Consider the following 55,767-nt stretch of genomic DNA (forward strand, 5'->3'; position numbering starts at 1 on the left):
ACGGTCGTTCGGGTCATAGTCGGGCAAGGACGACATGGCGACCACTTCGCCGGTCTTTGCATCCAGCACGATACCGGCGGCGGCAATGGCCTTGTAGCGCTCCATCGCCTTCACGAGTTCGTCGCGCACGACGTGCTGAACACGCAGGTCGACGGACAGTTTGACCGGCTCCATCGTACGGTCCGACGTGAACCCCAGAGACTGAAGGTCCCGCAGCCAGGAGTCGTCGATGTATTTTTCGATCCCGGCGAGGCCCTGATTGTCGACGTTGACGGACCCGACAATATGCCCTGCGGTCGGCCCGCCCGGGTAGAACCGCTGGTTCTCCGACAGGAAGCCGATCCCCGGCAAGCCGAGATTATGCACCCTTTCCGCCTGCTGCGGCGTCATTTCCCGCATCAGCGCGCATCGGGTGTTAGGGATCCTCAAATGTGTCCTGTGCTCGTTGATTTTCCGAAAAGCACAGGTCCGCAAACTGAGGAGCACACGACATGGAGCTCGATATTGTCGAGCTGTCACGCCTGCAATTCGCGATGACGGCGTTGTACCACTTCCTCTTCGTGCCGCTGACACTGGGGCTGTCGATCCTGGTCGCGATCATGGAGACCGTTTATGTAATGACCGGCCGGCCGATCTGGCGGCAGATGACGAAATTCTGGGGAACGTTGTTTGGTATCAACTTCGTTCTGGGCGTCGCAACCGGCATTACCATGGAATTCCAGTTTGGCATGAACTGGAGCTACTATAGCCACTATGTTGGCGATATTTTCGGAGCACCCCTCGCAATCGAGGGGCTCATGGCCTTTTTCCTGGAAGCCACCTTCGTCGGGCTCTTCTTCTTCGGTTGGGACAAGCTCTCCAGGGTCGGACACCTGACGGTCACCTGGCTGGTCGCGATCGGCTCCAACTTCTCAGCGCTGTGGATCCTCATTGCCAATGGCTGGATGCAGAACCCGGTTGGGGCGCAGTTCAATCCGGATACGATGCGCATGGAGATGACTTCGTTTTTCGAAGTGGTCTTCAACGAGGTTGCCCAGGCAAAATTCGTCCACACCGTCTCGGCTGGCTACGTCACCGCCTCGGTCTTCGTGCTCGGCGTGTCCGCCTGGTACCTGCTCAAGGGCAGGCACATGCCGATGGCGCGCCGATCGATCACCGTTGCTGCCTCCTTCGGCCTCGCATCGGCTCTTTCCGTCGTCGTGCTGGGGGATGAATCCGGTTATTCGGCCAGTCACACACAGCGCATGAAGCTCGCCGCGATGGAAGGCATGTGGGAGACCCATGAGGCTCCGGCCCCCTTCAATCTGATCGGGCTACCCGACCAGGAGGCGCGTGAAACACATTATGCCATTGAGATCCCCTGGGTCATGGGGCTCATCGGCACCCGTTCGCTCACGGAAACAATTCCCGGAATAAATGACCTCGTCGCCGAAGCCGAGACGCGGATCGAGAGCGGAATTGCCGCCTATGACGCGCTCATGACCATTCGTGAGCAAAGGTCAGAAACAGCCCCGCAAGTGCGCGATACCTTCGAGGAAAACTCCGGCAACCTGGGTTTTGCGTTCCTTCTGCTTCGCTATATGGACGACCCGAGGGACGCTACGCCCGAGGATATTGCCCGGGCAGCCGAAGACACCATTCCCGGCGTTGCGCCGCTGTTCTGGTCCTTCCGCGTCATGGTCGGTCTCGGCTTCGCCTTTATCGGGGTGATGATCTACTTCTTCTGGCGTTCCTCTTTCTGCCAGCAAAGCTATCCCCGTTGGGCGCTCCGGCTCGCCGTGGCGATCATTCCGGCGCCCTGGATTGCAGCGGAGCTAGGTTGGTTCGTTGCCGAGTTTGGCCGTCAGCCCTGGACAGTGGACGGCATTCTCCCGACGGCCCTCTCCGTCAGCCACCTGAGCATTCAGGACGTATTGCTCACCCTCACCGGGTTTGTGACCTTCTATACCATCCTCTTCGTGGTCGAGATGAGCCTGATGCTGAAATACATCCGCAAGGGCCCTTATCAGGACGTCGAGGAGACGGAAATCTGGAACGCCCGCCACGAACACCGCTTGCGTACCCATGACGGCCAGGTGCCGTTTGCAACCCCTGCGGAGTGACTGTCATGATCCTCTATGAACTTCTTCCCTACGACGCTCTTCGCCTTATCTGGTGGCTGCTTTTGGGTGTCCTGCTGATTGGTTTCGCCCTTACGGACGGCTTCGACATGGGCGTGGGAGCGCTGCTTCCCTTCGTCGGTAAAACGGATGTTGAACGGCGCATCGTTATCAACACCGTCGGTCCCGTCTGGGAAGGAAACCAGGTCTGGTTCATTCTCGGAGGTGGCGCGATTTTTGCCGCATGGCCACCGCTTTATGCGGTCAGCTTTTCCGGATTCTATCTGGCGATGTTCGCTGTTCTAGCGGCGCTCATATTGCGCCCCGTAGCATTCAAGTACCGATCCAAACGTGAAAGCGTCATCTGGCGAAACAGCTGGGACTGGGCTTTGTTCGTTGGCGGTGCGGTGCCGGCCCTGATCTTCGGAGTCGCAGTCGGAAACGTCCTTCAAGGCGTGCCGTTCGAACTGACGCCGGACCTCTTCTCTCGCTACGAGGGCAGTTACTACGGCAAGTTTCTGGGCCTCCTCAACCCCTTTGCATTGCTCACGGGCGTTGTATCCTTTGCCATGCTGACCACCCACGGCGCAGCCTGGCTGTCGCTGAAGGCGGAGGGCGTGGTCGCCGAGCGCGCGCGAAGCATCGGTGTGGTAACGGGATTGATGACGATTACCGGTTTCGCGGTGTCGGGGCTATGGTTGTTGTTGGTGATCGAAGGGTATGCCCTCACAGGTGACATCGTGACGGACGGGCCGTCAAACCCGCTCTACTCCGAAGTTCAGCGAACATCTACATGGCTGTCCGCCTATGTTGCCAGACCATGGATCATCATTGCTCCCCTACTCGGTTTCGCGGGCATGACGATGGCTGTGCTCGGCCTGCGCAAAGGCCGCGAAGTCTCTACTCTGCTGTGGTCCAAACTCGGCATTTTTGGAGCAATCTCGACGGTAGGTCTAACAATGTTTCCGTTTATCTTGCCGTCATCTCTCCACCCGAACTCTTCGCTGACGGTCTGGGACAGTTCGTCCTCTCACCAGACACTTTTCATCATGCTGGTGGTCACGGTGATCTTCATGCCGTTGATCCTGGCCTACACCGCATGGGTCTACAAAGTGCTCTGGGGCAAGGTCACCGAAGCGGACGTTACCGGCAACTCGGACACCGTCTACTGAGATAAGGAGCAAAACCATGTGGTACTTCGCCTGGCTTCTGGGTCTGCCGCTCGCCGCGATATTTGCGGTGATGAATGCGATGTGGCTCGAACTGCAGCGGGATCGTGTCCTCGCCGACGAGCACGAGGAACGACCGCCCGCCGTTCAGGATTAAAGGTGATGAGGCCGGCTATGGAACCGGCCTTTTCACGCTGACCCGCATCCCAGCCTTCAATGCGAGAGGGAGGGCCGGAAGAAAGGAATCTCCTGTCCGTTGGTGACCAAGTCACCGAGTGATGCTGCCATGACATGCTAGGAAATCGGGAACTGCCGGTGAAAAGCGAAATGTTTCGCATAGTCTGCCGGCCCGATACCAAAGGAGATGTCGAAATGACCTGGGACTGGAGACTAGGTGGCGTCCTGCTCGGTGCGGTCTTCTTTGCCGCAGTGCTTCTCGTGAAGCCCATCGGTGTCAGCACGCAGTTCGTTATCCTTGATGCAATCGTTGCGGATGTTGTTACGCCCGATTTCATCACCAGGACCGCAGACGGTTACACATCAACGAATGCCTACATGGCCAAGTCGAACGGCAAATATGCCGGTAATGCCGCAAACCCGTTGAACTACAGTTTCATTTTTGTGCTGGCCATGGCGGCGGGCGCCTTGGTCTCAACGCTGCTCAAGGGCGGCATCGGCCAACAGGAGCGCCGTCTGCCTGCCGTCTGGCGGGCCAACTTTGGCGACACGCCGTGGAAGCACTACGCGGTGGCCTTTGCCGGAGGCTTTGTCGTGCTTTACGGCGCGCGTCTTGCCGGTGGCTGCACCTCCGGACACATGATGAGCGGCATGATGCAGACGTCCCTGTCCGGTTACATCTTCGCCCTCGGCGCCTTTCTCGCAGCCGTTCCAACAGCCCTCTTTATGTACAGGGAGGATTGACCGATGACCCTCGTGCTCGCCATTGCAATCGGTGCCGCGTTCGGCTTCGTCCTGGACCGGATCGGGGCCACCAACCCCAATGTCATCATCGGCATGCTGACATTACGGCGCCTGAACCTGATGAAAACCATCCTTCTGGCCATCGGAACCGGTTCGATTCTGATGTTCGGCGGCCAGTTGCTCGGGCTTGTGGATGTCGGCCACATGTCGGTCAAGGCGGCCTATGCAGGCGTCTTTATCGGCGGACTGCTGCTCGGTGTCGGCTGGGCGGCTGCCGGCTACTGTCCGGGCACGGCCATTGGCGCCGCGGCTACCGGTCGAAGAGGTGCATTGATCTACGTCGTCGGTGGTCTGTTCGGAGCCGCCGCTTACATGGCGACCTATCCGATGTGGAAGGCCTCCGGACTGCTTGATGACATCGCAGGCGGCAAGGTCACGCTAGGCGCCGTACCCGGCTCTGCCTATGAGGGCATCTGGACGGTTCAGGGCGATCTTCTCGGCATTGCACTGGGGGCAGTTTTCGTTGCCGTCGCGTTCGCCTTGCCGCAGCGCCTGACGGGAGATGCGACAGGCAGGCTTCCCGCCGAATAACTCGGGTGCCACATGGCCAACCCGGAATCATTCCAGCTCTGCAGGGAATGGCAACAACACGAGAAGGTGCTGATTTCAGCATCTTCAAAAGGGAGGGAAAACAATGAACCGGAGAGATTTTCTGTCGCTTGCCGCCATCTCGGGTGGGTTGGCAGTCGCACCGCTGGCCGGCAGTGGAGCAGCCGCCAAACCGATTGCGACAAAGGCTCGTATTGTCATAGTCGGGGCCGGGGCGGCTGGCACCGCACTCGCCAATCGCCTGGTGCGACGGTTGGACGGTGCAAGCATTACAATCATCGATCCAAGGACCACCCATCTCTATCAACCCGGGTTGTCGCTCGTGGCGACGGGGCTGAAGCCTGCGGATTACGTCACATCTGACGTGGCCCATTGGCTGCCGGCCAACATCGTGTGGATGGGCGAACGGGTGGCCGCCGTCGACGGCGAGGCAAAAACCGTCTCTACCGAGAACGGAACCGTTATCGACTACGACTGGCTTATCCTTGCACCAGGCCTCGTGCTTGACTACGGCGCCATTGAGGGGTTCTCCGCAGATCTTGTCGGTGAGAATGGCATCGGCGCTCTCTATGGCGGGCCGGTTGAAGCCGAGCGCACCTGGAAAGCGGCGCAACGTTTCACGGAAGCAGGAGGCACCGGCATCTTCACGCGACCTGCGACAGAAATGAAATGTGCAGGCGCTCCCCTGAAGCACACGTTCCTGATCGACGACCTTGCCCGCCGCGCGGGAAATGCGGGCAAGATGAACATGATTTATGCCGCGCCGCAATCCTCCCTGTTCGGCGTGCCGATCGTGGCGGAAAAAGTTCGCATGCTGTTCGAGGACCGCGGCGTCGACACGCTGCTCACCAGCACGCTGACCGCGATCGACCCCGGTGCAAGGCGCGCCGTATTTGCGACCGAAAACGGACAGCAAGAAATCGACTACGACTACATCCACGTCATTCCGCCGCAACGGGCACCGGACTTCATCAGGAACTCCGGGCTTTCGTGGGCCGACCGATGGACAGACCAGGGCTGGGTCGAAGTCGATCAGGCAACCTTGCGCCATCTGAGATACCCCGAAATCTTTGCTCTTGGTGACGTGGCTGGCGTGCCGAAGGGAAAGACGGCCGCGAGCGTGAAGTGGCAGGTGCCGGTGGTGGAGGATCATCTCATCGCCGCCATTGAGGGCCGCGAGGGAACCGAGACCTATAACGGATATACCTCGTGTCCGCTGATCACCCGGATCGGCCGGGCGATGCTGGTGGAGTTCGACTACCGGGACAATCTCGTTCCCTCGTTCCCGGGCATTATTGCCCCGCTCGAAGAGCTCTGGATTAGCTGGCTGATGAAGGAAGTCGCGCTCAAGGCAACCTACAATGCCATGCTCCGCGGACAGGCCTGAGGAGAACGACCATGAAAGAACTAGCACTTCAGAGCCTGATCGCGGTGTTCGAGGAAATTTTTGGCCGCGGCCTGTTCTGGACCCTGGTTGCCCTCGCCGCAGCGGTAACGCTCACCTACTTCTATGTGCTGATCCGTGACCGTTCGGTAAGCTGGAAAAAGTTTCTGCTCGCGCAGCTTTCCATGCCCTTCGGCGCGGTTGCATCGGTCTGGTTCGTATTGACCATGACCCATTCCCGCCTGTCCGACATTGGCGGACCGGTGGATTTGATCGTGTTCCTTTTTGTGGCTGTGATCGGAGCGGTTGGCACGGCCATCCTGGTCTACACGCTCGAGGCTCTGATCGGGACTGAGCGGACACGTCAGCGCCGGTCTCAAGGTACGCGTGCCGAGACAAGGCATCGTCACCCGGTCTCATCCAATTGAAGGGCGATCATCATGTTGAACGGCAAGATCGCACTGGACGACGAATGTCACAAGCAATGGCTCGAACTTCAGCTCGACCTGATCGAACGACCTGGCAAGAAAATCTACAACGCCAAGCTGGTCAGCTTTGGCGAAGACCATTTCGAATAACCTCAGGATTGAAAAACCATGACCGTTGATACCGGACTGGCAGCGCTGCCGTCACGACTGGAACATTTCCCGATCAGCATCTTCGGCGTCACGATGGGGCTATTCGGTCTGGCTCTGGCGTTGCACGCCTGCGGCGTTGCCTGGGCTTCCTCGGCCGTCGGCTGGTCAGCTTTTGCGGTTATGTTGTTTCTTGCCACGATGTATCTTCTCAAGGCGCTGCGCCATCCGGAATCCGTTGCCGCGGAATGGCACCATCCTGTAAGGCTCGCCTTTTTTCCGGCGACCGCAATCTCGCTACTGCTTTTTGCGACTTTCCTGCGTGACCAGAATCCCGCAGCAGCTAATATCGTCTGGATTATCGGAGCGTCGGCACAGGCGGTCTTCACGCTTGTCGTGGTAACGACCTGGATCTCCCATCGCTCCTTCGGCCCAGGTCAGCTCTCTCCGGCCTGGTTCATACCGGCGGTGGGCAACGTTGTTGTTCCGCTCGCCGGTGTCCCGTTGGGCCATTTTGAGGCGAGCTGGTACTTCTTCTCGGTCGGTATCGTTTTCTGGATCGTCTTGCTGACACTTGTCTTCAACCGGCTCATCTTTCACGATCCGCTTCCCGGCAAACTGCGTCCGACACTGGTGATCCTGATCGCTCCGCCCGCTGTCGCCTTTCTCGCCTGGATTCAACTGTCGGGCGGCGCCGTGGATGCACCGGCCCGGCTGCTGCTGAACATCGGTTACTTCTTTACCGCGCTTGTTGCGATCCAGGTCCCTGCGCTGTTGCGGCTTCCGTTTGCTCTGCCGTTCTGGGCCTTGTCATTCCCTCTGGCCGCAATGACCACAGCGAGCTTCCGCTTTGCTGCACTTGATGGCTCCGCGCCACACCGCGTGATCGGCTGGACCTTGCTGGCGCTTCTCATTCTCACCATCGCAGCGCTGACTGTCCGAACTATCCGCGCTGTCGTGGCGCGGGAGATCTGCCAACCTGAATGAACCTGAAAGGAAGCCCCATGAAGTTCCTGACCCGTGCCCTCTCAGTCGCGGTAATCTGCGCCGCAACAGCAACGGCCGTTACAGCGCAGGAAGCTAAAAAACTCGTGACCGTGGTAACCTCGGCCGAGCCTCAGACCCAACTGATGGCTATGGTGCTGACAATGCAGGCGGCGCAACAGGGTGCCGAAGCACACATCCTGCTCTGCGGACCGGCGGGAGACATTGCACTGCGCAACGCTCCGGAGAGCGCAACCTCCGGCCAGCCTCCGCGTGATATGAGCCCTCAGGGGCTTATGCAGGCAATCCGTCAGAAAACCGGGACCTCGGTCGAGGTCTGTGCGATTTACCTGCCTGGCCGCGGGGAAGACGCGTCAGTCCTGCTTGAAGGTGTCGGTGTGGCAAAGCCCGACGAAATGGCAGCGCGGCTGATGGCTGACGGTACGCGCGTGCTCAGTTTCTAATGCTGCATTCGCCAGTGGTGTCGATCTATCACATGGAAGAGGCATCTCGCAGGTGAGCACCTATCTGGCTGAAAAGATCGCTCAGAGCGGAGGATTTACGCCACGCAAGCGTTACCCGTCGCGGACACGCGTCGGGCAACCCAGACAGGCCCAAGGTGTGCCCCTTTGCAACACCGGCATCAAGAGCGAGCTGAGGCAAGAGGGTAATGCCAAGTCCCTCCTCCACCATCGCAATAAGCGTAGGAAGGCTCGTTGCCGCAAAACTCCGGTCTTCATTAAACAGAATTGCCGGAAAACTGGACAGCGCATGTCGCTGAAGGCAATGCCCAGGTTCCAGAAGAAGTAGCTCCCGTCCGGACAAGTCCTCGCCTGTGAGGGTGTTCCGGTTCGCCAGGGGATGACTCAACGGGACGGCGAGACAATAGCCGTCGGTGAAAAGCTCCTCGGTAACGATCTGGGGCGGCAGGTCGTAGGGAAGTGCGATCAATATGAGGTCGAGTCGTCCGTCGACAAGTCCGGCGATGAGCGAGTCGGTCAGTTCCTCGCGCAGGTAAAGCTTCATATCCGGATATGCCGCGCGGAGCAGTGGCATGGCTCTCGGCATGAGAAACGGGCCAATGGTCGGGATCGCTCCCAGCCGAAGCTGCGTGGTCCCGGCCTCAATCTCCCGGTCGGCGCGGTCTTCGAAGTCTTTCACACGGGCGAGCACATCTCGTGCACGATCCGCAAGATCTTCGCCGACAGGGGTCATCATGACCGAATGCTTGGTCCGTTCCGCCACCTGCACACCCAGCCTGTCTTCAAGTTCTTTCAAGCCGTTCGAAAGCGTGGATTGCGTGACATGACACAGTTCAGCCGCGCGGGAGAAATTTCTCGTTTCTGCAAGTGCCGTGAGAAACCGAAGCTGTCTGAGAGTGGTCATCTACTGATCGTTTTTTTGAATTACAAAATACCATTAAATCAATTTCCAATATAACGAGCAAGTTCATACTTTTGGCAGGCAACCACTCAAGGAGCCTATCGATGACTGCTGAAACCCCTGCCTCAAACGATCGTAATGTCGGCCTACCACGCCTTAACGAGCCGGCTCCCGACTTCTGCGCACTGACCACACACGGAACGAAATCCCTCTCGGACTACCGTGGCAAATGGCTGATCCTTTTCTCGCACCCGGCCGACTTCACCCCGGTGTGCACGACTGAATTCACCGCCTTCGCTCGCCGGGCTGAAGACTTCGCCAGGCTCGATACCGAGCTACTTGGCCTTTCCATCGACAGTCACTACGCTCACATCGCATGGGTTCGCTCCATCAAGGAGACCTTCGACGTCACCATTCCGTTCCCGATCATTGCCGATCTGGACATGAAGGTGGCACAGGCATTCGGCATGATCCAACCCGGCGCATCCGACACGCAAGCGGTTCGGGCGACCTTCATAATCGATCCAGAAGGCATTCTGCGGGCTATGGTCTATTACCCCATGACCAACGGCCGCTCCGTCGATGAATTCTTCCGCCTGATCCAGGCCCTTCAGACTTCGGACGCGCACAAGGTGGCAACGCCCGAGAATTGGAGGCCCGGCGAGGATGTTATCGTGCCGACACCCCAGACGACAGATGCGGCAGATGCGCGAATGAACGAAGGCTACCAGACCAAGGACTGGTATTTTTCGACGCGCGCAATCTGACGACCCGCAAGCAAAACTGGTATTCGAGTTGCACGGGGTGGTACCGCCGTGCAACCTGCCTTTATTGGAATGGGAGCGCACTTCATGAATCACCTGGCAGACAACTGGATTGACCGGTTTCAGGGGCTGAGGGGGCTTCCCGCAGACATTCGTGCGGATCTGAAAAACGGAAGCAGGATCGTCTCGGTTCCGGCCGGCACCCGGGTCTTCGAAGCCGGCCAGTCCGCAGACAATCTACTCTTGCTGCTGGAGGGCACGGTGCGTGTCCAGCATCACTCGGCGACCGGACGTGACGTGCTGCTTTACCGGGTCCATGCCGGCGAAAGCTGCGTGCTGACCACCGCCTGCATGCTGGCATTCGAGAACTATTCCGCCGAAGGCATTGCAGAAACAGAGGTGACGGCAGCAGCAATCCCGCGAAAGGTCTTCGACGAGCTCGTAGCACGTTCGTCCATATTCAGGGAGTTTGTTTTCACAGCATACTCCCGCCGGATCACCGACCTTTTCACCCTGATTGATGACATCGTGTTTCAACGCATGGATGTTCGTCTCGCCTCCCGTCTCCTGGAGCTTGCCAGTGCCGACGGCTATGTCCACGCGACCCATGCGGTCCTCGCTTCTGAGCTGGGTACGGCACGCGAGGTGATCTCGCGAACGCTCTCGGAGTTTCATCGCCGCGGTTGGATCGAACAGTTGCGGGGCGAAATACGCCTTCTGGGACGGGAGGGACTGGAACAACTTGTCCGCTCTGTGTGAAACAGGCACAGAAACAGGGTTTGCGGACGGTGACCAAGTCACACAAAACCGGCTGCTGGGCATGCGATTGTTCGCTTCCTCGGATTCCATCAAGGAGCAGCACATGAAAAGAAATATGGGAACCATTGATCGCGGCATTCGCGTGTTTGTCGCAATCATTCTCTTGGGCATTACCTTTGGATCGGCGTTCGCCTCAAGCGGCGTCTTGCATTGGTTGTTGATCGCCGTTGCTCTTGTTTTCCTTCTCACAGCCGCAGTTGGAAATTGCCCTCTCTACAGCCTCATCGGGATCAGGACCTACAAAGCAAGCTGAGTCATCGGGCCTGCCGTCTACATCATCAAGCCCAGTCCAATGAGTTCTCCGGCAGACACGTCAACCAGATTGATCGTTCGCTCTACACGATCGGCCGGCTGGGGCGATGCTCCAGCCGTGGCCGCGCACATCACGACACCAGTCCATGCAGGGATTTGTGGAGGTGCAATTTGCCCTCCCCTGCCCTGTCGATCATGGCACGGAAATATCCGCCTGGGGACGCGATTTGGTCCGGATCGCGCAACGCTTTTTCAGCAACGACGACAAGACAAGCGGCGGCTAGGAATTTTCCCTGCCGTTCCACGGCATTTTGATAGCCGGCCGGACTGAGGCCGATCAAAATCCGCAAGTGATCCGCGGCCTGACACAGCCGTGACCAGTCGGAGAACGAAAGCCCGACTTCACTTTGCACCTGAGTACAGGCTGCCCGAATGAGACCGATGGACACTCCATCGAGGTTCGTTTCCGGTAATTTGCCTCCCGCCGGCCTTGCGGCTTGCGGTTTAGGCGATTGCAGTTCTGTGCGCCCGCCGCAAGGCTCTCTTTCAAGAGCCAATTCTGTTGCTTTCCATTAAATTATAAGAATCGGGCGTCAACGATTTCAGTCGCTTGAGCCAGCACTAAATTTGAGAATGGGCAGTTAATTTGATAATCTGACTTGGCTTTTGTCACTTAATGTGAGAATGACTTTCGCGATGTTTTCCTCGCGAGCCTGCCATGAACGATCGGTTTCCTGACGAAATTGACGAAGCGCTTTGGGATGAAGCCTGCCGACGGGCAGATGCGATCCGCAGCTTCCTGAAGCGCAATCCTGACGGTGCGACCGCCGCAGAGGTTTCCCTGCTCGCTGTCGAGATGGATGTCAGCCAGGCAACGGCCTACCGGCTGGTCAAGCTGTTCCGCGCCGGCGGGACGGTTCTGTCTCTGGTCGATCGTAAGCGAGGACGGCCGGAGGGCCATCGTACGCTGGACGAAAAGCGGGAGGAGATCGTCGGCACGACTATCAAAAAGTTCTACCTGAAGCGAACACGGCCGTCGATCTCGCAGTTGGTGCGGGACGTGCAGACGAACTGCATCTCGGCCGGATTGAAGCCACCGCATCGGCGAACGATCGTCGCTCGCCTTAAGGACATCGACCTGCAGAAGCGCGCAAAGCGGCGCGGCGAACAGACGATCGTCAAAGCGACAACGGCCGTTCCCGGAGTGTTCAAAGCCTCTCGTCCCCTGGCAGTGGTCCAGATCGACCATACCAAGGCCGACATCTTCGTCGTTGACGAGGAGACACGGGAACCGCTCGGCCGACCATGGCTGACATTGGCGATGGACGTCTGCAGCCGGATGGTGACCGGCTTCTATCTCACTATGGAAGCGCCATCCCGCCTATCGACCAGCCTGTGCCTGTTACACTCCGTTTTCGACAAATCCGCATGGCTCCGGGAACGCGAGATAACGGAGCCGTGGCCCGTCGCTGGTCTGCCGGACATGGTGCATGTTGACAATGGTCCCGACTTCCGCAGCCGGGCCTTCAAGCGAGGATGCCAGGACGCTGGCATTGCGATCGAGTGGCGGCCACCGGGGGAGCCGCATTTCGGCGGTCATATTGAGCGCCTGATCGGCACGCAGATGGGGAGGCTGCATCTCTTGCCCGGAACGACCTTCAGCAACCCGCAGGAGCTTGGCGAATACAATTCCAAGCGGCATGCGGCGCTTACGCTTCGGGAACTCGAGCGGTACATCGCTCTCGACATCGTTGGCGCCTATCATCAAGCGATCCACAGCAGCCTTGGCCGGCCGCCGATCGCGGTGTGGCGGGAGCACGAGGGCGAGATTCCTCTTCGGCTACCACAAGACAGGCTCCACTTCTGGCTGACCTTTCTGCCCGAGCAAGAGCGCACTTTGCGCCCGACAGGCATTCACCTGTTCGGCCTTCGCTATTGGTCGGCAGCGCTTAGCGCCGACGTCGGACGCTCGGACCGGCGTTTGCTAGTCAAATATGATCCGCGCGATATGGCGCGCATCTTCGTTCGACGGCCATCCGGGAACTTCGTGGAAGCCCGCTATGCCGATGTGACCCTACCTTCAGTCACTTTGCATGAAGCGATTACGGCGCGACGCAGCCTGCTTGCAAAGGGACGCCGTGAAGTAGATACCCGCGCCATCGTCCGTACTGCGATCGCACAACGTGAGCTCGTCGATACGGCAACCAAAAAAACGGCAGCAGCACGACGCAGTAAAGCTTCTTCTTCGAAATCGAAGGTGGATGATGGCGGATGGGGCTCGCTCCGCGGTGTCGACTCCAGCAAACCTGTACCCTTTGTTGAGGATACAGATTGAGCTGGAGCGAATATGAACAATGAAGTCTCCCACCTAACCGCCAGGGCCGCAGCGCTGCTTGCCGAAACGGACGAACGCCGCATTCGTGCGATACGATCACGCCGATGGGTGCTCTACCCGCGCGCCAAACAGGCCTTGGACCGGCTGAGAGCGCTCCTCGGTCACCCACGTGGCACACGCATGCCCTCTGTCGCGATTTACGGCGACAGCGGCATGGGCAAGACCATGATCATGAAGCGCTTCCGGGACGAGCATCCATCGAGCTTCAATCCGCTAACGGGCACGTTGAAGACACCAGTCCTGGCCATGGAAATGACCAGCCGTCCCGGTGAGCGACGGTTCTACGCCGAACTCCTAACCCTTCTCGGCGCACCTCAGCGACCGCGCGCCGATATTGCCCAGATGGAGCAGGCTGCGTTGCGGATCATGGAGGCCATCGGCGTTCAGGTGCTTGTTCTCGACGAGGTACATAACATCCTCGCTGGATCCTACCGTGAACAACGCATCGTCTTGAACACGCTCCGATTCCTCAGCAATCGACTGCAGATCTCGCTGGTCTGCTTCGGCGTCAACGAGGCGCGCGAGGCCATCAGCGGCGACGTTCAGCTTGCACGCCGTTTCCAGCAGTTCACGTTGAGCCGGTGGGCGGCCAACGACCAGTTCGAAACCCTGATCGTATCCATCCTGCGCAATACTCCTCTGCGCAACCCCTCTGTGCTGACTGCGAAATCGCTGCGACGGATACTTCAGATCACAGAGGGTATCACCGCAAATATCTTCCACATGATCAACAGCCTCGCGATCGATGCCATCGAGAATGGCCACGAGCGCATTACAGACGAAGTCATCGAAAGCTGGGAACCGGACTTCGATACCGAAGCGGCCTACGCATGACGCACGTCATGGTGACACAGCGGCTGCCGGTGATATTGCCATCCGTCTCCGACGAGCTTCTGTCCTCCTGGATCGGCCGGCACGCCAGCTTCTATGAGGTCTCTCCGCTGATCATGCTACGGCACTGCATCCCGGAAATCCGTACCCAGCGTAGCGCTGATCTCCATCTTACCAACGACCAGGAAATTCGCCTGGCCAACATGTTCGCCACGAAACCGTCCGCGATACGTCAAATGACCTTCACAGATATTGCGCAATCATCGCATCGGCTCATCGCCGTCCGGCCGACACAGGTTTGCGTGAACTGCAGTGCGGGTCAGGAACCGGTGCCCGTCCTGCGCAGCCAACTACAGGGCTGGCGCATTACGTGCCCATTGTGCGGAAACCAACTCCGGGATTTTGATGATCACGAACGAGCCTCCCTTTTCCAGCAATACCTCGACACTGCACTTCGTGGCGAGAAGCTGCTCGATGATGAAGCCAAACGGGGTATCAAGACTTGGGCGTCGCCGGCTGGGATTGTACGTCTGCTGCTCATGCGCAGAATAGAGTTGCCTTTCCCGGCCGAGGAAGAACAGTGGCGGTTCAGAGTGCTGGGAAAAATCATCCCGGAACTCGATCACGTACTTGCCGAAAGTTGCACCAGCTTCCCAACGCCGCAGCATCCAGTCTTGCCACTACATCTGCGTGCCGTCCTTCTGGCCGGTGTTGCAATGGTACATTCCGGCGGAGTTGAAATGCTTCACATGCTGCGGCGGTCCACCTTGGGCTTGCACCGGCGACGCTTCGACCGGGAAGCAATGCCGTTCTTCGTCAGCGCTTCCCGAATGAGACACTCTACCCAAATGCAGTTAATCTGAGAATCAAAGCGCTGCGTTCTCACAATTAACTGCCCAAACATGCCAAAACTGCCGCATTCTTGCATTTAAATGCCAAGCGACATTTGACTGCGGAAGAGTTTGACGAAATACGCGCACTCATGTGGGGAGAGTGAGTTGGACATGATCAATGAAAAGAGTTTTGCTCAATCGAAAAGTTCAAATGTGACTTCGCACTTTCGTGTCGTGCTTTTCCTGTTTTCAATCGTGCTTGGCCTGAGGCTTGCCACAGGTGTCTCATTGGCTGACGTCTGGACATTCGAAACACCGTCAGAAAACATTCAGTGCACCGTGGGCGAGGACTTCAATGTTCTTTCCGATATCACTTGTACGATCATCGAGCGATCCGGACCGCCCGCACTGCCGAGGCCTGGAGGCTGCAGGCTCGATTGGGGGCATACCTTTTCCATGAGAGAGAAAGGCCCGGCGGAAGTCCTGTGTGTTCAAACGGATAGAAATAAAGGCGGATTTGATCGAGCCGAATATGGCGTGACCGGCGAGTTTGGCGGCTTTATCTGCCACTCTTCACGCAAAGGGTTGAAGTGCAGCAATCGCGACGATCATGGATTTTTCTTGTCCAGGGCAAAGCAGAGCGTTTTCTAGGTTTACGCTTTGATCGATCCTGCGGCGTCTAGGACTTCCGCCATCACCTTCACCGAGTTGCGCTCCACAAGCGGACATTCCACCTTGATTTGCGCAGGTCCCGCCTGGCGGCCATTGGCATTGTCGAGAAGAAGCTCGAATGCAATCTCGCCCATTTCGTAATGCGGCAGGAGGAGCGTCGACAGCGGCGGATGCATGCTCTTGGAAATCTCGCGATTGTCGAAGCCTATTACCGCAATATCTTCCGGAACACGGAGACCGCGCTCCTTCAAGGCATCGTAGCAGCCAAGTGCCATCAGGTCGTTGGCGCAGAAAATCGCATCGGGAGGCGTGTCGAGGTCGAGAAGCGCATGGGTGTGCTCATAACCTGAAAGCGGCTCCCAGTTGCCGGGTTTGACCAACTCGCTGTCGAACGGGATATCGTGACTGGAAAGGGCCTGCCGGTAACCTTTGAGCCGGTCTCTGGAGGCATCCACCCCCTGCTGCCCGTTGATGAGAGCGATGCGATGGTATCCGGCATTTATAAGATGGTCGGTCGCGGTCCGTCCGCCAAGCACATCTCCTGGAACCACCGACGGCAGGTCGCGCTCGGGCCGATAGCAGTTCAGCAACACCGTGTGCTGGTCATCAAAGGCCGGCGACAGATCAACCCGGCGGGTCAGAATTGTCCCGTAGACGATGCCCAGCAAGGGCATGTGGCTCATCTGCGAGAGGATCATCTTTTCGGTTTCCTCGTCGCCGTGACTGACCGCCAGGCTGACGTGGATGCCGTATTCATAGGCCTTGTCCCGGACACCCTCGAACGCGAGCGCCATCCAGGGGTCTGTCGTGATCTCGTCGGCGATGAACAGGATGTTGGTGCGGTCGCCCATGACCGTTCGGGGTCCGCGGCGGACCAGGGTGTATCCGAGCTGCCTTGCAGCTTCGTTCACCCGTCTGCGTGTCGCGTCGCTCAACTTCGCGCCCGGACTGCCGTTCAGAACAAGAGAAACCGTTGCCTGCGAAACTCCGGCTGTCGCGGCAACATCCATCATCGTAGGACGTCTATCTGTTCCGAGCCGGCGTTTTTTTGACATCAGTTTCCGGTTTTCCTCACCGTTGAACAAGGTGGCTGCGAAGCCGGCGAATGACTATCCGTATTGCGTTGCAAAAGCAACAATTCCAAGGTTGTCATCGCCGGCCGGGTTCACGGTTCTCCAGTGTGTTCAGTCGCTTGAGCTCAAATTCCGGATGCGGTCGAAAGCAACGGCAATAATGATAAAGCAACCGATGAACATTCCCTGCCAGAAGGTCGAAATACCAAGCAGTATCAAAGAGTTCCGGATGACTTCGATCAGCAGCGCTCCGATCACCGCCCCAAGTGCCGTTCCCTGGCCACCGGCGAGGTTCGCGCCGCCGATGACGGCAGCGGCGATCACTGTCAGTTCCATCGCCTGACCGAGATTTGTTGTCACGCTGCCGAGCCAACCAGCCATGAGAATGCCTGCAACGCCGGCAGTCAGTGCGGAGAAGACGTAAATCGAGACCTTGATTCGCTTGACCGGGATGCCCGTGAGCGTTGCCGCCTGTTCGTTTCCACCGATTGCGAACACATACTGCCCCCATCGTGTCCAACGGTAGACAACGCTCATCAGCGCGGCCAGGAAGACGAGAACGTAGATCGGATGCGGCAGACCGAGGGTCGAGCCGCCACCAACCCAAAGCAGCAGATCGTGATCGGGTCCGAATTCCCAGATCATCTTGTTGTTCGACAGAACCATCGCAAGCGAGCGGGCCGCCGAGAGCATACCGAGCGTCACGACAAACGGCGGCATGCCGACATAGGCGATCAAGAGGCCATTGAGCCAACCAACCGCGGCTGCCGCGGCGAGCGCGGCTACTGCGGAGATCCAGAACGGATATCCGGTCGACATCAGCACGCTGATGACCATTGCAGCCAGCACCACTGTGGAGCCGACAGACAGATCGATGCCGCCGGAGGCAATCACGGTGGTCATGCCGATTGCGATGAGGCCGACGAAGGCAAAGTTTCGCGTCACGTTGAAGAGGTTGCGTTGGGTGGCAAAGGAATCCGTCAGCAGTGTAAGCGCAAGACACGCCAGGACGGCGGCCGCGAACACCCAGAAGATCTGGGAGCCGAGGATCCGGGAGACCGGGGACCGATGCTGGCTGAAGTCGATTGCTTGTTCGAGAGTGGTCATCGGAAACTCCTCCTCACGCCGTTTCGATGGCGCCGGTAATCAGGCCGGTCACTTCTTCCGGTGAACTGTCTTTGGCCAGTTTGCTGGCGACCAGCTCTCCCCTGCGCAAGACGGCGATGTGGCTGCACACCGCAAAGACGTCGGGCATGCGATGGCTGATCAGGACGACGCTGATGCCCTGGTCGCTGAGCCGGTGGATCAGATCCAGCACCTCGGAGACCTGACGCACCGAGATCGCGGCGGTCGGCTCGTCCATCAGTACGATCTTGGCATTCGACAGCAGCGTCCTGGCAATGGCGACGGCCTGGCGCTGCCCGCCCGACATTCGCCTGACGAGATCCCTGGGCCGGGTTTCCGATTTCAAAATGGCAAAAAGCTCTGCCGAGCGCCGGTGCATGGTGGAGTAGTCGAGAAAGCGAAACCCGGCGACGCGCCGCCTCGGCTCACGGCCGAGAAACACATTGGACGCTGCCGACAGGTTGTCGCACAGCGCCAGGTCCTGATAGACGACTTCAATTCCCTGCCGCTGTGCATCACGCGGCTTGTGAAAGTCCACCGTGTCGCCATCGATGGAGATCGATCCGTGCGTGGGTCTGAAATTTCCGGCGACAATCTTCACCAGCGTCGACTTGCCCGCCCCATTATCGCCCATCAGCCCCAGCACCTCCCCTGGAGCAACCTCCAGCGAGACATCGCTCAGGGCCTGGATGGCGCCAAAACTCTTTGAGATTCCTGTCAGCCGCAGCCTCGACATTCGATCGCTCCTCCCCAATCGCGGTTCGGTCCGGTTCTGCGACCGTTGCCGACCTCAGCGGTCCGGCTGCGGCAACGACCATTGTCATCCCGCCAACCGCTCCCCCTGAGACACCGCCGTCCAATCAATTTCGATCCTTGACTAACTAATATTAATAAATACTATTTAATAAACGCAAGGGGGACGTTGAATGAAATTGCTGCTCACCGGTGCCTCCGGAAAGGTTGGACAAAACTTTTTGCCGGAGTTCCTGTCTTCGGACCGGTTCCGGGAGTGGAGCGTCGTGGCCCTTTGCAATAACCGGATGATTTCCGGTGGTGAGCGCGTTGAAGTCGTTCAAGGATCGATTGCCGATCCTGCCGCCGTCGCAAGCGCCATGAGCGGCGTAACCCATGTCCTGCACATGGCGGCGGTCAAGGAATCCCCCGACCTGGCAATGGATGTTTCGGTAAAGGGCATGTTCGTCCTTCTGGAGGAATTCCGCCTGCAGAAGACCGCCAGTCAGTTCGTTCTCATCAGCGGAGACTGCGCTGTCGGCCATGCCTTTCAGCCGTACGAAGGCCCGGTGACGGAAACCTCGGAGCGCAAGGCCTATCCGGGCTGCTATGCCCTGACGAAGGTGCTGGAGGAAGTGATGCTGGAACAATACCGGCATCAGTACGGCCTGAACGGCTGTGTCCTGCGGGCTCCCTGGATCATGGAGAAGGACGACTTCCGCTTTGCGCTCTCTTTCGGGCCGGACCAGTTCGGCGGCCCGCTCTGGACGGAACTGCTGCCGGAAGAGGACTTACGCACCTATGCAGACGGGAACCACGTACCGCTGCTGAAGGACAGGGACGGTCACCCGCTGAAAAGAAATTTCGTCCATGTGGACGACCTCGTCTCGGCCATTCTGGCGGCTCTCGATGCGCCGGAAGCGGCCGGACAGCTCTTCAACATCTCGATGAACGAACCGGTCGACTATGGATGCGCCGCGCATCACCTCGTCGAAACCCGTTCGCTGAAGATTGCCGAAATCCCGACATCCATGCACAGCAACTGGCTCGACAACACCAAGGCGCGTCTGCTGCTCGGCTGGAGCCCGTCGGTGGACCTCAAGGCCCTCATTGAACGGGCCTGGAATTACAGAAGGGACGAAAAAGATCCCCGCATGATCTGGTACCCGGGGTAATCCGCGCCGGGGCCTGAAAAACAGAAGGGAGTGATACGCATGAGACACAAGATACTGATGTTCGGGACTGCGGTCGTAATGGCTCTTCAGATCGGCTCCGCGCCGGCGCAGGACAAGAAGACGCTCGCGATTGTCGTGAAGGGTCTCGATAACCCGTTCTTCGAACAGATAAATCTCGGCTGCCAGAAATGGATGTCCGAAAACGCGGACAGTGAATACGAGTGCCTTTACACCGGCCCGGCGTCGTCCGCTGACGAAGCCGGCGAAGTGCAGATCGTAGACGACCTCCTGACCCGCGGCGTCGCGGCAATCGCGATTTCACCGTCCAACGCACCTGCCATGGCCAACCGCATCCGCCAGATCGCGCCGAGCGTGCCCGTCATGACCATCGATGCGGATTTTCTGGCGGAAGACCGGGATTTGCGCAAAACCTATCTGGGAACCGACAACTACCTGATGGGTGTCAAGATGGCTGAGGAAGCGGCCAAACTGAAGCCCGATGGCGGCACTGTCTGCCTGCAGCTCGGCAACGTGGCCGCGGACAACATCAACGCCCGCGCTCAAGGCTTCCGCGACACGGCTTCCGGCGCAAAAGGCACCGACCGGCTGACCGGCCAGAATGGCTGGAGCGAAGTGGACGGCTGCCCGGTCTTCACAAATGACCAGGCCGATCTCGCCAACCAGCAGATGGCCGATACCTTCATCGCCAACCCGGATCTCGATGCGTTCATCCTCATTGGGGGATGGGCACAATTCGCGCCTCAGGCCTATACACAGGTCACCGACCAGGTGATGGACAAGCTGAAATCGAAGGATCTGATCATCATCGCGGGCGACACGCTTCCCCCGCAGACGAAGGCGTTCCGCGATGGCAGAAGCCATGCCCAGGTCGGACAGCGCCCGTTTGAAATGGGCTATCGCGCTCCTGACGTGATGATCCAGCTGATCAAAGGCGAAAGCGTCGAGGATCCGCTTTATACGGGCCTGGATGTCTGCAACCAGGAAGATCCGGGGTTCTGCGCGAACAACTAACCCACCAACCTCTCCTCTGGCCGCCGGATTTGCGCATTGGGTCCGGCGGCGCTTTTTCTGGAAAGGCTGACAGGAAAACATTCCGGCCGGCACGCCGGAAGCGCGAAATCGTGTCTGAAATCAACCTTTAAACAATGAGACCGGAAGCTTGCCGTAACGGTCCGGACCGCTGAGCGGACGTCCGTCGCTTCCCAAGAATGGCTTGAACTCATTTACTAATAATATTACTAATAACTTGTCAGACACATTAGTTCTGACGTTCTTCACAGGGAGGAGAATATGAACTTCGGGAAAACTCTTTGCATCGCGGCCATTGCCGCCCTTACCGCCACAGCGGCGCAATCCCAGGACAAGCCGCAGCTCGCCTTCGTCGTCAACGCAGCTTCAGATTTCTGGAAACTGGCCGAGGCCGGTGTGAATGCCGCACAGGCCGAATTGCCGGGCTATGATCTGCAGTTCCGTTACCCGGCCCAGGGAACGGCCGCGCTTCAAAACGCGCTGATGGACGATCTCGTGGCCGCCGGTACGGACGCCATCATGATTTCGTCGGTCGATCCGAAGACGTCAATCGACGCCTTCAACCGCATCGCGGCACAGGTTCCGCTGTTCACCACAGACAGCGACGCCCCCGAAAGTGACCGCATAGCCTATCTCGGATCGTCAAACACGCTTGCCGGCAATCAGGCAGGCGAAATCGCCAAGAAGGCCCTGCCGAACGGCGGCACCTGTATGGGCTTTGTCGGCTTCCTCGGGGCGGATAACGCCAAGGAACGCATCGCCGGCTTCCGGGAAACGGTCAAGGGATCGGGCATCGAGCTTGTCGACGTGCGCGGTGACGATGTCGACTTCCCCAAGGCCCGTCAGAATGTCGACGATGTCCTGGCCGCAAATCCTGAAGTCAACTGCATGGTCGGGTTCTATTCCTATAACCCGCCCAAGATCTACGAGGCGCTGCAGGCCGCGGGCAAACTGGGTGAGATCACCGTCATTGCATTCGATGAAGACCCGATCACGCTTGGCGCCATCCGCGAAGGCAGCTTCGCCGGCACCGTGGTGCAGGACCCATACCAGTGGGGCTACCAGGGCATGCACCTGATGGCAAAGTTCCTGGAAGGCGACAAGAGCGGCATTCCAGGGGATGGCCTCATCATTGTTCCGACCAAGATCATCGACACGTCGAACGTCGATGCCTTCGAGGCAGAACTGAAGGCGCGGATCAAAGGCTAGGCCGATACTCCCAAGCCAGCCAGCAGGCTGCGCGGACCGAAGATAGCGGACTGCGCAGCCTACGCCCCCGACCTATTGGAGCCAGACCCTTGCCATCCGGTTTTCAGAAGATATCGCTCGAACTTTCCCGGGTAACGAAGGTCTATCCGGGTGTTGTTGCCCTGCAGGATGTCGATCTCAGTATCGCCGGCGGAGAGATTGTCGGGTTGATTGGCGAAAATGGTGCCGGCAAATCCACATTGATGAAAGTGCTCGGCGGAGCGGTCTCACCTGACGGTGGCGGCATTCACATCGACGGTCAACATTACAGTGCTCTTTCGCCCGCGGAAGCCGGCCGTCTCGGCATCGCCTTCGTTCATCAGGAGCTCAATCCCTTTTCCAATCTCGACGTCACCGCGAATGTATTGCTCGGACGCGAAATCACGTCAGGTCCGTTGCGGTTGCTCGACCGGCGGGCCATGGAAGCCAAGGTTGCTCCGATCTTGCAGCTGCTTGGGACCCGCTTCGGTCCCGCCGACCCGGTTTCCGGCCTTTCTCTTGCCGATCAGCAATTGCTTGAAATTGCGAGAGCGCTTTCGATGAACGCGCGTCTTGTCATCCTCGACGAGCCAACCTCCAGCCTGACCCTGTCCGAGACCGAGAGACTTCTGTCCGTCATGCGGCAACTGCAAAGCCGGGGCGTCGCAGTCCTCTTTATCAGCCACCGCCTCAGCGAGGTTGAAAACGTCGCCGACAGGGTCGTTTGCCTGCGGGATGGCAAAAATGCCGGCGAACTGACTGGGCAACAGATCTGCAAGGACGCGATGGTGCGGATGATGATCGGTCGGGACGTTCAGCAGTTCTACGAAAAATCCGCACACGGGGTGTCGACACCGGTTCTTTCACTACGGGGCGTCCGCACCAGCACCTTTCCAGCTGCCAGCGTCGACCTCGATCTTCATGCGGGTGAAATTCTCGGCGTGGCGGGGCTTGTCGGGGCAGGAAGAACCGAGCTTGCACGGGCAATCTTCGGTGTTGATGCCTTCTCGGACGGAACGATCCATCTCAACGGCACCGAGTTGAAGTCTCATTCGGTTCCCGAGGCGATTTCGGCCGGGCTTTCGCTTGTGCCCGAAGACAGGAAGGAACAGGGGCTACTTCTGGACTTTGCAATCGCCGACAACATTTCGCTGCCGTGCCTCAATCACCTCTCGCGTTTTGGCGTTGTCGACAGGGAGCGCGAGACATCTCTTGCCCAGGCTTCACAGGCCCGCCTCTCCATAAAGACGAGTTCCATATTCCACTCTGCGGCAGAGCTTTCTGGCGGAAACCAGCAGAAGGTCGTCCTGGCGAAATGGCTCGCCACCAACCCGAAGGTGATCATTTTCGATGAACCCACGCGCGGCATCGATGTCGGCGCCAAGGCCGAAGTCTACCACCTGCTTCAGGCGCTCGCGCGGGACGGCGTCGGCATTCTCATGATCTCGAGCGACATGGAAGAGGTCATCGGCGTCTCCGACCGTGTCGCGGTCATGCGCCGGGGGCATGTCACGGGAATCCTGAACTCAGACGAATTGACGGAAGAAAACATACTCCGGCTTGCAGTCGGCTAATCGGTGAGGAATACGAATGCAAAAGAAGGATATCGGACTGGCCCTGCTCGTTCTGGTCGTCGGATCGGTTGTCGCCTTGATCAATCCGAGGTTTCTGTCGCCGATCAATCTTGCAAACACAGCCAATCTCATCGGTCTGTTCGGCCTGTTTTCTCTGGCAGAAGCCTTCGTCATCGTGACGGCTGGCATCGAGCTGTCCGTCGGCTCTCTCATTGCGCTGCTTGGCGTCCTGTTTGTTGATCTGATCGTCGTCCAGGGTGTGCCCTGGCCGGTTGCCGCGCTGATCGTGCTGACCTGCGGGGCCATCTTCGGCTCAATTCACGGCTGGCTGATCACACGTCTGCAGTTGCAGCCCTTCATCGTCACCTTGTGCGGTCTTCTGATTTATCGCGGTGTTGCCCGGTTCTATACCAAGGATGGAACCGCCGGGTTCTCCTTCGGTGACGAATTTCCCGTGCTGGAATGGTTGATCTCCGGGCGAACCGGCGGCGTGCCGCACTCGATCATCGCCTTTACCGTTATCGCGGTGATCGCGTGGTTCGTTTTGCACCGAACCGTGTTCGGCAGGCATCTCTTCGCCGTTGGAAAGAATGAGGAAGCTGCGCGTTTCACAGGCATCAACACCAGACGGGTCATCGTACTTGCCTATGTCATCTGCGCCGTTCTCACGGGTCTTTCCGCCATCTTCTTTGCCATGTACACACGCTCCATTCACCCGGCCTCGCACGGTAACTTCTACGAACTCTACGCAATCGCCGCGGCCGTTCTCGGCGGATTTTCCCTGCGCGGCGGTGAAGGTTCGGTTGTCGGGGTCGTCCTCGGTGTCATTCTGCTGCAAGTCCTGCAGAACCTCGTCAATCTGCTCGGGATTCCCTCTTCCCTCAACTTTGCGGTCATGGGCAGCGTGATCCTCATCGGTGTCATTGCCGACACACAGATCACCAAACACCGAAATTCCAGGCGCCAGGCCGTTGCCCTTGCGACAATCAAGGGCGCGGCCCCCAAACCTCAGTCGCTGCCCGAATGACAAAGAGTGCCGAGAACGAGTAGCGCCTGTTTCGCAACAATGCCGGATCAGGTTCAAAATATCGGGCTGGCTGCCCCTCATCGCGCCGCCAGCCCGAACAGGGACTTGGCCAGGGCAAGCCGCCCTTCCGCCGCCCGCTCGCAACACGCCCGGAAGTAGCCGCCAGGTGAACTGATCTTCTCCGGATCCCGCAGCGCCTTTTCGGCCACCATCGCCAGAATGGCCGCCGCAACATGCCGTCCCAGCTTGCCGCATGCGTCGGTGAAGCCTTTCTCGCTCAAGCCGATGCCGATCCTCAGCACATCTGTTGCGGAAATGAGATCAGGCCAGCTTTTGAGAGCTACGCCGAAATCGCTCTGGATGGACGTACACGCGCTTTCCAGCAAAGAGATCGAAACAGCATCGAGGGTTTCAGAACGGACAAAATCCGCCTTACCTGTGCCTTTCTGCCCGGAATAACGCTGGTTTGAACCCCTACCCCGCTGCGCTTGCTCCTTTTCAGGAGCCATTTCGGCGCCGTAGGCGACGTCAGGATTAGGTTTGATTTCATCTGCGTTAGCAGATGTCCGGTTATTTAAACAAGAGTCTGGTGAGCTTGTATTAAATAAAGGGGTGACATCAATGTCATCTTCGCATGACGTATTATTGTTTTTAGAGCCTTTTTCCCGTGTGTCAGAAGCCTCTTTCAATGTTTCCATCACAAGATCATAAAGATCCAGAAGCGCCTGGGCCTTGATCTGAACATCCTGCTGGCTTTCCAGAATGGCCTGCATCTGATCGAGGAAATCCGTCAGATCTGCATCTTTCGTCGCTTCAACGATGTCTACAATTGCTCTGGAAAGTCTTGCGACAGTCCGTTTTGCCTCACGCACGGCATTCAGATGCGCCTGCCACTCGTCGGCCTGTCGTTTGATTTCACGGTAGCGCACTCTGGCCGGCGTAAAATCGAGACCATAGGCAAATGTGATGTCGCCACTGTCGTTACGGTGCACCCACCTGCGGCCGGTCGAACTGTCCCGGTAGGCCAGAATACGGGCCTCTACGAGCTGTTTGATGGCTCGGATAACCGTTCGTTCGCTCTTGCCGACGTAAGAGGCCAGCTTCTCGTTCGAGATGGCAACGACCGGCCTGTTGTCCCCTTTCCAGTCGTCCGGCTTCGAAAGACCAAGCAGGATGTCCAGGACATGATAGGCTGTGGACGTCAGCCCGATCGGCTGCGCCGCCCGTTTCAAGGCAATTGCGACTTCGGATTTTCCAATATCGGGAATGTCGTTCGACATCGCCAGACGCTGGGACGCAAGCATCCCCGGCGTCACCTTCCGAAAGGAAGAGACGTTCGAAACAGCAGGCATGACAACCTCCGTTCGCCGGCACGAGCAAACGTGCGGCGTTATGCGTTTCAGGAGGTTCAACTTCGGGAAATCGGCCGAAATCCACCGTTCACACAAGATGGTTCTTGCGCGTGATTCGGAATTCGCCTAAAACAGGGAAGTGTTGAGGTTCCTGTTTGGACGTTCCAAGTTGAACCGTGATTAAAGAGACTGAACGGTTGCCGCCGTTTCGGTCTCTTTTCATTTTGTCTCTATGTGTCTCGCTCCGTCTCCTTCTTTATGGGTTCTGGCGGAATTCGGGTCTGTTGCCGATCTGGCCCGGGACGGTAATCGAACACCTGCCCCGAAACCTCGTGCGTCCGGCAAATCTCCTCGAGATGTGCCGCAATCCCTGTCACCCTTTCGGCCGTCCCGTTCCTTTCCGTTGCTGCAGAAAATCGCTGTAGACGTCCGGAAGGTTCTCTTCCAGCCATCGGCCGAATTCCGCTTCGGTTCTCGGTATCGAGAACACGGTTGCCGCCGATGTTCTCTTCAGTTTCGCCACCACGGTTCCGTTCGAGGTGATTTCCGCAGCAGGGTGAGCTGATGAAGCAGCCTTCTTTTGCTTGCCCCTTGCCGCCTGCATTGCCATGGCCATCCTGTCCTGGGCCGCGGCAAGCTTGAAATCCTCACTGTCGAGGACTTCGCGCACACGCTGTTCCGCTGCAGGGTCCTCGAACAGCTTTGCCAGTTCCATCCACGCCGGCCGGCCAACATTTCGAGCCCGTCCGATCGCGCGAATGATGTCGTGCGGGATGCTGTCGGCGATCTTGCGCATGTTGGAAATGACGGTCTGCACCTGGCCAAGCACCGGCTGCATTTCGCGCTGTTTCAGACCAGCCTCGCGCAACTGGACAGCCCAAAGAACCATTTCGGCGAAGGTCAGGTTCTCGCGGACACCATTTTCAAGAGACTGTTCCTTGATCAGCTCGGCATCGCTCAGCTTGCGGACATACGCCTTGACCTTGAACGTTTCCGGCTTGCCGGCTTCCGCCATCAGCGCCTTGATGGCAAAGAGCCTGCGATGCCCGTAGGCAAGCTGATACCGGTCACGTTCCGTGGGATGCGGCCGCACCAGAACCGGGATCTTCTGGCCCTCGTCTTGGATGGAAAGCTTGAGCTCTTCCAAGGCTTCCTCAGCTTCGTGGTCAGTTTCGAAACGGTCTGAGAACGGGCTTGGATCGATTTTCGACGGATCGAGCGCAACGATGCTGTCCTCGCGCATATGCGACAAGGCCCGGCCCATGGAGTTCACGACGGGCGCGGTCACCTTCTGGCTCGCGACAGGCGGCGGCTCCTTCTTGTCGGCGGCGGCGGCGGCCGCCGCATCGGACATCATTTTGACGATCGACTTTTTCATCGTCAAACCTCCCTGCCCCATACACTCTTGATCAAATCGAGAATTTCGGCGTTGACGCGGTCCGCGCTTTCCAGCGCCCGCTTCAGGGTTTCCCGGCCAACTTCACCGGGTTCGATTTCGTAAAGGCTTTTCTTGGCAACTCCGGCAGAGGCGATGGCGGTCGATTCAATTGCCTCAGCCACCAGAACGTCCGTCCCGAACAGGTCGCGCATGGTGCCGGACATGATCTTCTGCGGCCCGTCATTGGGGTTGACCCTGGTCAGCAGAAACTTCGTGAAGTCATGTTCGAAAACCGCGCCGCCTTCGGAAAGCGTGTGGGTCACATCCGAGATCATCTTCAGGAACTGGGAACACGAGGACACGTCGAGCATGGCCGGATGAACGGTGATGATGAGGCCGGTTGCAGCGTAAAGCGCGGCCATCGTGGTGTATCCAAGCGACGGCGGTGTATCGAGGACGACAATATCGAAATGATCCTCCACCGACTTGATCACCGCATCGAGCCGCTGGAAGAAGAGGCCCAGTTCATCTGTCGTCCGTTCGGCAAGCGCAGTCGGCGTGTCGTATTCGAAATCCATCAGGCGCAGGTTACCGCAGGCAAGGTGAATGCCCGGGAAGTAGGTTTCGCGAATGACCTCTGAAAAAGGCACTCGGTAATTGTCGTAGCGCAGCGCGTCGTAGGTGGTGTCGGTGCGTTCGTCATCGTCCTCGCCGGAGCGAAGGTCGCGGTCCGGTTGAATGCCGAACGTCGTGGTCATGGATGCCTGCGGGTCCAGGTCAACGCACAGCACCCTGTATCCCTGAATGGCCAGATAATGCGCCAGATGAACCGAGGTGGTCGTCTTGGAGCTGCCGCCCTTGAAGTTCGCGGCGGCAATCACCTGCAACTTCTCTCCCGCGCGGCGATGCGGCACGAGACGATGGGCGTCATCCGGCCGGAGTTCCGCCAGGAACTTTCTCAACTCCCAAACCTGCTCGACCGTATAGATCCGTCGGTTGTTTTCAGCGCGGTGCGGTTGGGGTCCCTTGCCTTCAAGGGTCAGCGTGCGCAGCGTGCTTTCGGGCACACCCAGCAGGCGCACCAGATCCGTGGTGGAAAACGTCCGGCCGAAAACCTTGCGGGCTTCCGGCGGATAGGTCATTTCGCGCATCGTCTGCAAACGGTCCGAAAGCTTCTGAGTGAAACTTTCGATCTTTGCGGTCGTATCGCGTCCACCGGAAAATTGTTCGGTAACGGCCATCAATGCCCTCTGACGGTTTTATGCCCGATATGAGCGGTAACTCCGTCATGGATGCCGGATTCCGGTAGATGGTGCAAGGAAATTTAAGTTAACGAAACCCTAACCCGCCAGAGTTGAACAAGCCGCTTCGGGTTTCCGCGGCGATTTTCCACGGCGGTCACAACGTCCACCTGCGGTTTTTCCTGCCGCGCGCTTGCCAAACAATCTATTTTTCCCCTTTCCTTTCAATCTGTTATCCTGCCCCTCTAAACACGCGCGCGCCACCGGCTCTCGCGCTCGCATATTCTCGAACTGGCCAGAGGCGGCTCATCAAGCTCAAACTTGTCCTGGAATTTTTTCGAGGTGCTTTGCCGGAAAAACGGAAATTTCGCGATCTATCAACAGAATCGCCTGTGCCAGAAAACTGTAATGGCCACGACATCAGACCGGTACGGCGCTTGCCGGCGTGTCCAGTCCTGAGTGGCACACACCTGAAGATCAATCATCGGCAGAGCGCCGAACATCGTCCAGCAAGAAGGACTGGCCAGCGTTGAGCGGGCATTTCGCAATTTCAGTTGGAAAGCTGGACCGAAGTGCAACGACACGCTCCAGGTAAGGCGAGCAGCAGGTTGCGGCTGTGAATAGCAGGCCGCTTGAAGTCATCAGGGCAGTGTCCTCCGAATGGCGGAACCAGCCTTTCACTGCCTAACGGCCCCCTTTTCGGGATCGTTGAAACTGAAGATATGCGGCGGCTGCTTCAGTCCGGTTCGAGACGCCCATTTTCGAGATGATGTGATGGATGTGGAGCTTGATGGTGTGCTCCGACAACGAAAGATTTGCAGCTATATTCTTGTTTTGATGCCCCTGCGCGATCAGCGCCAGCACCTCCAGCTCTCTTGGCGTCAGTGAACTGATCAGGTCCGCTCCGCTGCTGTTTCTGGCATCAACGAGATTGCGAGCCTTTTCAAGCCGCATACTCGGACCGGCTTCAAGAAGCTCGACCAGATCAGGCGGCATATAGGAACCACCCTGCAGCATTATCTGGATGGCGTAGAGCCACAGATCCAGTCTCAGGTTCATGGGGATGACGTTGTTGATGATGCCGGTGTTCAAGCAGTCCCGGATGTGCTGCCTTGACCCGTATTCACCGTTGAAGGTCAAACAAAGGACCGCATTGGGAAACCTTTCCCGAAACTCAGGCAATAGATTGGCATTCGCCGCGCCGAACCCCTCATCGACCAGGATCAGGGCGGGTAGCACCTTTTCACGAGCGGCCTTTTTTACCAGTGCCTTCCAGTCGGTAGACACCTGAACGACGAGATCCGGCAATTCTCGAAGCAATGCATTTTCCAGGGGTTTGGGAAATTTGTCCCCGGGACCTATAAAAAATAAATGTCGCAAATGGTCAGACATTGAGAGCCTCCCGAATGACCATGCCCGACCCTTAGAAATTACGTAAAGGAACTAAAGATCATGACGCAGGCTGACAAGGATCAATAAGTTTCTAATTCCACTCAATTTTTCAATTTACGGCTAAAAATCATCAAAATCGCTGATTTGGATCAATATTTTTACCATGCCGAGCTCAAAATCGAAACATACTTATTCTTGCAAAAATAGTCTCAGCAATGGCGCATAATGAAATGAGAAACGAGTTTGGTATACTTTTCAAAATGAACTTTCCCCAGCAGGCCTGAAACCCCGGCGCGAGCATTCCTGCCGAGCTGAATGCAAGTGGCAAGCGTGCCGGTTCTTGCTGGCTGATCGATATGACATGCAGCAAGATCACTCAGGTCCGTCAGAACCTTTTGGCGCTGCTCAGCGCGGCATGTCGCTGAAGGGACATACATCGTCTTCGAAAGGCACATGCCTCCGGCGGAACTGTGCGCCCTGCACGATCTCCGGATTGCAGATCCTGTCCATGCGAAAGTGACGGAAATCCTCACGGCCGGCATCCCAGGCCACAAGATACCAGAGCGGCGGCAAGATGAGCATGGCCTGTGGTTCGACTTCTCTGATCGTTTCAACGCCTTTGGCGTCACGGTAACAGAACCGTAGATGCAGCCGTTGCAGAAATGCCGCCTCGAACGCGGGCAGCAATTCGGGACCAATTGCCCCCAGATTTGAAATGTCCTGCCTGGGCGACAATTGGCCGACATACAAGCAGTCCAGAAGCCTGCGCAGGTCTCGCACCTTGTCGCCGGAAAATCCCTTTTCGATCTTGGCAAGCCCTGCATCGGCGAGATCGGAAAAGGGAAGAGACCCGGCTGCGCGCATCGACGCCACACTGATGATGAGCGCAAACACTTCAACCACCGAGAGGCGTGCAGTGGTCTGCATGGAGTTCGGATCGAGCTGCAACCCGCCGCCCCGGCCCGTTTCCGAATGAATGACGAAGCCTTGGTCGCGCAGCGCGCTAATATCGCGCAGCACTGTTCGCCGGGACGCACCGATTTCCCTGGCCAGGCCATCGACCGTTGAGGTTCCTTTGCGCCGGAGGATGCGGACAATGGCGTCGTGTCTGAGACGGATGTTCATTTGCTCAGGATACCACTTTCGGTGACAAAATCTGGCACCGATTTACTTTAAGCGGGTCGTGACAACTCAACAAGGAGAGTGAACATGACGCCCCAAAACCAAACACCCGCCATCTCCGCGAAGCCGGTCATCGTCAATCCGTCCCACCTGCACGATCCGACGCCAAACGGCTATAGCACCGCGGTCATAACCCCTGCCTCCGGTCGGCTCGTATTCGTGTCCGGGCAAGGTGGACAGGATCAGACCGGCGCGCTTTCGCCTGATTTTGGTGAGCAGGTAAAACAAGCCTATGCAAACCTTGCCGCCGTGATCGAGGCACTCGGCGCCCACCCGGATCAAGTCGTGAAACTGACCGTTTTCGTGGTCGACCACGATATGTCCAAACTCGGCGTGTTGACGGAGACTGTGACCCGGAGGTTTGGTGCCAGGCTTCCGGCGCAAACGTTGGTTCCGGTGCCAAAACTTGCCATCGATGCCATGCTTTTCGAGGTCGAGGCTGTGCTCTTCCTGGATTGAAAACCGGCCGGAACCGCTCTACCGGCGCCTTACGCAACACTCCGGCCCTTTCTGCAAGAGAGCCTGGGTGTTGTGGTGCTTCCGGTGCTCATGGTATCTCGCATTTTCAATGCGCATAAAAAACACGCATTGAAAATGCGTAATATTGCAGGTACCTTCAGCTTTCAGGATTTGACTGGTTTGGAAACACAATGGCACGCGTTCACGCTCGCAAGGCGACTAATTTGACGATTGATATGTCCCTGGTCGGTTCGGCGAAAGAACTGGGCGTGAATATCTCCCAGGCGGCCGAGGAAGGCATCCGGCGTGCTGTATCGGAAGCCCGTGCGGAACGCTGGAAACAGGAAAATCAGGCGGCCTTGAACAGCTCCAACGACTTTGTCGACCAACACGGTTTGCCGCTCGAAACAAGTCGCCTGTTTTAATGGCCAGAAATCAGCTCTACCACCTGAGACCGGATCGCGTTCTGGTTCTGGACGTGCAGGCCGACCTTCTGGAAAGCCTGAACACGCGTGTCGTCGTGCCGCTTTTGCCGAGGTCACGTGCCCCGGCTCCCGCAGCCTACCTGAACCCGGTCTTCAGCTGGGAGGGCGAGGACTACGTCATGGCAACCCAATTCCTGGCCGCCGTATCGGTGTCCCAACTTGGGGACCCGATCGGCAACCTCGACGAGAACTTCGCCGAAATCACCCGCGCGCTGGATACCCTGTTCCAGGGCTTCTGACTGCCAACGAAGCAGGGTCCATTCGCGCCCAAAGCCCCCGCATCGCTCAAGCCATGTCCACCCGGCTCTCACTCTGCGCATCGAAGTAAATGGCCTGGTCGGTATCATAGCCGATCCACACCGTTTCTTCGCCACCGGCCATGTCCTGGCGCGGCGCAGTGACGATCAGCCTGCCGACGTCACTTTCGCAGTGAAGCACAAGGTTGGCGCCGGTCATCTCGGAAAAGACAACCCGCGCCGGTATGGCAGCGGCCTGCGGCGATGACGTGTGAACCTTCATATGCTCCGGCCGCATGCCGACGGTCAGGCCCGTTTTGCCGGGCCAGAAAGGCAAGGCTTCTATGGGCAGAAAATTTGTCGGCAGCATGCCCAGGAACCCGGCAACAAAGCGATTTGCCGGCCTGTCGTAGATGGCGCCGGGCGTATCGAATTGAAGCAGATCACCATCCTTCAGAACCGCAATCCGGTCCGCGAGGGAAAGCGCTTCGCTCTGGTCGTGGGTCACATAAACGACCGTTGCCCCCAGTTGCCGGTGAAGCTCCTTGATTTCCGAGCGCATGGCAACCCGCAAGGCGTTGTCCAGATTGGACAGCGGTTCATCCATCAGGAAGATGGAGCTGTTTCGTGCCATGGCCCGGCCCATGGCAACCCGCTGACGCTGACCGCCGGACAGGGCGCCCGGCTTTCTGTCGAGATAAGGCTCCAGCTTCAGCGTTCTCGCCACTTCCTCGGCACGGGCGTTGCGTTCCGCCTTGGCAACGCCGCGCAGCTCCAGACCGAAAGCGATGTTCTGGCGCACGTTCATATGCGGATAGAGCGCGTAGTTCTGGAAAATCATGGCGATGTCCCGGTCCTGCGGGGCAACGTCGTTGACGCGCTTGCCGCCGATCCGGATATCGCCCTGGTCGCATTTTTCGAGACCTGCAATGAGACGCAGCAGCGTGGATTTCCCGCAGCCCGACGGACCGACGATGACGATGAATTCCCCTGCCCGCATATCCAGCGACACGCCATGCAGGACTTCCGGTCCGCCCGGATAGGATTTGCGGATGTCCGTCAGCTCGATACCGCTCATGACCGTCGCTCCTGCTGCATCCCCTTGCGAATTTCAACCGCAAGGCTTGGCCGGTCTGTGGTGAAGACCTTCACACCCAGCCGAAGCGCTTTTTCAATCTGCTCGGCGCTATGCGCCGCCCAGCACCCGAACTGAAGACCGGCGGTCTTGGCCGCGGCCATCAGCACCTCATCCGCGCAATCGATCTGAACACCGATTTCAGGGATCCCGTGTGCTTTCGCCACTTCGAGCGTGCCCGCGGATCCAAGCTGTTGAAGAACCGGCGGACTGACGAGCCAGAGCCGCGGCCGGTCCGTCACTTTGGCCAGTTCATCAAGCGTTTCAATCAGAAAGGACGAAAACACCGTACGCGCCAGCATGCCTTCCGCCGCAAGCACCGCGACCACTTTCGGCACGAAATCGGCGTAGGGCCGGCGATCAGGCCCCGGCTTGATCTCGCAGCGGAAGTCGACGGAACTTCCGCGGTAGATCGCACAGAGCTCTTGCAGCGACAGCGGATGGCTACCGGCGCCATAATCGATCGTTGCCGCCCTGACCTCAGCTTCGCTCATCTCGCAGATTGCACCGGTCCTGTCGGTGGTCCTGTCAAGGGTCGCATCGTGGTGAACCATGATGGCGCCGTCGGCCGTCGGGTGCAGGTCGAACTCTACCTCCTCAAGCGCCATCTGCGCGGTGGCTTTGAAACCGGCCGGCGTGCTGTCGCCGAACTCAAGTGTGCCGCCGCGATGGGATGCAATACGTGTCATTGAAGCTTCCATTTATTTGACCGCACCCATGGTGATGCCACGCACCAGGTGCCGTTCGACGAAGATGAAACCAAGCAGGACGGGAAGAATTGTGATGGTTGAGGCCGCCATCACCAGCGGCCAATTGACGACATCTTCGCTCGGATTAACCCGATAGAGGCGCGCAAGGCCGATCTGCAGCGTGTAGAGATCCTCGTCACCGACAGCGACCAGCGGCCAGATGTAGTTGTTCCATTCCGTAATGAAGATGAACAACCCCATGGAGAAGATCGCCGGGCGGGCAATCGGCACGATCACGCGCCAGAGCACCTTCAGCGGCGTTGCGCCGTCCATATAGGCTGCCTCGTCCAGGGCAACCGGAATGCCGCGGATGTATTGCCGCAGGAAGAACGCCGCAAAGCCGTTGGAAATCGCCGGAAGAATGAGCCCCGCATAGGTGTCCAGAAGCCCGACCCTTGCAAGGGTGAGGTAGTTCGGGATCAGCGAGATATGGCTGGGGATCATCAGCGTTGCCACCACGGCGGCGAACAGCAGATTGCCACCTGGAAAACGGAACCTGGCAAAGGCGAAGGCCGCCATTGTCGACACGGTCAGGGCGATGACGGTGACAGACCCTGAAACGACAATGCTGTTCAGCAGATAACGGGCGAAATTATATTGCCCGATAGCGAGTTCGTAGTTCTCCAGCGTGAATTCGAAATTGCCGGTGTAATAACCGTCCACGGTCTGGAACGACATGAAGACCGAATAGAGAACCGGCGACAGAAACAGAAGCCCCACAATCAAGGCAAGGCCTGCGAGAAGGCGGCTGTCAGGCTTCATAGTGCACCCTCCGGCCAAGAACCCGCGCCTTGAAAAGCGCCAGCGCCGTCAGCAGTGCAAAAAGCACGACGGCAAGTGCAGAGCCCTGCCCGATATCAAACAGCGTGAAACCGATACGGTAGAGCATGTTGACCAGCATGTCGGTCGCCCCCGCCGGTCCGCCCTTGGTCATGATGTCCACGACGGTGAATACCTGAAAGGCCTCGATCACAGAGACGACAAGAAGGAAATAGGTGGTCGGCATCACCAGCGGCACGGTCACACGGCGGAAGACGCGGCCCTTCCTGCCGCCGTCGACGGCAGCGGCATCATAAAGTTCCTGCGGGATTGCCTGGAGCCCGGCAATGTAGATGACGATGTCGTAGCCAAGCTGCTTCCAGGTGTTGACGATGATCAGCACGCCAAGCGCAAGCTGCGGGTCCTGAAGCCAGGGAACCTTGCCGAGACCAAGCGTTTGCAGGAACGCATTGATCATGCCGTAGTCCGTCGCAAACAGCCAGGAGAACACCACCGCGATGGAAACGGTGGACGTGACGGACGGCAGGAACAGCGCGCCGCGCAGGATGCGCGAGGGCAAGACCTCCCGGACCAGATAACTTGCAACCAGAAGCGCCAGGCCAAGCCGGATCGGCACGGATACGAGCGCAAAGATTGCAGTCACCTTCAGCGAATTCCAGAACTCGTGGGACGAGAACAGCAGCCGGTAGTTCTCAACGCCCACCAGGGGCATCGTCGGCGACAGGAAGTCCCATTCCCGGAAGCTGAGATTGAGGCTGGAGGCAATCGGAATGTAGGTGAACACCGCGATAAAGGAGATCAGCGGCAGTACAAGAAAATAGGGTGTCAGGCGGGACAGCATCTGAAAGGCTCCGGAAACACCGGGCTTCAGCAGGAAGCCCGGTGCATTTGGCGGAAGAAAGGGGCGATCAGTTGGTCCGCTCGGCTTCCTTGCGGGTACGGTCGGCGAAATCCTTCAGCGTTTCCGCCGGCTCACGCTGACCGAGGGCCATGGCCTCCCACATGTCGTATTCGGTTGCGCGCATCCAGGTGACCACCGGCGGGCGTGGACGGCCACGGGCGAAGTCAAGCTGGTCGATTGCCACCGTGATGCCGGGCTTGTCCTGAACGGCAGCGGCTGCCAGCGGCTGCTCGGCCGTGTGCTTGTTGATCGGCATGTAGCCTGTGCCGGCGAACCAGATGGCGTTGGATTCAGGCGATGCGGCAAAGCTGATGAACTTGTAGGCAGCGTCCTGGGTTTCCTTGTCGGCAGACGACAGGATGCCGATGCCGGCGCCGCCAATCGGCACGGCACACACCTTGTTGCACGGCATCGGGCGAACGGCCAGGTTATCGCCGAGCGCCTTCTTGGAGCGGCCGTAGTTGCCGGTGGAATTCAGCATGATGCCAACCTTGCTGGCCAGAAACGCGTCCCTGCCGTTGTTTTCCTTGGTCACGCCGTCGGCGGAGGCAACCTTGTGCTCATGCACCAGTGAGGCCATCCATTCATAGGCTTCGATCGTGTTGGGGCTGTCGATCAGGATTTCGCCGGTCTTGCTGTCGATCAGGTCGCTGTCGTTGTCCATGATCAGACCCCAGCGGGCGAACTGACCCGGCGCGGCAATGCCGGTGATGCCTTCATCGCCCAGCTTCTCGGTGATCTGCTTGGAAACCGCCAGCAGATCATCGTAGGTCTTGAGAGCCGGTTCTTCGGCAAAGCCGGCCCGCTCGAAGATTTCCTTGTTGTAGTAAAGAACCGGCGTGGAGGAGTTGAACGGCACGATGTAGTTCTTGCCTTCAAAGACGCCGACTTCCCGGGCGAAATCGAACAGGTCGTCCTTCAGCGGATCGGCGTTGACCTTCTCGGTCAGATCCATCAGCACGCCGCGGTCTGCGAAGAGGCCATAGCGGGTGACTTCCATGATCACTGCGTCAGGTGCCCGGCGTGCCGGAATCGCGGCCTGAAGCTTGGTAACGATGTCGTTGTAGTTGCCGATAAACTGGGCATCGATCCTGATATCAGGGTTTGCCGCCTGAAAGTTCTCGATGATCTTGCCAAGCGCTTCGCCGCCGCTGCCATCAAAACTGTGCCAGAATTCAACCGTGACTTCCGCCTGCGCGGCGCTGATGCTGCCGGATAGGCCGATTAGACCTGCCAGCAGCAGTTTCTTCAAGTTCTTCAACATGAGGTCATCCTTGTCAGAGTGAACTATTTCCGTTTGCGCATGAAAGTTCGCCGCCGGTTCGAACGGCGGTCTTTTTTGGTTTGTTCCGTGATGTCCATAAGCTGCCACGCCCCATGACGAAGGCTCCGGCAGGCAGAAGGGTTACCTGCGCCAGCGCGGCGGCAGCGATTGACGAAAAGCCTTGAATTCCTCCAGGGACCGGATCGATTTGCCCGCATCGATACCGGCCAGATCGAGAATGATTGCATTGGCGATGGTCATCGGCACGACCAGCGACTGGGACTCGCCCGCCTCACCGCGCGAGGCGCAGATCTGGTGATCGGGCGCGGGGTCGAAACGGGCGGCATGCAGGTCTGTCAGCGCCAGCCTCTTTGCACCGCGCATGGAGGCAATGCCGTTTGCATCGCTGATCTGCTGCGACGGACGGCGAAAGGCGAGCAGCCACACGACATCCGCCGGTGAAAGCGTGTTCAGCATCTCCGCAAAATGATGCGTGCGGTCGCCAAGATCAGCCACGTCATAACCGGACCGCTGCAAGCGCAGGGTAATCAGTGAGGACAGGCTGGCCGCGTGCCCGCGGCCGAAAATGAAGATCTTGCGGGCATCGCGCAGGGCTTCGGAGAAACTGCGGATATCGCTGTCGGGAACAGCGGTGCGCAAGGCTTCGAGGGCGGCGATTTCACTGTCGAGTATCGAAGACAGAACCTGCCCTTCCTCCGCCCGCACCAGCCGGGCCGCCATCCGCGCGGCCGGGTTCTCGAAGTCATTGCCCTCGTCAACGAGGCTGGACTGGAGGTAGGTCCGGAACTCCGGGTAGCCCTCAAAGCCGAGCCGCTTGGCCAGACGCACAGCCGCGGCGGGATGCACGCCGGCGCGAAGAGACACCTCCTTGCCGTTTTCAATGGCGGCGCGGACCGGATCCTTGACCAGGACATCAAGGAGCCGGGTATCGGAGCCCGTCAGCCGCGAAGCATTGCGGGTAATAAGATCGGACAGGAAACCGGAAGATGGCGCAGGTTTTGACATGCCGCCGTTCTAGGTCTGCAATTTGAATTGCAGGCTACAGTTCGATGAAATTTTTATTACAGGCCAGATGCGACCCGACAGGAACCGCCTCGGCACAGAAGCTCCGCGCGCTTAGAAGCAAGAGGAACGAAAGAATAATTGTAATTATCGAAAAATCCGATACAGATAGCTGTTCCAGATTTAGATCCGGGAACAACCCATGCGCGCAAATTTTCTGATCGTCGATCCCGTCAAGGACAAGGCTGCCATGAAGGCAATTGCCTCCCAGCCTCGCCTGCACCTGTTGCAGGAGCTTGTGCGGTCGCCCGGGATGAACATCAACGCGCTTTCGGAAGCCTCCGGCATGCCGCAATCCTCCGTCTCCACCCACATCCAGGTTCTGGAAGAAGCGGGACTGGTGCGAACGGAAGTGCAGCGGGCGCGCAAGGGCAGCCAGAAAACGACTTTTGCCATCTACGACGAAATCATCCTGGCCTTCCGTTCGTCGGAAGAACGGATCCAGCCGAACCAGATCGAGGTATCGATGCCGCTCGGCCTTTACACCAACAGCCTCGTGACAGGCCCCTGTGGCATCTGCTCGACAGACGGGATCATCGGCCTCCTCGATGTGCCGGAAACCTTCATGGACCCGGAGCGGATGAAGACGGCTTTACTGTGGTTTACCAGTGGCTTCGTCGAATATCAGTTCCCCAATAACGCCAAGCTCACCGGCAAGGAGATCGACGGACTGGACGTGGTCATGGAGGTCAGCTCCGAGGTACCGGGCACCATGACCAACTGGCCATCCGACATTGTGCTGTCGATCAACGGCAAGGAGATTGGCGTCTGGACATCCCCCGGCGATTTCGGCGACAAACGCGGTGTCTACACACCGGACTGGTGGAAGCTTTCCGGGTCGCAATACGGCATGCTGAAGACCTGGAGCGTCGGCAGGAACGGCACTTTCGTAGACGGTCACAAGATCTCAGACATCAAGACCGAAGACCTCCAGCTCGACGAACACCGGTCGGTCCGGCTGAAGATCGAGGTGAAGGCCGAAGGGCGGCACCCGGGCGGGATCAACGTCTTCGGACGCGGTTTCGGCAACTATGATCAAGACATTATTTTGCGCCTGCACACCCGCGGCTGACCAGAACCGCACTTGAAATTTCCGAAGCTCGCCTCATCTTCCGGTTGCACCGCAGCAACTTTGTCCGGTTGACAATTTTCGCGAAGCCCGCATTTTCATCAGAAATAAGGATTCATATCGATTTATTCGATATACATTTCTGGGAGAATGCGAATGAAGGCACGTGTCACCGTGCATCGGGATTTCCGGATCAGTTCCATCGATGAGCGGCTTTATTCCGCATTCATTGAACACATGGGACGGGCCATCTATTCCGGCATCTATGAACCCGGCCACCCTCAGGCCGACGCGAACGGTTTCCGCAAGGACGTGCTGAAATTCGTTCAGGATCTGAAGATCCCGGCCATTCGCTATCCCGGCGGCAATTTCGTCTCTGCCTACAATTGGGAAGACGGCATCGGCCCGAAAGACAAGCGACCTGTCCGCCTCGATCTTGCCTGGCGCAGCAAGGAGACCAACCAGGTCGGTATCGATGACTTCGCCATCTGGGCGGAACAGGCCGGCATTGAAATGATGCTTGCCGTCAACCTGGGTTCGCGCGGCCTGGAAGAGGCGCGCAACTTTCTGGAGTATGTGAATTTTCCCGGTGGCACCGAATGGTCGGACCTGCGCCGTTCCAACGGCCGGGCGGATCCCTACGGGGTCAAGATGTGGTGCCTCGGCAACGAAATGGATGGCCCCTGGCAGATAGGTCACAAGGTTGCCACGGAATACGGCCGCCTGGCCAACGAGACGGCCAAGGCCTTCAAGGGTTTCGACCCGACAATCGAGACAATCGTCTGTGGAAGCTCCAATGACCGCATGCCCACTTATCCGGAATGGGAGCGGGAGGTACTGGAAGAGTGCTACGAGAACGTCGATTACATCTCGCTGCACAAATATTTCGGCAACAACAGCAAGGACACGCTGAACTACTTCGGCAAGATCGAGGAAACCGGCCGCTACATCCAGACCATTGGCGGCGTCATCGATTATGTGAAGTCGAAGAAACGCGCCAAGAACGACGTCCACATCTGCTTTGACGAGTGGAACGTCTGGTATCACATCCGCGAGGATGACGGCCGCCGCATCAAGGAATGGGACTGGCCGGAAGCCCCGGCATTGCTGGAAGAAAACTACAACTTCGAAGATGCGCTCTTCGTGGCCGGGCTGCTCAACGAATTCATCCGCCGGTCGGATCGTGTGCGCATTGCCTGCATTGCCCAGCTCGTCAACGTGATTGCTCCGATCCGGGCCGAAAAAGGCGGGCCCGCCTGGCGTCAGACCATCTATTACCCCTATCAGTTCGCCTCTCTTTACGGCCGCGGCGATGCGCTGAACGTTGCCGTGGATGCGCCCACCTACAATTGCTCTGTCGCCGATGACGTCAGCTATCTCGACGTTGCCGGCGTGCATGACAAGGCTGCCGGAACGCTGACGCTGTTCGTTCTCAACCGGCACCTCACCGAAACGGCGGATCTCGACGTCTCGCTGACAGGCTTCGGCGCGCCGTCAATGGCCGAGCACCTGTCCATGGAGGGCTACGGCCTCAACGATACCAACGGCCCGGACAAGCCGGACAACGTGGTTCCCGGCAAGGGGACAGGCGTTGGCGTGGAGGACGGTCAGCTCAAGGGCAAGCTGGCACCCCTTTCCTATCACGTCCTGCGGCTGAACGTGTCCTGAGGGGAACCATGTGATGGGTGTTCACCTTCGCAACATACGCAAGGTCTTCGGCCCGGTCGGGGTGATCCACGATGTCAGCATGGACATTCCGGCAGGTGAATTCGCAGTCTTTGTCGGCCCGTCCGGATGCGGAAAGTCGACATTGCTGCGCATGATCGCAGGTCTTGAAGACACGAGCGGCGGCACGATCTCCATCGAGGGCACCGATGTAACCTGGCAGGAACCGGCCAAGCGCGGCGTTGCCATGGTTTTCCAGTCCTACGCGCTTTATCCGCACCTGTCGGTCTTCGAGAACATGGCCTTTTCTATGCGTTTGAAACGCGCTCCAAAACAGGACGTGCACGACAAGGTGATGGAAGCGGCCCGCATTCTCCAGCTTGAGGAACAGCTTGAAAAAAAGCCGTCTCAACTGTCCGGCGGTCAGCGCCAGCGGGTGGCAATCGGACGGGCGATCGTGCGTCAGCCCAAGGTGTTCCTGTTTGATGAGCCGCTGTCAAACCTGGATGCGGAACTGCGTGTCCAGATGAGGCTGGAGCTTGCGCGGCTGCACAAGCAGATCGGCGCGACGATGATTTATGTCACCCACGACCAGGTGGAGGCCATGACGCTGGCCGACCGGATCTTCGTTCTGAAGCAGGGTGTCGTGCAGCAGGCCGGCAAGCCGCTGGATCTCTACGACGATCCGGACAACCGGTGTGTTGCCGGTTTCATCGGATCGCCCGCCATGAACTTTCTGCCGGCAACAGTGCTTGGCCGGGAAGGCGATTGCCTGCGTGTGGCCATTGAGGGAACGGAAGCCAGCCTGATGGCCCGGGTTTCCGGCGATCTTCCGGCTGGCAGCCGGATGACCCTCGGACTGCGTCCGGAACACCTGACAACCGCGGACGCAGGCGTACCCGTAACCGTGGAAATGGCTGAGGACCTGGGAGGTGTTTCCTACCTGCACACGCATATGCCGGACGGCCGCGAAATAGTCGTTGAATGGCGTGGCAGCCGCCACGCCGGCGGCGGGGAAGCAATCAAGCTCACCTGCGCGCCGGAAAAGGTTCTGGTCTTCGACGAGCAGGACCAGCGTATTCGGTAGACCGTCTGTCTGCCTGGTACCTTTGAACCGGCCTTGATGGGAGATGCCGGTTTGTCATTTGGGAGGAAGAGTCGATGAAATACCTTAAGACACTTCTGGCAGCCGGGGCGATGAGCCTTGCCAGTCTGCCGGCATTTGCCCAGCAGGACATCACCTGGTGGGACTTTCTGAGCGGTGGTGACGGCGTTCGCATGAAGGCGCTGATCGAGCGCTTCAACGAAGAGCACCCGGACATCAAGATCAACGCGACCACCCTGGAATGGGGTGTGCCCTACTACACGAAGGTGCGCACCTCGGTCGCCGTCGGGCAGGGTCCGGACGTGATGACCTATCACCTGTCGCGCATGCCGCTCGGGCTTGAGGAAAACGTGCTGGACGTGATCAGCGATGATGATCTTGCCACTGCCGGTCTCAGCAAGGACGATTTCTTTCCAGCCGCCATTGCCGCTGCAAGCGATGCCGAAGGCAACCTTCATGCAGTGCCCTTCGATATCCATTCGATCGTGCTCTACATCAACAAGAGCTATTTCAAGGGATCCCGCTTCCTCGATGACGAAGGCAACCTGACCGGCATTGAAAGCCTTGCCGATTTCGAGGAAGCGCTCGCGCTGGCCAAGGAGAACGGATCTGAAACACCTGTCTCCTATGCCACGGCTGACGATGGCAGCACCTACCGGGTCTTCTTCACCCTGCTCAAGCAGCAGGGCGGCGAGCTGATCACCGACGGGGAAGTTCTGGCGGGTGACAATCTGGACAAGGCCGCCAATGCAATCGAGATCATGACCAACTGGCACAAGCAGGGTTGGCAGCCGGAACAGGCGGAATATCCGGCCTCCGTCGCCTTGTTCACCTCGGGCAAATCCGCCTTCCACATGAACGGCGTGTGGGAGGTTCCCACCCTGGTCGACATGTCCAGCAAGGGCACGCTCGGGTTCGACTGGGGCGCGGTGCAAATTCCAACCTTGCTTGGAACCACGGCCACCTGGGCGGATTCCCACGCATTCGCCATTCCCACCGGCAAGGAGATGAGCCCCGAAAAACGCGCGGCGGTGATGACCGCAATCGGATGGATGGAGAAGAACTCGATCTCCTGGGCCAGCGCCGGGCACATTCCTGCCTACAAGCCCGTCGCCACCAGCGATGAATTCGGACAGATGGAGCCGAATGCCACCTATTCGTCTCTCGCCGACACCGCGGTCTATGATCCGAGATCGCCGATCGCCGGGGTGGCCTCGCCAGTCTATGACGCGACCATCAACATCATCTCGCCCGCCATGCATGGCTATCTTGAGCCGGCACAGGCTGCCCAGCAGGTGAAAGACGAACTCCAGTCGAAGATCCAGTAGACGCAAGCGCACTGCCTGCGATGCCTGCCGCATCCAATGCGATGCGGCAGGCCTCTCACCGGGCGAGCAAAGGACGATTACAAAAGTGGCCATGATTACCAACCGGCGCAGGGAAGTGGCGGTCGCCATGACGCTCATTGCGCCCTTTGTCCTGACCTTCGTGCTGGTCTTTCTCTATCCGACCATCCGGATGATCGAGCTGAGCTTCACCGACGCGCCCCTGATAGGTACGGGCGAGTGGGTCGGTCTGGCCAATTTCAAGCGGTTGCTGACTGACAATCTCTTCTATACGTCTTTGAAGAACAACGGTTACTTCGTTCTCCTGACCGTTGTCCCAACCACCGCGCTGGCCCTTGCCATCGCGATGATGATCACGCGCCTCAAAGGGCCGCTTCAGGCGCTCATTCTGGCGCTTTTCTTTCTGCCCTACATCCTGCCGGTGTCGGTCGTGACACAGATCTGGACCTGGATGCTGGATTTTCAGTTCGGCGTGCTGCAACCGGTGTTCGCGTTCTTTACCGGTAAACCGGTACCAGTTTTCAAGAACCCCTATTGGGTCATGCCGACGGTTGCCACCGTCACCATCTGGTGGACCAACGGATTCAATGTTCTCTTGTTCATCGCAGGCCTTCGCAACATCTCCAGCGACTATTATGAAGCCGCTGCCCTGGACGGCGCGACCCGCTGGCAACTGTTCACGAAGGTCACCTGGCCCCTGCTCTGGCCGGTCACGGCCCTGGTCTTGACCCTTCAACTCATCCTGCAGCTCAAGATTTTCGACCAGATCTACCTTCTGTCGTCCGGCGGGCCGTTCAACTCGTCCTATGTGCTGCTGCTGATGGTCTACCGGGAAGCCTTCCAGCTGAACCACGGCGGCTATGCCTCGGCCATCGCCCTGGTCCTGTTCGTGTTGATCGTGGTCGTGTCGGTCCTGCAATTCCAGCTCTTGCGCGCGGGAGGGAACAAGCAATGAAGACCCGCAAGCTTGAAAACTGGGTTCTGGGCATCGGCAGCCTGCTGGCGGCCGCCATCTGGGTCTTCCCGCTCTACTGGGCTTTCATCACCTCGATCCGCACCGAGGAAAGGGTCGTGAGCGAAGGCGCCGGGGTCATTCCCGACGAATTCAACCTGTCGTCTTATCTTGCTGCCATCTTCGATACCAAGCTGCTCACCTGGTATTGGAATTCCATCGGCACCTCCGTGATCATCACGCTGGTCGTTATCGTATCGGGCATGATGTGCGCCTATGCGATCTCGCAGATGCGGTTTCCCGGGCGGCGGCTGCTTTACGGCGTCGTACTCGCCAGCTTCATGGTGCCCTCGCAGGCGCTCGTGGTGACGCAGTTCATCCTGATGAACGACATGGGTCTGATCAACACCTGGGCCGGCATCATCCTGCCCCAGCTCATCGTTCCGGTGGTGATCATCGTCTACAAGCAGTTCTTCGATGCCGTACCGAAGGAAATGCGCGAAGCCGTCGTTCTGGATGGCGGCGGTGATTATACGCTCTTGTTCAAGATCTATCTGCCGCTGAACTGGGGCATCACCACCGCATTGGCGATCATCACCTTCATCAGCGCCTGGAACCAGTTTTTCTGGCCCTTTCTGGTCATCACCACGGAAAACCAGATGACGATCCCGGTGGGGATTACCCAGGTGAACGATGCCTTCGGCGTTTATTACGCCCGCCTGATGTCCGTCGCGCTTCTGGGTGCGATGCCCGTCGCCATTGCCTATCTGGTCTTCCAGAAGAAGGTGACGGAAGCTGTCATGATCTCATCGGGCGTGAAGGGTTGACGCCTGCCGGTGCTGCGGCCTCTGTCATTCCGTTTTCCAAAAAATCTCCAGCCCCGCGAACGAAACCGCGGGGCAATCGTTCTTCTACAGACACTTGGATGCCGGTGCTGCACGTCATATGTCTACGGCAGCAAGATCAGCATGACGAAGACGGTTGAGCACTCACTCCGTGTGTGTTTGGCAGACGGACGAGGAGTTCATAATGACAGTTGGAGCCGGTCTCCCTATTGTCCTGGCGGGACCGATCCTGCGCCGTGTCACAGCGAAAAGCGTAAGCGTCTGGCTTGCCGCATCGCGGCCCTGCGACGTGCGTCTGGAGTTTTTCCCAGAAGCCCAGCCTGACCTCAACCAGGTATTTGACACCGAAGCCTCTGACTGGCCCATCGTGAAGGCAGGAGAACACCTTTATTATCACCTCATCGACATCGAGCTGAAGACATCGCTGCCAATTGACGCGCTGATTTCCTATCGGCTGAGCGTCAGGCCCACCGACTGTGCGCAGGAAGGCTGGCAGGATCACACGGTGTGGGCGCCCGATCTTTGCTATCCGGGGCGCGACCTGCCGTGCTTCAGGGTGCCCGACCGCATCACCTCTCTCTTGCACGGCTCCTGCCGAAAACCGCATGCGCGCACCCGCGACGGGCTCGCCGGAGCCGATGAGCTCCTGCGTCAGGCGCTCGGATCCACGGAGGCAAACGATTCAGACACACCCGCGCTGCCGTCGGTGCTCATCATGAGCGGGGACCAGATATATGCCGACGATGTTGCCGGGCCGATGTTGCAGGCAATCAGCCTGCTCGTTGAGAAACTCGGCCTGCCAGATGAACCGCTGGATGGTGCCGAGCCCGGCCTGCCGGCATCCGGCAGCGCCCTGCGAGAAGCCGGCAACCTGCTCTATCATCGCGATAAACTTCTGCCCCGGGTCTACAAGGATAAAACCGTGTTCGACGTTCTGTTCGGCGGCACGGAAAAGCCGGTGTTCACCACCCAGCACGCCCGCAACCACCTTGTCACACTCGGCGAGATGCTGGCCATGTATCTTCTCGTGTGGTCGCCTGCCCCTTGGCAAGACATGCCGGAGGTGGAAGCCCCGGAGGGCCTGGAGGGCGAAGACGCGGAGATGTATGCCGAGGAGACGGAAACGCTGAAGGGTTTCCGGGCCGATCTGCCCGCCTGCAGACGGTTGATGGCGCATCTTCCTACGGCGATGATTTTCGACGATCACGACATTACGGACGACTGGAACCTGTCGCTCGCCTGGGAGCAGGCCGCATATACCCACCCGCTGTCGCGCCGGGTGATCGGCAATGCCCTTATCGCCTATGCACTCAACCAGGCCTGGGGAAACAGGGCAGAGGCCATCGGGCCGGAGATCATTCCCTGCGTCGAAGCCGCACTCAATGCGCCAGGTTCAGAGGCACATGAAGACGCAATCACCAGCCTGCTTGACTACGAGCAGTGGGACTATCAGTGGCAGACGACCCCGCCGCTGATCGTTCTGGACACAAGAACGCGGCGCTGGCGGTCCGAACGCCGCGCCAGCGACCCTTCCGGCCTTCTGGACTGGGAGGCGGTAACGGACCTTCAGACTCACCTGAAAGGTGAAGATGCGGTTCTTCTCGTAAGCGCAGCGCCTATCTTTGGCGTCAAACTGATCGAAACGGTGCAGAAGTTGTTCACGCTTGCGGGCAAGCCACTGACTGTCGATGCGGAATACTGGATGGCCCATCCGGGAACCGCGAGCGCGATCCTGAACGTGTTCAGTCACCGTGGCACCCCCCAGCATTTCGTCATCCTTTCCGGCGATGTGCACTACTCGTTCGTCTACGATGTCGAATTGCGCCAGTCGGCACCGAAGCTTTCCGGCGAAATCGGCGACGGACCGAAGATCTGGCAGATCTGCAGCAGCGGCATCAAGAACAAGTGGCCGGACAAGCTGATCAATATCCTCGATCGCGGCAACAGATGGGCCTTTTCGCCCCGCTCGCCCTTGAACTGGTTTACGAAGCGCCGCGGCATGCGCGTCATTCCGCGCAAGCCCGTCGGCACGCCGCATGGCCGCCGGCTGCTGAATGCATCCGGCATCGGACTTGTGGAGCTGGATGAAACGGGTGCACCGGTGCACATTCACGAAGTTCTGCCGGACGGCTCATTTGTGTCGTTCGAACGCCGTGAAGCGGAAGCCCGCGAAGACTGATGCTTGCCGTGCAAGCCTTTTCATTCAGCGCGTGATCGCCATCAGCGCGCTGCCGCCGATCATGAACCCGCCGCCAGCGTACCCCATGCGCCGCCGGGCCTTGCTGGTCTGAAAGACTTTCCGCGCGCGTGCGGCGAGAACGGCATAGCCGGTCAGAAGCCCCATGACGACAAGGCTGGAGGTTACCGTCAGAACCGCGAGCTGGACCGCCAAATCACCTGTGGGGTCGATGAATTGGGCAAGGAAGGCCATGTAGAACACGATGGCCTTGGGATTGAAGATGGCAGTCAGCGTGCCGGCCCAGAAACTGCGCCAAAAACTGCCTTTGGGCGAATGTGTCTGGACTGACGTTTCGACGCTCCCGCCGTCGCGACGGGCCTCCCGGATCTGGCTGTACCCCAGCCAGGCGAGATAGAGGACACCAACCCATTTCACTGTCTGGAACAGAACGGTGGACGCGGCCAGAATTGCGCCGACGCCTGCAAAGGAGAGGCCTGTCAGAACGATGCTTCCAACAACATCGCCGAGAATGCACATCATCGCCGCGGTTTTCCCCCGCATGAGGGTTTGACCGACGACAAGCATCACGCTCGGCCCGGGAATGATGGTCAGAACGACACAGGCAAGTGTGTAGGCAAGCCAGGTTTCCAGAGACACGGTCAACTCTCCTTCGGGGCCGGGCACCGGCGGCCGACAGTAATAGGCACGGAGGCAAGAAGGGCAGCACAGCCGATAAGGGCGATGCCGGTGAGATCAGTCCTGTCTGGCATATCTGCGAAGAACAGCACACCCCAGATGACAGCGAAAACGAGATAACCATTGTCGAAGAGACCAATCAATGGGGCTGGTGCCAATTGATAGGCACATGCCACCGCGACCGTGATGACAGAAAGCAGCAGCCCCAAAAGCATCAAAAGGCCCCACCCGGACAATGAAAGAGCGGGCCAGGCGCTCAGCAGAAATCCCGCGCCATCAGAAGCAGACACGAGGTGAAGCACTGCCACATAGACACCGCCAGAACCGGCCAGCACGAGGTTCAGGTTGAACGCCAACGCAAGCGGCGGCACGTACCTGCACCTGGCGGAGGTAATGACCGCCGCAAGCGCATAAAAGAACCCCGCCAGCAGAGGCAGAACCATGACCGGAGAAACGTCCCCGATGCCCGGGCGCAGGAGGATGACGACCCCCGACAGTCCCAGGGCAATTGAAACGCTACCTTTCACCCCGACAGGCCTGCCAAGGAAAACCGATGTCAGAACAGCCATCCACAAAGGCGAGGTGTAATAGCAGGCAGCGGCAAGGGAAAGCGGCATCAGCGGCAGCGCGGCGTAGTAGCAGCCCCACATCAGGGCAAGGCACAGGCTGCGGAGCCACACCCAGATGGTCACAGCGTGCCAAACGTGCGAACCAACCCCCGTGACGGCGAGCACAAGCGCGAGCAGAACGGCCGCGACAACAGAGCGAACCAGAAGCAACTGGCCAAGCGCAACGCCATCGCTGTTCAGCTTGACCAATGCGTCAGACAGGGACAGCAGCAGCACCGCGCCTGTAATCGAAAGGATGCCGGCGAGCACCGCTCCACCTTGTTGTTTCGGCAGAAATAAAGATATCATTTCCTCATGTGATCACAGCTTCCGATGCTGGAAAAATGAGAAATTTCGAAAAATACATGACTGAAACGCATGCATAAGGACGACCTTCCGCTGGCCCGTCTGAGGCCGTTCGAGGCTGCTGCACGGTATGAAAGCTTTACGCGCGCCGCAGACGAACTGGGCCTCACCCAGACAGCCATCAGCAGACAGATCGGTCAGCTTGAAGAAGAGTTGGGCGTGCGTCTTTTCGAACGGCGCAACCGCGCGGTGTTTGTGACGGAGGAAGGGAAACGTCTGGGCCAGGTTGTCGGTGAGGCCTTGCGGGCAATTCGCACGGAAGTTGCCTCAATCAGGGGAACAGCCGATCCCGACACGATCGTCCTGCGCTGTCAGCTCTGCGAGGCGTTCTACTGGCTGATGCCGCGCCTCTCAGGATTTCATGCGGCACACCCCGAAATCCAGCTTCAGCTTGTCAGCGCTCTGGAACCCTTGACGGAAGCCCGGGAGCCCTTCGACGTCGCCCTTCAGACCACGGGCCGAGCCTCCGGAGCCGCACGCCTGCTGTTCACGGCATCGGACGAGATTTTCCCGGTGTGTGCTCCGTCCCTTTTAAAAGACCTTCCCTTGCCACTGACACCGGAACAACTTTCAAGTTTGCCGCTCCTGTCGCACCGGGTCGTGCCTCAGGACTGGTTTGACTGGCCGGACTGGTACGAAGCCATCGGCATGCCCCGTCGGGCAAACCCGAAGATCATTTATTTCGACAGTTATCCGCTGGTGCTTCAGGCGGCCGTTGCCGGTCAGGGCGTTGCGCTTGGCTGGAGATGCACGGTAAGCGGCCTCGTTGAAGAAGGCAAGTTGTGCACGCCCTGCGACATAATCCTGAAGAGACCGAGCGAAATCTCGGTCTATCGGGGCACAAAACAGTCGCAGCATGTGGCCGTCGACCGTTTGATCGCCTGGCTTCGCACCGAGTTGGCGTGAACCGGAAGTGCTGAAATCAGTGGCAACTGCCGGCTGCCTGTTTCAGCCATCAACGTGCTGGGCGCGGTCCGCGCAATAGGTAATGAACATGTCGACGTTCTCGGGCGAACCGAAGATCAGCGGTATGTTCTGGTGCAGGCTTTCGGGCAACAGGTCCAGAATGGGCGATTGCCCGTCCGTTGCCTTGCCGCCCCCCTGCTCTATCAGGAACGCGATCGGGATGGCTTCATAGATCAGGCGCAGCCGGCCGTTTTCATACCCTGGCCGCTGATCGCCGGGATAGAAGAACAATCCGCCCTGAAGCAGAATCCGGTGAAACTCGCCCACGGCGGAGGCCAGCCAGCGCATGTTGTAGTTTTCACCCAACCGCCCCTCCTTGCCCTTGAGAACGTCCTCGGAAAACCGCTTTACCGCCTCCGGCCAATGCCGTGCGTTGGAGGCGTTGAACGCCAGTGTGCGGGACTTGGCCGGCACCTGGTGGTTTTCCCGCAACATCCTGAACGTCCCCTCTGCCCTGTCGAAGACAGCAAGGTGAAGACCATTGCCCAGGCTGAAGCCGAGATCTGTCGAATGGCCGAACGCAACATATCCGGCCGCAATGACGGATCGTCCCGTGCACAGGAAACCTTGTTCGGTTGCCGGCAGGATCGAAAACAGCGTCCCGAGCGGTGCGCCCGTGCCGATGCTGCCCGAACCGTCGATCGGGTCGATGGCAACGTCCAGCGTGCCTTCCGGATTGAGAAGGATGATCTCTTCCGCTTCTTCGGAAAGGAGTTGCCGAACACCGGCTGCCCGAAGCGCCTCGACCATATGCAGATGCGCGCCGACGTCGAGGGCCTTTTGCCGGTCTCCGCTTTCATTGGTGCCGACGACCTCGCCTGGGTCTCCCGGCAAACTTCCCGCAGCCAGCCTGTCTGCCAGCGCGCCGGACGCATCGGCAATGGCTTCGAGGACGGAGGCCGTATCGCTCGCCGCGTGCTGTCTTGCCAGATACGCCTTCAGCGTCTCAGCCTTTATGTCCGTGTCGTTCGGAAGTTTCAGCATGGTTCCTTAATTTCCCGGGCAGGGTCATCTGTTGCGGTGGGACCGCATGTTACGTCGTTTCCAGCGCGTCAGGTGGCTCTGAAAGCAAGATCATGCCCCTATAAAGGCTTTCGGTTCTGTCTGCTACCAATCGCGCCACGATTACGGCAATCGGCTGCACACGCATGTGGCATCGGCCGCCAGTTCCATACACCCCTTCTGTGACAACGTTTGATCGTTTGTGACCGGATCTGGCTTGCAGGAGGAAACCCATTGATTTAAATTGTTTGTAATAATAATAAACATAACATCATTCGGAGGACAAAATGCCGACATCAGCGATCGTTCAATTCGGGACCAGCCGCTTCTTGCAGGCGCATGTGGATCTCTTCGTGTCGGAGGCTATGGCCGACGGGCAGGACGCAGGACCAATCACGGTGGTGCAGACCAGCGGTGACGCGTCCCGCGCTCATCGTCTGAAGGCGCTGGCGGCACCCTCCGGTTACGAAGTCCGGATCAAGGGCATCGAAAACGGCGCTCTGGTGGACACGAGCAAAACCGTCAGCAGCATCAAACGCGCCCTGTCCTTGCCGGATGACCTTGGCGAGGTTGCGAAGATTGTCGCCGGTGAAGCAAGGATCATCCTCTCCAACACCGCCGATGCGGGGTATAGGCCAAACGAGGCCGACAAGCGCACCGACTTTTCCCTTGAGATATCCTATCCGGCCAAGCTGACGTGGTTTCTGTTTCAAAGGTTCAAAGGCGGCGGAGCGCCCATTCAGGTCATGCCGGCCGAACTGATCCCTGAAAACGGCAAGGTCCTGAGAGACCTCGTCCTGGGGATCGCCGCACTCTATCCTTCCGAATTTTCAGACTGGCTGCGCGCAAAAGTGACCTGGGTGAATTCCCTCGTCGACAGGATCGTCTCCGAACCGCTGGAGCCGGCCGGCGCGGTGGCCGAACCTTATGCGCTCTGGGCAATCGAGGATCAGCCGGGCCTCATTCTACCTTGCGTGCATCCATGCGTTCAGGTCGTCAAGGATCTGGAGCAGGTCGAGACCCTGAAGCTGTTCATCTTGAACCTCGGACATACCTATCTGGTGTCGCGGTGGCTGGCAGCAGGCAACTCGCCCCTGCACTTCGTCCGGGAGCTGATGGACAGCCCCGACTACGGCCCTGACCTTGAAGATCTCTATCGGCGGGAAGTCATCCCCGCCTTTGCGGCTCAGGACAGGAAACAGGAAGCCGAAGCTTACGCCGCCACGACAATCGACAGGTTCAAGAACCCGTTTCTGGACCACAAGCTCGCCGACATCGCGCAAAGTCATGATGAGAAGATAAACCGGCGGATAGCGTCCTTCCTGTCCTGGTCCCGGAAAGCCGCCCCGTCGCTTCAAACGCCCCGGCTGGACGCAGTCGCGAATACATCGGTAGCTGCACAATCATGAGAGCCCTTAGGCAGATCGGCACAACAGATGTTCAGGTGACGGACATCTCCTTCGGAGCATCGGCTATCGGAAATCTGGGACGGGCCGTTTCGGACGAGGAGACGACCGCAGTTCTTCAATCCGCCTGGGACGCCGGTATCCGCTATTTCGACACCGCGCCGCATTATGGCCGCGGCCGGTCGGAGGAACGGCTTGGCCGCTTCCTGAAATCGAAGCCCCGTGAGGACTATGTCCTGTCGACCAAGGTTGGGCGTGTCTTGTCTCCCGGCCCCACGCTCAAGGAGGCCGACGGTTTCATCGATCCGCTGCCTAACGACGTTCGCTACGACTATTCGGGCGACGGCATTGAAGCGTCGCTGGAAGGCAGCTTCGAGCGGCTGCAGACGCACTATGCCGATATCGTCTACATCCATGACATCGGCACCTACACACACGGCGCCGCAAATGAAAAGCACATGCAGGACTTGCTTGTGTCTGGTCTTGACCGATTGCAACGGTTGAAAGACCGGGGAAAGATCCGCGCCTTCGGGATCGGCGTGAACGAGACACAGGTTTGCCTGGACCTTCTGACCGAGACCGACCTGGATGCCATCCTGCTTGCCGGACGACTGACCCTGCTTGACCGCGAAGCCGAAGACGGTCTTGTCGAGAAGTGCCGGCAAAGGGGGACAAGCCTGGTTCTCGGCGGGATTTTCAATTCCGGAATTCTTGCGACGGGGCCGGTCGAGGGCGCCTGGTTCGATTACGCACCGGCCTCGCAGGAAATCCTGGAAAAAGTCACCGCTCTTAAAGCACAGGCCGAGGGGATGGGGCTGTCGCTTGCCAGTGCGGCCCTTCACTTCGCCCACAGCTATCCCGGTGTTGCGTCCGTTCTGCTGGGAACGTCCAAAGTCACGTCGTTGAAACGCAACCTGGACAGCCTCGCGACCAAACCGCCAGCGGATTTTTCAAGGATGTTCGGCAGCCCTCCGATAGGGAGCCTTCAGGCAAACTTGTGAACCCGCAGCGATTGAAGGAGCGTTTCCTTCGATCGCCGGAGATGCTTGAGCGCAGCGGCCTCCGACCCTTCGCTGTCACGCGCAAGCATTGCGTCGATCCATTCCAGATGCTCGTCGATCGCGGCTGCGTTGCGTTCCAGCTCATCGCGTTTGTCCCACATGTAGTGGTAATTGAAGATCAGCTTGATGAGCTTTTGAGCTTCGAGAACGAACCGGTTCCTGACCACGCTGTTGATGGCCGAATGAAACTTTTCGTCCAGCAGGGAAAAGTCGTGATAGCGCTCTGTAATGACGGACTTCAGGTCCTCGTGCTCCCGTTTCAGGACCTTCAGCTTGTCCCAGATTTCATGATCCGGAGGCAGAGTGAGCAACTGCCTGACCGCGTTCAGTTCCAGCACCATGCGAAACTCGGACAATTCGACCGCGAACTCCGAGGTAAACCCCAGCAGCGACCAGCCGCCCCTAGGGCGGCGTTCCACCAGACCCAGCCGGCTTAGCCCGGCCAGAAATTCCTGCAGGTTGTGAACGGGAACACCGAATTGACGGGAAAGCTGCGCCACATTGAGCGACGTTCCCGCCGGCACATCGAAACGCAGGATCCATTCAAAGAACCTGTGTTCCAGTTCCTCGGCAGACAATGTGCTTTCGGCAGGAACCAGACGATGCTCCGCCTGAGGTTTCCGGATCAGCGTCTTGTTGCGACCTTCCCAGCGGATCAGTTTGTCGCTATCCAGCTTTTGCAGAGCGCTGCGCACGATGGTTCTGCTCACGTCCATCCGGTCCGCAAGCGCGGTCTCGGCGGGCAGTTGATCACCAATCTCCATGCTGCTGCATATATCCAGCAACCTGTTGTACGCGCTTCTGAATCGTTCGTCCGTTCTCGCCATGATCGAAGCGTAGCATATCCAAAACGACGGACAATTCAGATTGTTTGTATTAAAAAATAAAAAACTATTGACGACACCCCTTATCCGCGCTCATATGTTTTTAATAATTAAACTCAATGTCCGGCCCGGGAGGATTTATGGCGGATCTTGATCGAGGCGCGGAGCCAGCATCCTGGACGTTCAAATTGTCAGCCGGCTCCTTTCACAAGCTGTCGGCGCTGTTGACGCTTGCCCTGCTGATCTTCGCGTTTTCCTTCGGCAACGCAGCCTTTTTTTCCATCAACAACGGGCTGACGGTGCTTTTGCAGACGTCCGTCATCGGCCTGCTCGGGATCGGGATGACAATGGTCATCATCACCGGCGGCATCGACCTTAGCGTCGGCTCCGTCCTGGCGCTTTCGGGAACCATCACCGGGTTGAGCATCAAGGCAGGTGTGCCGGTAGCTCCTGCCATGGCGATTGGCGTGATGGCCGGCGCGGCCTGCGGGTTCGTCAACGGGTTCGTCATCACCAAGATGCGCATTACCCCGTTTGTGGCAACGCTCGGCATGATGCTGATCGCACGCGGTGTTGCTCTCCAGTTAACAGGTGCTGCACCGATTTCACGGCTTGGGGAAAGCTTCGGGCTTCTGGGCAACGGTTCGCTGTTCCGCATCGTTGAGAAAACCGGCGGTATTTTTCCGAAAGTCGTTTTCCCAGGAATTCCCTATCCCGTCATTCTTCTGGCGATCGTCGCGGTTGCAGGGGCCTACCTGCTCAGGCGCCGCCAGATCGGCCGGCACATCTATGCGACCGGATCGAACGAGGAAGCCGCCCGTCTTTCCGGTGTCCTGGTCGACCGCACAAAGATCTTCGCTTACGTCCTGTCTGGCGCTCTGGCCGGGCTCGCGGGCAACGTTCTGATGTCGCGCCTCGTGACCGTTCAGCCCAATGAAGGCGTCATGTACGAGCTCGACGCGATTGCAGCCGCTGTCATCGGCGGGGCTTCGCTCATGGGCGGCGTCGGCAATATTTCGGGAACGATGATCGGCGCGGCCATCATCGGGGTTCTGCGGAACGGTCTCAACATGGCCGGTGTCTCGGCATTCATCCAGCAAATCGTGATCGGCATCATCGTCATTCTGGCGGTCTACGTCGATCAGATCAGAAACCGGCGCTGAGGAAGCCGGACGACAAGCAAAGCAACTTCGATTGGAGGAGAATGAAATGAAGAAGCTTTTGACAACAGCCATGATGGCAAGCGCCCTTGCGCTGTCGGCAGCGGCCGCACAGGCCGGAGAAATCGCGGTCATCGTCAAGACGACGAATTCCAACTTCTGGCAGAACGTGAACAAGGGCGCCAGCGCCGCCATCGAGGGTCAATC

57 protein-coding genes and 1 pseudogene (1 of these 58 only partly in view) are annotated in these 55,767 nt (G+C 58.6%); 37 read left to right on the plus strand and 21 right to left on the minus strand.

The genetic code is table 11. The features are described 5' to 3' along the window. Positions 1-402 (minus strand): annotated as a pseudogene (locus SIAM614_RS23325) (penicillin-binding protein 2); the annotation flags it as partial. Positions 403-491: 89 nt separating this feature from the next. Between SIAM614_RS23325 and SIAM614_RS23330 the strand changes: the two are divergent. From SIAM614_RS23330 to SIAM614_RS23370, 10 genes are all read left to right on the plus strand, one after another. After that, positions 492-2,102, plus strand: a complete 1,611-nt coding sequence (locus tag SIAM614_RS23330) for a cytochrome ubiquinol oxidase subunit I (RefSeq protein WP_006938407.1) — start codon at positions 492-494, stop codon at positions 2,100-2,102. 5 nt (positions 2,103-2,107) lie between these two features. Next, positions 2,108-3,271, plus strand: coding sequence for a cytochrome d ubiquinol oxidase subunit II (cydB, locus tag SIAM614_RS23335; protein WP_006938408.1), 1,164 nt, complete (start codon positions 2,108-2,110; stop codon positions 3,269-3,271). A gap of 16 nt (positions 3,272-3,287) precedes the next feature. Beyond that, the gene (cydX, locus tag SIAM614_RS23340) at positions 3,288-3,425 is read left to right on the plus strand and encodes a cytochrome bd-I oxidase subunit CydX (protein ID WP_006938409.1); all 138 of its coding nucleotides are present in this window, start codon (positions 3,288-3,290) and stop codon (positions 3,423-3,425) included. 215 nt (positions 3,426-3,640) lie between these two features. Further along, entirely contained in the window at positions 3,641-4,189 is a 549-nt protein-coding gene (locus SIAM614_RS23345; protein ID WP_040440977.1) for a YeeE/YedE thiosulfate transporter family protein, read from the plus strand. Positions 4,190-4,192: 3 nt separating this feature from the next. Beyond that, entirely contained in the window at positions 4,193-4,780 is a 588-nt protein-coding gene (locus SIAM614_RS23350) for a DUF6691 family protein (RefSeq protein WP_006938411.1), read from the plus strand. Positions 4,781-4,883: 103 nt separating this feature from the next. Further along, positions 4,884-6,185 (plus strand): NAD(P)/FAD-dependent oxidoreductase, encoded by a 1,302-nt coding sequence (locus SIAM614_RS23355; protein WP_006938412.1) that lies wholly within the window; start codon positions 4,884-4,886, stop codon positions 6,183-6,185. 11 nt (positions 6,186-6,196) lie between these two features. After that, positions 6,197-6,610, plus strand: coding sequence for a DUF5368 domain-containing protein (locus SIAM614_RS23360; RefSeq protein ID WP_006938413.1), 414 nt, complete (start codon positions 6,197-6,199; stop codon positions 6,608-6,610). A 12-nt stretch (positions 6,611-6,622) separates the two neighbouring features. After that, complete coding sequence (locus tag SIAM614_RS31755) at positions 6,623-6,760, plus strand: hypothetical protein (protein WP_006938414.1); 138 nt, start codon at positions 6,623-6,625, stop codon at positions 6,758-6,760. Positions 6,761-6,778: 18 nt separating this feature from the next. Then, entirely contained in the window at positions 6,779-7,744 is a 966-nt protein-coding gene (locus SIAM614_RS23365) for an SLAC1 anion channel family protein (protein WP_006938415.1), read from the plus strand. Between the two features lie 17 nt (positions 7,745-7,761). After that, on the plus strand, positions 7,762-8,205 hold the full coding sequence (locus SIAM614_RS23370) for a DsrE family protein (protein ID WP_198137386.1): 444 nt from the start codon (positions 7,762-7,764) through the stop codon (positions 8,203-8,205). Positions 8,206-8,233: 28 nt separating this feature from the next. Here the strand turns inward: SIAM614_RS23370 and SIAM614_RS23375 are convergent, their stop codons facing one another. After that, positions 8,234-9,127: a hydrogen peroxide-inducible genes activator gene (locus SIAM614_RS23375; RefSeq protein ID WP_006938417.1), complete on the minus strand. Its 894-nt coding sequence runs from the start codon at positions 9,125-9,127 to the stop codon at positions 8,234-8,236. A 101-nt stretch (positions 9,128-9,228) separates the two neighbouring features. On the opposite strand from SIAM614_RS23375, the gene SIAM614_RS23380 reads away from it, so the two are divergent. The 3 genes from SIAM614_RS23380 (at position 9,229) to SIAM614_RS23390 (ending at position 10,960) form a co-directional block, all read left to right on the plus strand. Further along, a complete protein-coding gene (locus tag SIAM614_RS23380; RefSeq protein WP_006938418.1) occupies positions 9,229-9,891 on the plus strand; it encodes a peroxiredoxin in 663 nt (220 codons plus the stop codon). Positions 9,892-9,975: 84 nt separating this feature from the next. Next, the gene (locus SIAM614_RS23385) at positions 9,976-10,647 is read left to right on the plus strand and encodes a Crp/Fnr family transcriptional regulator (protein ID WP_040440981.1); all 672 of its coding nucleotides are present in this window, start codon (positions 9,976-9,978) and stop codon (positions 10,645-10,647) included. Between the two features lie 103 nt (positions 10,648-10,750). After that, a complete protein-coding gene (locus SIAM614_RS23390; RefSeq protein ID WP_040440982.1) occupies positions 10,751-10,960 on the plus strand; it encodes a YgaP family membrane protein in 210 nt (69 codons plus the stop codon). Between the two features lie 130 nt (positions 10,961-11,090). On the opposite strand, the gene repC (SIAM614_RS31320) is transcribed toward SIAM614_RS23390, so the two are convergent. Then, complete coding sequence (gene repC / locus SIAM614_RS31320) at positions 11,091-11,408, minus strand: replication initiation protein RepC (RefSeq protein ID WP_267871948.1); 318 nt, start codon at positions 11,406-11,408, stop codon at positions 11,091-11,093. A 269-nt stretch (positions 11,409-11,677) separates the two neighbouring features. Here repC (SIAM614_RS31320) and SIAM614_RS23400 point away from each other — a divergent pair, with 269 nt between their 5' ends. The 4 genes from SIAM614_RS23400 to SIAM614_RS23415 all read left to right on the plus strand — a co-directional run bounded on the left by SIAM614_RS23400 (position 11,678) and on the right by SIAM614_RS23415 (position 15,669). Then, the gene (locus tag SIAM614_RS23400; RefSeq protein WP_006938422.1) at positions 11,678-13,294 is read left to right on the plus strand and encodes a Mu transposase C-terminal domain-containing protein; all 1,617 of its coding nucleotides are present in this window, start codon (positions 11,678-11,680) and stop codon (positions 13,292-13,294) included. Between the two features lie 12 nt (positions 13,295-13,306). After that, a complete protein-coding gene (locus SIAM614_RS23405) occupies positions 13,307-14,188 on the plus strand; it encodes a TniB family NTP-binding protein (protein ID WP_006938423.1) in 882 nt (293 codons plus the stop codon). Then, on the plus strand, positions 14,185-15,048 hold the full coding sequence (locus SIAM614_RS30785; protein ID WP_006938424.1) for a TniQ family protein: 864 nt from the start codon (positions 14,185-14,187) through the stop codon (positions 15,046-15,048). The genes SIAM614_RS23405 and SIAM614_RS30785 overlap by 4 nt, the downstream gene beginning before the upstream one ends. Before the next feature lie 141 nt (positions 15,049-15,189). Beyond that, entirely contained in the window at positions 15,190-15,669 is a 480-nt protein-coding gene (locus SIAM614_RS23415; RefSeq protein ID WP_229598002.1) for a DUF6636 domain-containing protein, read from the plus strand. A gap of 2 nt (positions 15,670-15,671) precedes the next feature. Here the strand turns inward: SIAM614_RS23415 and SIAM614_RS23420 are convergent, their stop codons facing one another. From SIAM614_RS23420 to SIAM614_RS23430, 3 genes are all read right to left on the minus strand, one after another. Beyond that, the gene (locus SIAM614_RS23420) at positions 15,672-16,745 is read right to left on the minus strand and encodes a LacI family DNA-binding transcriptional regulator (RefSeq protein ID WP_229598003.1); all 1,074 of its coding nucleotides are present in this window, start codon (positions 16,743-16,745) and stop codon (positions 15,672-15,674) included. Positions 16,746-16,874: 129 nt separating this feature from the next. Next, the gene (locus tag SIAM614_RS23425) at positions 16,875-17,870 is read right to left on the minus strand and encodes an ABC transporter permease (protein ID WP_006938427.1); all 996 of its coding nucleotides are present in this window, start codon (positions 17,868-17,870) and stop codon (positions 16,875-16,877) included. A 13-nt stretch (positions 17,871-17,883) separates the two neighbouring features. Beyond that, on the minus strand, positions 17,884-18,624 hold the full coding sequence (locus tag SIAM614_RS23430; RefSeq protein ID WP_006938428.1) for an ATP-binding cassette domain-containing protein: 741 nt from the start codon (positions 18,622-18,624) through the stop codon (positions 17,884-17,886). A gap of 190 nt (positions 18,625-18,814) precedes the next feature. Here SIAM614_RS23430 and SIAM614_RS23435 point away from each other — a divergent pair, with 190 nt between their 5' ends. The 5 genes from SIAM614_RS23435 (at position 18,815) to SIAM614_RS23455 (ending at position 24,673) form a co-directional block, all read left to right on the plus strand. Then, positions 18,815-19,795: an NAD-dependent epimerase/dehydratase family protein gene (locus SIAM614_RS23435; protein WP_006938429.1), complete on the plus strand. Its 981-nt coding sequence runs from the start codon at positions 18,815-18,817 to the stop codon at positions 19,793-19,795. A 39-nt stretch (positions 19,796-19,834) separates the two neighbouring features. Continuing rightward, complete coding sequence (locus tag SIAM614_RS23440; RefSeq protein ID WP_040440960.1) at positions 19,835-20,827, plus strand: sugar-binding protein; 993 nt, start codon at positions 19,835-19,837, stop codon at positions 20,825-20,827. Between the two features lie 279 nt (positions 20,828-21,106). After that, on the plus strand, positions 21,107-22,054 hold the full coding sequence (locus SIAM614_RS23445) for a sugar-binding protein (protein WP_006938431.1): 948 nt from the start codon (positions 21,107-21,109) through the stop codon (positions 22,052-22,054). 89 nt (positions 22,055-22,143) lie between these two features. Next, positions 22,144-23,646, plus strand: coding sequence for a sugar ABC transporter ATP-binding protein (locus tag SIAM614_RS23450; protein WP_006938432.1), 1,503 nt, complete (start codon positions 22,144-22,146; stop codon positions 23,644-23,646). A gap of 16 nt (positions 23,647-23,662) precedes the next feature. Continuing rightward, positions 23,663-24,673: an ABC transporter permease gene (locus SIAM614_RS23455; protein WP_006938433.1), complete on the plus strand. Its 1,011-nt coding sequence runs from the start codon at positions 23,663-23,665 to the stop codon at positions 24,671-24,673. 77 nt (positions 24,674-24,750) lie between these two features. Here the strand turns inward: SIAM614_RS23455 and repC (SIAM614_RS23460) are convergent, their stop codons facing one another. From repC (SIAM614_RS23460) to SIAM614_RS23485, 5 genes are all read right to left on the minus strand, one after another. Then, the gene (gene repC / locus SIAM614_RS23460; RefSeq protein ID WP_040440961.1) at positions 24,751-26,025 is read right to left on the minus strand and encodes a plasmid replication protein RepC; all 1,275 of its coding nucleotides are present in this window, start codon (positions 26,023-26,025) and stop codon (positions 24,751-24,753) included. Between the two features lie 373 nt (positions 26,026-26,398). Continuing rightward, positions 26,399-27,403, minus strand: coding sequence for a plasmid partitioning protein RepB (gene repB / locus SIAM614_RS23465; RefSeq protein ID WP_006938436.1), 1,005 nt, complete (start codon positions 27,401-27,403; stop codon positions 26,399-26,401). 2 nt (positions 27,404-27,405) lie between these two features. Then, positions 27,406-28,644 carry a plasmid partitioning protein RepA gene (gene repA, locus SIAM614_RS23470; RefSeq protein ID WP_006938437.1) on the minus strand — a complete coding sequence of 413 codons (1,239 nt, stop codon included), beginning with the start codon at positions 28,642-28,644 and terminating at the stop codon, positions 27,406-27,408. Between the two features lie 684 nt (positions 28,645-29,328). Further along, positions 29,329-30,036 (minus strand): response regulator transcription factor, encoded by a 708-nt coding sequence (locus SIAM614_RS30790; protein ID WP_081455326.1) that lies wholly within the window; start codon positions 30,034-30,036, stop codon positions 29,329-29,331. Between the two features lie 405 nt (positions 30,037-30,441). Further along, positions 30,442-31,161: a helix-turn-helix transcriptional regulator gene (locus tag SIAM614_RS23485; protein WP_006938440.1), complete on the minus strand. Its 720-nt coding sequence runs from the start codon at positions 31,159-31,161 to the stop codon at positions 30,442-30,444. Between the two features lie 84 nt (positions 31,162-31,245). On the opposite strand from SIAM614_RS23485, the gene SIAM614_RS23490 reads away from it, so the two are divergent. From SIAM614_RS23490 to SIAM614_RS23500, 3 genes are all read left to right on the plus strand, one after another. Beyond that, positions 31,246-31,677 (plus strand): RidA family protein, encoded by a 432-nt coding sequence (locus SIAM614_RS23490; protein WP_006938441.1) that lies wholly within the window; start codon positions 31,246-31,248, stop codon positions 31,675-31,677. A gap of 191 nt (positions 31,678-31,868) precedes the next feature. Continuing rightward, a complete protein-coding gene (locus tag SIAM614_RS23495; protein WP_040440962.1) occupies positions 31,869-32,102 on the plus strand; it encodes a type II toxin-antitoxin system CcdA family antitoxin in 234 nt (77 codons plus the stop codon). After that, a complete protein-coding gene (locus tag SIAM614_RS23500) occupies positions 32,102-32,401 on the plus strand; it encodes a CcdB family protein (RefSeq protein ID WP_006938443.1) in 300 nt (99 codons plus the stop codon). Before SIAM614_RS23495 ends, SIAM614_RS23500 begins: the two co-directional genes overlap by 1 nt. A 46-nt stretch (positions 32,402-32,447) precedes the next feature. Here SIAM614_RS23500 and SIAM614_RS23505 read toward each other — a convergent pair whose 3' ends face one another. The 6 genes from SIAM614_RS23505 to SIAM614_RS23530 all read right to left on the minus strand — a co-directional run bounded on the left by SIAM614_RS23505 (position 32,448) and on the right by SIAM614_RS23530 (position 38,253). Then, positions 32,448-33,476, minus strand: coding sequence for an ABC transporter ATP-binding protein (locus tag SIAM614_RS23505; RefSeq protein ID WP_006938444.1), 1,029 nt, complete (start codon positions 33,474-33,476; stop codon positions 32,448-32,450). Continuing rightward, a complete protein-coding gene (locus SIAM614_RS23510) occupies positions 33,473-34,222 on the minus strand; it encodes a glycerophosphodiester phosphodiesterase family protein (RefSeq protein ID WP_040440988.1) in 750 nt (249 codons plus the stop codon). Before SIAM614_RS23510 ends, SIAM614_RS23505 begins: the two co-directional genes overlap by 4 nt. Positions 34,223-34,234: 12 nt before the next feature. Beyond that, positions 34,235-35,044 carry a carbohydrate ABC transporter permease gene (locus tag SIAM614_RS23515; protein ID WP_006938446.1) on the minus strand — a complete coding sequence of 270 codons (810 nt, stop codon included), beginning with the start codon at positions 35,042-35,044 and terminating at the stop codon, positions 34,235-34,237. Continuing rightward, positions 35,034-35,903 carry a carbohydrate ABC transporter permease gene (locus SIAM614_RS23520; protein ID WP_006938447.1) on the minus strand — a complete coding sequence of 290 codons (870 nt, stop codon included), beginning with the start codon at positions 35,901-35,903 and terminating at the stop codon, positions 35,034-35,036. The genes SIAM614_RS23515 and SIAM614_RS23520 overlap by 11 nt, the downstream gene beginning before the upstream one ends. A gap of 67 nt (positions 35,904-35,970) precedes the next feature. Further along, positions 35,971-37,227, minus strand: coding sequence for an ABC transporter substrate-binding protein (locus tag SIAM614_RS23525; RefSeq protein WP_006938448.1), 1,257 nt, complete (start codon positions 37,225-37,227; stop codon positions 35,971-35,973). A 141-nt stretch (positions 37,228-37,368) separates the two neighbouring features. Continuing rightward, positions 37,369-38,253, minus strand: a complete 885-nt coding sequence (locus SIAM614_RS23530) for a MurR/RpiR family transcriptional regulator (RefSeq protein WP_006938449.1) — start codon at positions 38,251-38,253, stop codon at positions 37,369-37,371. A 199-nt stretch (positions 38,254-38,452) separates the two neighbouring features. Between SIAM614_RS23530 and SIAM614_RS23535 the strand changes: the two genes are divergently transcribed. The 7 genes from SIAM614_RS23535 (at position 38,453) to SIAM614_RS23565 (ending at position 47,471) form a co-directional block, all read left to right on the plus strand. Next, a complete protein-coding gene (locus SIAM614_RS23535; protein ID WP_006938450.1) occupies positions 38,453-39,382 on the plus strand; it encodes an ArsR/SmtB family transcription factor in 930 nt (309 codons plus the stop codon). 153 nt (positions 39,383-39,535) lie between these two features. Further along, a complete protein-coding gene (gene arfA, locus SIAM614_RS23540) occupies positions 39,536-41,047 on the plus strand; it encodes an arabinosylfuranosidase ArfA (RefSeq protein ID WP_006938451.1) in 1,512 nt (503 codons plus the stop codon). A gap of 13 nt (positions 41,048-41,060) precedes the next feature. Next, positions 41,061-42,131, plus strand: a complete 1,071-nt coding sequence (locus SIAM614_RS23545; protein WP_006938452.1) for an ABC transporter ATP-binding protein — start codon at positions 41,061-41,063, stop codon at positions 42,129-42,131. Between the two features lie 74 nt (positions 42,132-42,205). Then, entirely contained in the window at positions 42,206-43,477 is a 1,272-nt protein-coding gene (locus SIAM614_RS23550; protein WP_006938453.1) for an extracellular solute-binding protein, read from the plus strand. Between the two features lie 91 nt (positions 43,478-43,568). After that, positions 43,569-44,450, plus strand: a complete 882-nt coding sequence (locus SIAM614_RS23555; protein WP_006938454.1) for a carbohydrate ABC transporter permease — start codon at positions 43,569-43,571, stop codon at positions 44,448-44,450. Continuing rightward, entirely contained in the window at positions 44,447-45,274 is an 828-nt protein-coding gene (locus tag SIAM614_RS23560) for a carbohydrate ABC transporter permease (RefSeq protein ID WP_006938455.1), read from the plus strand. The genes SIAM614_RS23555 and SIAM614_RS23560 overlap by 4 nt, the downstream gene beginning before the upstream one ends. 202 nt (positions 45,275-45,476) lie before the next feature. Continuing rightward, entirely contained in the window at positions 45,477-47,471 is a 1,995-nt protein-coding gene (locus SIAM614_RS23565; RefSeq protein ID WP_006938456.1) for a metallophosphoesterase family protein, read from the plus strand. Positions 47,472-47,495: 24 nt separating this feature from the next. Here the strand turns inward: SIAM614_RS23565 and SIAM614_RS23570 are convergent, their stop codons facing one another. Continuing rightward, positions 47,496-48,128: a LysE family translocator gene (locus SIAM614_RS23570; protein WP_040440963.1), complete on the minus strand. Its 633-nt coding sequence runs from the start codon at positions 48,126-48,128 to the stop codon at positions 47,496-47,498. A 2-nt stretch (positions 48,129-48,130) separates the two neighbouring features. Further along, a complete protein-coding gene (locus SIAM614_RS23575) occupies positions 48,131-49,045 on the minus strand; it encodes a DMT family transporter (RefSeq protein ID WP_006938458.1) in 915 nt (304 codons plus the stop codon). Between the two features lie 108 nt (positions 49,046-49,153). Here SIAM614_RS23575 and SIAM614_RS23580 point away from each other — a divergent pair, with 108 nt between their 5' ends. Next, positions 49,154-50,047, plus strand: a complete 894-nt coding sequence (locus SIAM614_RS23580) for a LysR substrate-binding domain-containing protein (RefSeq protein ID WP_006938459.1) — start codon at positions 49,154-49,156, stop codon at positions 50,045-50,047. Positions 50,048-50,089: 42 nt separating this feature from the next. Here the strand turns inward: SIAM614_RS23580 and SIAM614_RS23585 are convergent, their stop codons facing one another. Next, positions 50,090-51,091 carry a class 1 fructose-bisphosphatase gene (locus SIAM614_RS23585; RefSeq protein WP_006938460.1) on the minus strand — a complete coding sequence of 334 codons (1,002 nt, stop codon included), beginning with the start codon at positions 51,089-51,091 and terminating at the stop codon, positions 50,090-50,092. Between the two features lie 305 nt (positions 51,092-51,396). Here SIAM614_RS23585 and SIAM614_RS23590 point away from each other — a divergent pair, with 305 nt between their 5' ends. Continuing rightward, positions 51,397-52,518: a mannitol dehydrogenase family protein gene (locus tag SIAM614_RS23590; RefSeq protein ID WP_006938461.1), complete on the plus strand. Its 1,122-nt coding sequence runs from the start codon at positions 51,397-51,399 to the stop codon at positions 52,516-52,518. Further along, entirely contained in the window at positions 52,515-53,516 is a 1,002-nt protein-coding gene (locus SIAM614_RS23595; protein WP_006938462.1) for an aldo/keto reductase, read from the plus strand. Before SIAM614_RS23590 ends, SIAM614_RS23595 begins: the two co-directional genes overlap by 4 nt. Here SIAM614_RS23595 and SIAM614_RS23600 read toward each other — a convergent pair. Beyond that, positions 53,501-54,340, minus strand: coding sequence for a GntR family transcriptional regulator (locus tag SIAM614_RS23600; RefSeq protein WP_006938463.1), 840 nt, complete (start codon positions 54,338-54,340; stop codon positions 53,501-53,503). The two genes, SIAM614_RS23595 and SIAM614_RS23600, sit on opposite strands and share 16 nt — an antisense overlap. 200 nt (positions 54,341-54,540) lie before the next feature. On the opposite strand from SIAM614_RS23600, the gene SIAM614_RS23605 reads away from it, so the two are divergent. Together SIAM614_RS23605 and SIAM614_RS23610 are read left to right on the plus strand one after the other, a co-directional pair. Beyond that, on the plus strand, positions 54,541-55,563 hold the full coding sequence (locus SIAM614_RS23605) for an ABC transporter permease (protein WP_006938465.1): 1,023 nt from the start codon (positions 54,541-54,543) through the stop codon (positions 55,561-55,563). A 46-nt stretch (positions 55,564-55,609) separates the two neighbouring features. Continuing rightward, positions 55,610-55,767: the 5' portion of an ABC transporter substrate-binding protein gene (locus SIAM614_RS23610; RefSeq protein ID WP_006938466.1), read on the plus strand. Its footprint extends 784 nt past the window's final position; the window shows 158 of its 942 coding nt (coding positions 1-158); it begins with the start codon at positions 55,610-55,612; its stop codon lies beyond the right edge, outside the window.

The sequence above is a fragment of the Roseibium aggregatum IAM 12614 genome (assembly GCF_000168975.1).
Classification (GTDB): domain Bacteria; phylum Pseudomonadota; class Alphaproteobacteria; order Rhizobiales; family Stappiaceae; genus Roseibium; species Roseibium aggregatum.

Coding starts and splice junctions, on each gene's coding strand:
- SIAM614_RS23330 (WP_006938407.1), top strand. CDS start 492: ATGGAGCTCGATATTGTCGAGCTGTCACGCCTGCAATTCGCGATGACG.
- cydB (WP_006938408.1), top strand. CDS start 2,108: ATGATCCTCTATGAACTTCTTCCCTACGACGCTCTTCGCCTTATCTGG.
- cydX (WP_006938409.1), top strand. CDS start 3,288: ATGTGGTACTTCGCCTGGCTTCTGGGTCTGCCGCTCGCCGCGATATTT.
- SIAM614_RS23345 (WP_040440977.1), top strand. CDS start 3,641: ATGACCTGGGACTGGAGACTAGGTGGCGTCCTGCTCGGTGCGGTCTTC.
- SIAM614_RS23350 (WP_006938411.1), top strand. CDS start 4,193: ATGACCCTCGTGCTCGCCATTGCAATCGGTGCCGCGTTCGGCTTCGTC.
- SIAM614_RS23355 (WP_006938412.1), top strand. CDS start 4,884: ATGAACCGGAGAGATTTTCTGTCGCTTGCCGCCATCTCGGGTGGGTTG.
- SIAM614_RS23360 (WP_006938413.1), top strand. CDS start 6,197: ATGAAAGAACTAGCACTTCAGAGCCTGATCGCGGTGTTCGAGGAAATT.
- SIAM614_RS31755 (WP_006938414.1), top strand. CDS start 6,623: ATGTTGAACGGCAAGATCGCACTGGACGACGAATGTCACAAGCAATGG.
- SIAM614_RS23365 (WP_006938415.1), top strand. CDS start 6,779: ATGACCGTTGATACCGGACTGGCAGCGCTGCCGTCACGACTGGAACAT.
- SIAM614_RS23370 (WP_198137386.1), top strand. CDS start 7,762: ATGAAGTTCCTGACCCGTGCCCTCTCAGTCGCGGTAATCTGCGCCGCA.
- SIAM614_RS23375 (WP_006938417.1), bottom strand. CDS start 9,127: ATGACCACTCTCAGACAGCTTCGGTTTCTCACGGCACTTGCAGAAACG.
- SIAM614_RS23380 (WP_006938418.1), top strand. CDS start 9,229: ATGACTGCTGAAACCCCTGCCTCAAACGATCGTAATGTCGGCCTACCA.
- SIAM614_RS23385 (WP_040440981.1), top strand. CDS start 9,976: ATGAATCACCTGGCAGACAACTGGATTGACCGGTTTCAGGGGCTGAGG.
- SIAM614_RS23390 (WP_040440982.1), top strand. CDS start 10,751: ATGAAAAGAAATATGGGAACCATTGATCGCGGCATTCGCGTGTTTGTC.
- SIAM614_RS23400 (WP_006938422.1), top strand. CDS start 11,678: ATGAACGATCGGTTTCCTGACGAAATTGACGAAGCGCTTTGGGATGAA.
- SIAM614_RS23405 (WP_006938423.1), top strand. CDS start 13,307: ATGAACAATGAAGTCTCCCACCTAACCGCCAGGGCCGCAGCGCTGCTT.
- SIAM614_RS30785 (WP_006938424.1), top strand. CDS start 14,185: ATGACGCACGTCATGGTGACACAGCGGCTGCCGGTGATATTGCCATCC.
- SIAM614_RS23415 (WP_229598002.1), top strand. CDS start 15,190: ATGATCAATGAAAAGAGTTTTGCTCAATCGAAAAGTTCAAATGTGACT.
- SIAM614_RS23420 (WP_229598003.1), bottom strand. CDS start 16,745: ATGTCAAAAAAACGCCGGCTCGGAACAGATAGACGTCCTACGATGATG.
- SIAM614_RS23425 (WP_006938427.1), bottom strand. CDS start 17,870: ATGACCACTCTCGAACAAGCAATCGACTTCAGCCAGCATCGGTCCCCG.
- SIAM614_RS23430 (WP_006938428.1), bottom strand. CDS start 18,624: ATGTCGAGGCTGCGGCTGACAGGAATCTCAAAGAGTTTTGGCGCCATC.
- SIAM614_RS23435 (WP_006938429.1), top strand. CDS start 18,815: ATGAAATTGCTGCTCACCGGTGCCTCCGGAAAGGTTGGACAAAACTTT.
- SIAM614_RS23440 (WP_040440960.1), top strand. CDS start 19,835: ATGAGACACAAGATACTGATGTTCGGGACTGCGGTCGTAATGGCTCTT.
- SIAM614_RS23445 (WP_006938431.1), top strand. CDS start 21,107: ATGAACTTCGGGAAAACTCTTTGCATCGCGGCCATTGCCGCCCTTACC.
- SIAM614_RS23455 (WP_006938433.1), top strand. CDS start 23,663: ATGCAAAAGAAGGATATCGGACTGGCCCTGCTCGTTCTGGTCGTCGGA.
- repC (WP_040440961.1), bottom strand. CDS start 26,025: ATGCCTGCTGTTTCGAACGTCTCTTCCTTTCGGAAGGTGACGCCGGGG.
- repB (WP_006938436.1), bottom strand. CDS start 27,403: ATGAAAAAGTCGATCGTCAAAATGATGTCCGATGCGGCGGCCGCCGCC.
- repA (WP_006938437.1), bottom strand. CDS start 28,644: ATGGCCGTTACCGAACAATTTTCCGGTGGACGCGATACGACCGCAAAG.
- SIAM614_RS30790 (WP_081455326.1), bottom strand. CDS start 30,036: ATGTCTGACCATTTGCGACATTTATTTTTTATAGGTCCCGGGGACAAA.
- SIAM614_RS23485 (WP_006938440.1), bottom strand. CDS start 31,161: ATGAACATCCGTCTCAGACACGACGCCATTGTCCGCATCCTCCGGCGC.
- SIAM614_RS23490 (WP_006938441.1), top strand. CDS start 31,246: ATGACGCCCCAAAACCAAACACCCGCCATCTCCGCGAAGCCGGTCATC.
- SIAM614_RS23495 (WP_040440962.1), top strand. CDS start 31,869: ATGGCACGCGTTCACGCTCGCAAGGCGACTAATTTGACGATTGATATG.
- SIAM614_RS23500 (WP_006938443.1), top strand. CDS start 32,102: ATGGCCAGAAATCAGCTCTACCACCTGAGACCGGATCGCGTTCTGGTT.
- SIAM614_RS23505 (WP_006938444.1), bottom strand. CDS start 33,476: ATGAGCGGTATCGAGCTGACGGACATCCGCAAATCCTATCCGGGCGGA.
- SIAM614_RS23510 (WP_040440988.1), bottom strand. CDS start 34,222: ATGACACGTATTGCATCCCATCGCGGCGGCACACTTGAGTTCGGCGAC.
- SIAM614_RS23515 (WP_006938446.1), bottom strand. CDS start 35,044: ATGAAGCCTGACAGCCGCCTTCTCGCAGGCCTTGCCTTGATTGTGGGG.
- SIAM614_RS23520 (WP_006938447.1), bottom strand. CDS start 35,903: ATGCTGTCCCGCCTGACACCCTATTTTCTTGTACTGCCGCTGATCTCC.
- SIAM614_RS23525 (WP_006938448.1), bottom strand. CDS start 37,227: ATGTTGAAGAACTTGAAGAAACTGCTGCTGGCAGGTCTAATCGGCCTA.
- SIAM614_RS23530 (WP_006938449.1), bottom strand. CDS start 38,253: ATGTCAAAACCTGCGCCATCTTCCGGTTTCCTGTCCGATCTTATTACC.
- SIAM614_RS23535 (WP_006938450.1), top strand. CDS start 38,453: ATGCGCGCAAATTTTCTGATCGTCGATCCCGTCAAGGACAAGGCTGCC.
- arfA (WP_006938451.1), top strand. CDS start 39,536: ATGAAGGCACGTGTCACCGTGCATCGGGATTTCCGGATCAGTTCCATC.
- SIAM614_RS23545 (WP_006938452.1), top strand. CDS start 41,061: ATGGGTGTTCACCTTCGCAACATACGCAAGGTCTTCGGCCCGGTCGGG.
- SIAM614_RS23550 (WP_006938453.1), top strand. CDS start 42,206: ATGAAATACCTTAAGACACTTCTGGCAGCCGGGGCGATGAGCCTTGCC.
- SIAM614_RS23555 (WP_006938454.1), top strand. CDS start 43,569: ATGATTACCAACCGGCGCAGGGAAGTGGCGGTCGCCATGACGCTCATT.
- SIAM614_RS23560 (WP_006938455.1), top strand. CDS start 44,447: ATGAAGACCCGCAAGCTTGAAAACTGGGTTCTGGGCATCGGCAGCCTG.
- SIAM614_RS23565 (WP_006938456.1), top strand. CDS start 45,477: ATGACAGTTGGAGCCGGTCTCCCTATTGTCCTGGCGGGACCGATCCTG.
- SIAM614_RS23580 (WP_006938459.1), top strand. CDS start 49,154: ATGCATAAGGACGACCTTCCGCTGGCCCGTCTGAGGCCGTTCGAGGCT.
- SIAM614_RS23585 (WP_006938460.1), bottom strand. CDS start 51,091: ATGCTGAAACTTCCGAACGACACGGACATAAAGGCTGAGACGCTGAAG.
- SIAM614_RS23590 (WP_006938461.1), top strand. CDS start 51,397: ATGCCGACATCAGCGATCGTTCAATTCGGGACCAGCCGCTTCTTGCAG.
- SIAM614_RS23595 (WP_006938462.1), top strand. CDS start 52,515: ATGAGAGCCCTTAGGCAGATCGGCACAACAGATGTTCAGGTGACGGAC.
- SIAM614_RS23600 (WP_006938463.1), bottom strand. CDS start 54,340: ATGGAGATTGGTGATCAACTGCCCGCCGAGACCGCGCTTGCGGACCGG.
- SIAM614_RS23605 (WP_006938465.1), top strand. CDS start 54,541: ATGGCGGATCTTGATCGAGGCGCGGAGCCAGCATCCTGGACGTTCAAA.